The organism is Gordonia sp. CPCC 205515 (assembly GCF_048537925.1).
Lineage (GTDB): Bacteria > Actinomycetota > Actinomycetes > Mycobacteriales > Mycobacteriaceae > Gordonia.
Genome location: NZ_JBCLVJ010000018.1, coordinates 1 through 57671 on the forward strand (window position 1 = coordinate 1; position 57671 = coordinate 57671).

At 68.1% G+C, this 57671-nt stretch carries 50 protein-coding genes, 1 pseudogene and 1 riboswitch; of the genes and pseudogenes, 26 read left to right on the forward strand and 25 right to left on the reverse strand.

Going from position 1 to position 57671, the window contains the following annotated elements; all coding sequences use genetic code 11:
* Positions 1 to 72 precede the first annotated feature (72 nt).
* A complete protein-coding gene (locus AAFP30_RS23800) occupies positions 73 to 1473 on the reverse strand; it encodes an FAD-binding protein (RefSeq protein WP_419232513.1) in 1401 nt (466 codons plus the stop codon).
* A 129-nt stretch (positions 1474 to 1602) separates the two neighbouring features.
* Positions 1603 to 3804, reverse strand: coding sequence for a BTAD domain-containing putative transcriptional regulator (locus AAFP30_RS23805; RefSeq protein ID WP_419232514.1), 2202 nt, complete (start codon positions 3802 to 3804; stop codon positions 1603 to 1605).
* Positions 3805 to 3862: 58 nt separating this feature from the next.
* Here AAFP30_RS23805 and AAFP30_RS23810 point away from each other — a divergent pair, with 58 nt between their 5' ends.
* Positions 3863 to 4228, forward strand: coding sequence for a VOC family protein (locus AAFP30_RS23810; protein WP_419232515.1), 366 nt, complete (start codon positions 3863 to 3865; stop codon positions 4226 to 4228).
* An 8-nt stretch (positions 4229 to 4236) separates the two neighbouring features.
* Complete coding sequence (locus AAFP30_RS23815) at positions 4237 to 4800, forward strand: mismatch-specific DNA-glycosylase (RefSeq protein WP_419232516.1); 564 nt, start codon at positions 4237 to 4239, stop codon at positions 4798 to 4800.
* A 15-nt stretch (positions 4801 to 4815) separates the two neighbouring features.
* Here AAFP30_RS23815 and AAFP30_RS23820 read toward each other — a convergent pair whose 3' ends face one another.
* From AAFP30_RS23820 to AAFP30_RS23840, 5 genes are read right to left on the reverse strand one after another with little or no spacing between them, the layout of a single operon-like run.
* Positions 4816 to 5112 (reverse strand): DUF503 domain-containing protein, encoded by a 297-nt coding sequence (locus tag AAFP30_RS23820; protein ID WP_419232517.1) that lies wholly within the window; start codon positions 5110 to 5112, stop codon positions 4816 to 4818.
* Positions 5113 to 5150: 38 nt separating this feature from the next.
* The gene (locus tag AAFP30_RS23825) at positions 5151 to 6401 is read right to left on the reverse strand and encodes a polysaccharide pyruvyl transferase family protein (protein ID WP_419232518.1); all 1251 of its coding nucleotides are present in this window, start codon (positions 6399 to 6401) and stop codon (positions 5151 to 5153) included.
* 10 nt (positions 6402 to 6411) lie between these two features.
* Positions 6412 to 7245, reverse strand: a complete 834-nt coding sequence (gene ppk2, locus AAFP30_RS23830; protein WP_419232519.1) for a polyphosphate kinase 2 — start codon at positions 7243 to 7245, stop codon at positions 6412 to 6414.
* Positions 7246 to 7269: 24 nt separating this feature from the next.
* On the reverse strand, positions 7270 to 8262 hold the full coding sequence (locus AAFP30_RS23835) for a malate dehydrogenase (RefSeq protein ID WP_419232520.1): 993 nt from the start codon (positions 8260 to 8262) through the stop codon (positions 7270 to 7272).
* 43 nt (positions 8263 to 8305) lie between these two features.
* The gene (locus AAFP30_RS23840; protein ID WP_419232521.1) at positions 8306 to 8794 is read right to left on the reverse strand and encodes an META domain-containing protein; all 489 of its coding nucleotides are present in this window, start codon (positions 8792 to 8794) and stop codon (positions 8306 to 8308) included.
* 310 nt (positions 8795 to 9104) lie between these two features.
* On the opposite strand from AAFP30_RS23840, the gene secA2 reads away from it, so the two are divergent.
* The 8 genes from secA2 (at position 9105) to gcvP (ending at position 18831) form a co-directional block, all read left to right on the forward strand.
* The gene (gene secA2 / locus AAFP30_RS23845) at positions 9105 to 11561 is read left to right on the forward strand and encodes an accessory Sec system translocase SecA2 (RefSeq protein WP_419232522.1); all 2457 of its coding nucleotides are present in this window, start codon (positions 9105 to 9107) and stop codon (positions 11559 to 11561) included.
* An 11-nt stretch (positions 11562 to 11572) separates the two neighbouring features.
* Complete coding sequence (locus tag AAFP30_RS23850; protein ID WP_419232523.1) at positions 11573 to 12220, forward strand: CDP-alcohol phosphatidyltransferase family protein; 648 nt, start codon at positions 11573 to 11575, stop codon at positions 12218 to 12220.
* Between the two features lie 50 nt (positions 12221 to 12270).
* Positions 12271 to 12675, forward strand: coding sequence for a glycine cleavage system protein GcvH (gene gcvH, locus AAFP30_RS23855; protein ID WP_419232524.1), 405 nt, complete (start codon positions 12271 to 12273; stop codon positions 12673 to 12675).
* Between the two features lie 301 nt (positions 12676 to 12976).
* A complete protein-coding gene (gene garA / locus AAFP30_RS23860; protein WP_419232525.1) occupies positions 12977 to 13423 on the forward strand; it encodes a glycogen accumulation regulator GarA in 447 nt (148 codons plus the stop codon).
* Positions 13424 to 13474: 51 nt separating this feature from the next.
* Positions 13475 to 14161 (forward strand): MerR family transcriptional regulator, encoded by a 687-nt coding sequence (locus tag AAFP30_RS23865; protein WP_419232526.1) that lies wholly within the window; start codon positions 13475 to 13477, stop codon positions 14159 to 14161.
* 109 nt (positions 14162 to 14270) lie between these two features.
* Entirely contained in the window at positions 14271 to 14777 is a 507-nt protein-coding gene (locus tag AAFP30_RS23870) for a bifunctional nuclease family protein (protein ID WP_419232527.1), read from the forward strand.
* Positions 14778 to 15030: 253 nt separating this feature from the next.
* The gene (locus tag AAFP30_RS23875) at positions 15031 to 15681 is read left to right on the forward strand and encodes a MerR family transcriptional regulator (protein WP_419232528.1); all 651 of its coding nucleotides are present in this window, start codon (positions 15031 to 15033) and stop codon (positions 15679 to 15681) included.
* 16 nt (positions 15682 to 15697) lie between these two features.
* Positions 15698 to 15800: riboswitch (glycine riboswitch) on the forward strand.
* 154 nt (positions 15801 to 15954) lie between these two features.
* Entirely contained in the window at positions 15955 to 18831 is a 2877-nt protein-coding gene (gcvP, locus tag AAFP30_RS23880) for an aminomethyl-transferring glycine dehydrogenase (RefSeq protein WP_419232529.1), read from the forward strand.
* Positions 18832 to 18890: 59 nt separating this feature from the next.
* Here gcvP and AAFP30_RS23885 read toward each other — a convergent pair whose 3' ends face one another.
* The 9 genes from AAFP30_RS23885 to AAFP30_RS23925 all read right to left on the reverse strand — a co-directional run bounded on the left by AAFP30_RS23885 (position 18891) and on the right by AAFP30_RS23925 (position 30278).
* Positions 18891 to 20084 carry a hypothetical protein gene (locus AAFP30_RS23885; protein WP_419232530.1) on the reverse strand — a complete coding sequence of 398 codons (1194 nt, stop codon included), beginning with the start codon at positions 20082 to 20084 and terminating at the stop codon, positions 18891 to 18893.
* 163 nt (positions 20085 to 20247) lie between these two features.
* The gene (locus tag AAFP30_RS23890) at positions 20248 to 22413 is read right to left on the reverse strand and encodes a malate synthase G (protein ID WP_419232531.1); all 2166 of its coding nucleotides are present in this window, start codon (positions 22411 to 22413) and stop codon (positions 20248 to 20250) included.
* Between the two features lie 51 nt (positions 22414 to 22464).
* Positions 22465 to 23406, reverse strand: coding sequence for a 3-methyladenine DNA glycosylase (locus AAFP30_RS23895; RefSeq protein ID WP_419232532.1), 942 nt, complete (start codon positions 23404 to 23406; stop codon positions 22465 to 22467).
* A complete protein-coding gene (locus AAFP30_RS23900; RefSeq protein WP_419232533.1) occupies positions 23406 to 24482 on the reverse strand; it encodes a hemolysin family protein in 1077 nt (358 codons plus the stop codon). Before AAFP30_RS23900 ends, AAFP30_RS23895 begins: the two co-directional genes overlap by 1 nt.
* The gene (locus AAFP30_RS23905; RefSeq protein WP_419232534.1) at positions 24479 to 25888 is read right to left on the reverse strand and encodes a hemolysin family protein; all 1410 of its coding nucleotides are present in this window, start codon (positions 25886 to 25888) and stop codon (positions 24479 to 24481) included. Before AAFP30_RS23905 ends, AAFP30_RS23900 begins: the two co-directional genes overlap by 4 nt.
* A 3-nt stretch (positions 25889 to 25891) precedes the next feature.
* The gene (locus tag AAFP30_RS23910) at positions 25892 to 27325 is read right to left on the reverse strand and encodes a GuaB1 family IMP dehydrogenase-related protein (protein WP_419232535.1); all 1434 of its coding nucleotides are present in this window, start codon (positions 27323 to 27325) and stop codon (positions 25892 to 25894) included.
* 47 nt (positions 27326 to 27372) lie between these two features.
* Positions 27373 to 28827 carry an NADP-dependent phosphogluconate dehydrogenase gene (gene gndA, locus AAFP30_RS23915; RefSeq protein ID WP_419232536.1) on the reverse strand — a complete coding sequence of 485 codons (1455 nt, stop codon included), beginning with the start codon at positions 28825 to 28827 and terminating at the stop codon, positions 27373 to 27375.
* Between the two features lie 52 nt (positions 28828 to 28879).
* Entirely contained in the window at positions 28880 to 29830 is a 951-nt protein-coding gene (locus AAFP30_RS23920) for a M56 family metallopeptidase (protein WP_419232537.1), read from the reverse strand.
* A 49-nt stretch (positions 29831 to 29879) separates the two neighbouring features.
* Entirely contained in the window at positions 29880 to 30278 is a 399-nt protein-coding gene (locus tag AAFP30_RS23925; protein WP_419232538.1) for a BlaI/MecI/CopY family transcriptional regulator, read from the reverse strand.
* Positions 30279 to 30579: 301 nt separating this feature from the next.
* Here AAFP30_RS23925 and AAFP30_RS23930 point away from each other — a divergent pair, with 301 nt between their 5' ends.
* From AAFP30_RS23930 to AAFP30_RS23965, 8 genes are all read left to right on the forward strand, one after another.
* On the forward strand, positions 30580 to 31035 hold the full coding sequence (locus tag AAFP30_RS23930; protein ID WP_419232539.1) for a PaaI family thioesterase: 456 nt from the start codon (positions 30580 to 30582) through the stop codon (positions 31033 to 31035).
* The gene (locus AAFP30_RS23935; protein WP_419232540.1) at positions 31032 to 32285 is read left to right on the forward strand and encodes a DUF6986 family protein; all 1254 of its coding nucleotides are present in this window, start codon (positions 31032 to 31034) and stop codon (positions 32283 to 32285) included. The genes AAFP30_RS23930 and AAFP30_RS23935 overlap by 4 nt, the downstream gene beginning before the upstream one ends.
* 239 nt (positions 32286 to 32524) lie before the next feature.
* On the forward strand, positions 32525 to 32827 hold the full coding sequence (locus AAFP30_RS23940) for an urease subunit gamma (protein ID WP_419232541.1): 303 nt from the start codon (positions 32525 to 32527) through the stop codon (positions 32825 to 32827).
* A gap of 49 nt (positions 32828 to 32876) precedes the next feature.
* The gene (locus AAFP30_RS23945) at positions 32877 to 33206 is read left to right on the forward strand and encodes an urease subunit beta (protein ID WP_419232542.1); all 330 of its coding nucleotides are present in this window, start codon (positions 32877 to 32879) and stop codon (positions 33204 to 33206) included.
* Positions 33206 to 34927, forward strand: coding sequence for an urease subunit alpha (locus AAFP30_RS23950; protein WP_419232543.1), 1722 nt, complete (start codon positions 33206 to 33208; stop codon positions 34925 to 34927). Before AAFP30_RS23945 ends, AAFP30_RS23950 begins: the two co-directional genes overlap by 1 nt.
* An 8-nt stretch (positions 34928 to 34935) precedes the next feature.
* Positions 34936 to 35589 carry an urease accessory protein UreF gene (locus AAFP30_RS23955; protein ID WP_419232544.1) on the forward strand — a complete coding sequence of 218 codons (654 nt, stop codon included), beginning with the start codon at positions 34936 to 34938 and terminating at the stop codon, positions 35587 to 35589.
* Positions 35590 to 35625: 36 nt separating this feature from the next.
* A complete protein-coding gene (gene ureG / locus AAFP30_RS23960; RefSeq protein ID WP_419232545.1) occupies positions 35626 to 36312 on the forward strand; it encodes an urease accessory protein UreG in 687 nt (228 codons plus the stop codon).
* Positions 36313 to 36316: 4 nt separating this feature from the next.
* Positions 36317 to 37030, forward strand: coding sequence for an urease accessory protein UreD (locus AAFP30_RS23965; RefSeq protein WP_419232546.1), 714 nt, complete (start codon positions 36317 to 36319; stop codon positions 37028 to 37030).
* Positions 37031 to 37106: 76 nt separating this feature from the next.
* Here the strand turns inward: AAFP30_RS23965 and AAFP30_RS23970 are convergent, their stop codons facing one another.
* Together AAFP30_RS23970 and AAFP30_RS23975 are read right to left on the reverse strand one after the other, a co-directional pair.
* Positions 37107 to 38528, reverse strand: a complete 1422-nt coding sequence (locus tag AAFP30_RS23970; protein ID WP_419232547.1) for an NAD(P)/FAD-dependent oxidoreductase — start codon at positions 38526 to 38528, stop codon at positions 37107 to 37109.
* A gap of 148 nt (positions 38529 to 38676) precedes the next feature.
* Positions 38677 to 39255: a GNAT family N-acetyltransferase gene (locus tag AAFP30_RS23975; protein ID WP_419232548.1), complete on the reverse strand. Its 579-nt coding sequence runs from the start codon at positions 39253 to 39255 to the stop codon at positions 38677 to 38679.
* A gap of 142 nt (positions 39256 to 39397) precedes the next feature.
* Between AAFP30_RS23975 and AAFP30_RS23980 the strand changes: the two genes are divergently transcribed.
* From AAFP30_RS23980 to recD, 4 genes are read left to right on the forward strand one after another with little or no spacing between them, the layout of a single operon-like run.
* Positions 39398 to 39877 carry an acyl-CoA thioesterase gene (locus AAFP30_RS23980; protein WP_419232549.1) on the forward strand — a complete coding sequence of 160 codons (480 nt, stop codon included), beginning with the start codon at positions 39398 to 39400 and terminating at the stop codon, positions 39875 to 39877.
* A gap of 16 nt (positions 39878 to 39893) precedes the next feature.
* Complete coding sequence (recC, locus tag AAFP30_RS23985) at positions 39894 to 43283, forward strand: exodeoxyribonuclease V subunit gamma (RefSeq protein ID WP_419232550.1); 3390 nt, start codon at positions 39894 to 39896, stop codon at positions 43281 to 43283.
* Complete coding sequence (locus AAFP30_RS23990; protein ID WP_419232551.1) at positions 43280 to 46597, forward strand: UvrD-helicase domain-containing protein; 3318 nt, start codon at positions 43280 to 43282, stop codon at positions 46595 to 46597. Before recC ends, AAFP30_RS23990 begins: the two co-directional genes overlap by 4 nt.
* Positions 46594 to 48375, forward strand: coding sequence for an exodeoxyribonuclease V subunit alpha (gene recD / locus AAFP30_RS23995; protein WP_419232552.1), 1782 nt, complete (start codon positions 46594 to 46596; stop codon positions 48373 to 48375). Before AAFP30_RS23990 ends, recD begins: the two co-directional genes overlap by 4 nt.
* A gap of 4 nt (positions 48376 to 48379) precedes the next feature.
* Here the strand turns inward: recD and AAFP30_RS24000 are convergent, their stop codons facing one another.
* Positions 48380 to 49132: a PIG-L family deacetylase gene (locus tag AAFP30_RS24000; RefSeq protein WP_419232553.1), complete on the reverse strand. Its 753-nt coding sequence runs from the start codon at positions 49130 to 49132 to the stop codon at positions 48380 to 48382.
* Positions 49133 to 49242: 110 nt separating this feature from the next.
* Between AAFP30_RS24000 and htpG the strand changes: the two genes are divergently transcribed.
* Positions 49243 to 51207, forward strand: a complete 1965-nt coding sequence (gene htpG, locus AAFP30_RS24005) for a molecular chaperone HtpG (protein WP_419232554.1) — start codon at positions 49243 to 49245, stop codon at positions 51205 to 51207.
* Positions 51208 to 51346: 139 nt separating this feature from the next.
* Positions 51347 to 52708: a hypothetical protein gene (locus tag AAFP30_RS24010; protein ID WP_419232555.1), complete on the forward strand. Its 1362-nt coding sequence runs from the start codon at positions 51347 to 51349 to the stop codon at positions 52706 to 52708.
* A 3-nt stretch (positions 52709 to 52711) separates the two neighbouring features.
* Here the strand turns inward: AAFP30_RS24010 and AAFP30_RS24015 are convergent.
* Positions 52712 to 53639, reverse strand: a pseudogene (locus tag AAFP30_RS24015) (N-acetylglucosamine kinase).
* Between AAFP30_RS24015 and AAFP30_RS24020 the strand changes: the two are divergent.
* Positions 53550 to 53771: a hypothetical protein gene (locus AAFP30_RS24020; RefSeq protein WP_419232690.1), complete on the forward strand. Its 222-nt coding sequence runs from the start codon at positions 53550 to 53552 to the stop codon at positions 53769 to 53771. The pseudogene AAFP30_RS24015 and the gene AAFP30_RS24020 sit on opposite strands and share 90 nt — an antisense overlap.
* Here the strand turns inward: AAFP30_RS24020 and AAFP30_RS24025 are convergent.
* Positions 53737 to 54174 carry a hypothetical protein gene (locus AAFP30_RS24025; protein WP_419232556.1) on the reverse strand — a complete coding sequence of 146 codons (438 nt, stop codon included), beginning with the start codon at positions 54172 to 54174 and terminating at the stop codon, positions 53737 to 53739. The two genes, AAFP30_RS24020 and AAFP30_RS24025, sit on opposite strands and share 35 nt — an antisense overlap.
* 139 nt (positions 54175 to 54313) lie before the next feature.
* Between AAFP30_RS24025 and AAFP30_RS24030 the strand changes: the two genes are divergently transcribed.
* Positions 54314 to 54784, forward strand: a complete 471-nt coding sequence (locus tag AAFP30_RS24030; protein WP_419232557.1) for a nitroreductase family deazaflavin-dependent oxidoreductase — start codon at positions 54314 to 54316, stop codon at positions 54782 to 54784.
* A gap of 6 nt (positions 54785 to 54790) precedes the next feature.
* Here the strand turns inward: AAFP30_RS24030 and AAFP30_RS24035 are convergent, their stop codons facing one another.
* The 4 genes from AAFP30_RS24035 to AAFP30_RS24050 are packed head-to-tail and all read right to left on the reverse strand — an operon-like array spanning position 54791 to position 57665.
* The gene (locus AAFP30_RS24035; RefSeq protein ID WP_419232558.1) at positions 54791 to 55618 is read right to left on the reverse strand and encodes a crotonase/enoyl-CoA hydratase family protein; all 828 of its coding nucleotides are present in this window, start codon (positions 55616 to 55618) and stop codon (positions 54791 to 54793) included.
* 30 nt (positions 55619 to 55648) lie between these two features.
* Positions 55649 to 56116, reverse strand: coding sequence for a carboxymuconolactone decarboxylase family protein (locus tag AAFP30_RS24040; RefSeq protein ID WP_419232559.1), 468 nt, complete (start codon positions 56114 to 56116; stop codon positions 55649 to 55651).
* A gap of 47 nt (positions 56117 to 56163) precedes the next feature.
* The gene (locus AAFP30_RS24045) at positions 56164 to 56730 is read right to left on the reverse strand and encodes a dihydrofolate reductase family protein (protein WP_419232560.1); all 567 of its coding nucleotides are present in this window, start codon (positions 56728 to 56730) and stop codon (positions 56164 to 56166) included.
* Positions 56727 to 57665 carry a helix-turn-helix domain-containing protein gene (locus AAFP30_RS24050; RefSeq protein ID WP_419232561.1) on the reverse strand — a complete coding sequence of 313 codons (939 nt, stop codon included), beginning with the start codon at positions 57663 to 57665 and terminating at the stop codon, positions 56727 to 56729. Before AAFP30_RS24050 ends, AAFP30_RS24045 begins: the two co-directional genes overlap by 4 nt.
* Between the last annotated feature and the right edge of the window lie 6 nt (positions 57666 to 57671).

Below are 57671 nucleotides of genomic sequence, written 5' to 3' on the forward strand. Positions count from 1 at the left end.
ACCCCGGCCCCCCCCGCCCCGCTCTTCCCCGGGGCAGGCCGTCCCCTGCGCCGGGTCGGGTCGTGTGCGGTGTCAGCCGATCGCCACGCCGTGGCAGAACCGGTTGTCGGGGTCCAGCGACTGCTTGATCGCGGTCAACCGCCGCAGATGGTCGTCGCTGAAGGCACTGGCCGTCCGCGCCGACCGTTCGGCACCCTCGGTGAAGTTGAGATACGCGGCTCCGGTCACGTATGGCTCCAACGCTTTCCGGGTCAGTCGCTGTGCCGACTCGATGGCCAGGCCGACGTGCGGATCGGGAACCACCGAACCGATTTCCAGCAGGAACGTGCCACTGCGGCCCAGGTCGTTGGCGGCGTCGGCGGCGTTGCGGCCGATGGCACCGCCTGCGTGGCGGATCTCGCCGAACAGAATGAGCGGCATCGAGCCATCCGCGGGGATGATGCGGGAGGTCAGGATGTCGATCGCGGCGTCGGGCAGGTCGTCGAGCCATTCGGTGGTGACCATCGCCGGCATCGGGTCGGTCGGATCCATGCTGATCGCGTCGGCCGCGGCGAAGGGGAGTTCGGTCCACATGTCGAGCAGCGGTTCCTTCCAGGCGCGCCACTCGTCGACGACCGCCTTGCCGTCCTCCACGTCACCCGACCAGCAACCCCGGAACATCGTGAAACTCTTGCCGCGGAACGGCTCCGGCACCATGTCGAGGTCGGGGAAGTTCATCATGGAGACCGCCGAGGTGAGGTCCGCGGACTGCTGCGGGGCCCACTCGTTGAAGCGACGCAGGATGTCGCCGGCGTCCTCGGCAGGGTAGAACAGGTTGCCCGCGTACACCATCGCCACGGGAAACAGGTCGATCTCCATGTCGGTGACCACACCGATCGAGCCGACCCCACCACCTCGCAACGCCCAGAAGATCTCCGGATGACTGGTGGCACTGACATGCAACGGGGTGCCATCGGGTGTGACGAGGCCGAAGGACCGCACGGCATCCGAGGCCAGGCCGTATTTGCGTCCCAGCCAACCGAATCCGCCACCCAGCGTGTAGCCGACGGCGCCGACGTCGGTGCTGGACCCCAACAGCGGTGCGAGTCCGTGGTGTTGGGCCTGCTCGAGCACCGGTGCCCATTTGGCACCCGCCGCGATCCGCGCGGTGCGTCCGGCCGGGTCGATGGTGACCTCGGTCATCGCCGAGGTGTTGATCAGCAGGGCGCCGTTCACGTTGGGTCCCGGACCGTGGCCGGTGGCCTGCACAGCGACGCGCAACTCCGCGTCGGCGGCGAACCGGACGGCTTCGGTGACGTCGAACCGGTGGGCGGCGACGACGATGACGGCCGGTCGGTGATCGGTGAGCAGATTGAATCCGCTGCGCGCGGCGTCGTACCCGGAATCTGCCGGGGTGATGACGTCACCACTGATGCGGGTGCGGAGCGCGTCGATGGCGGTGGCGGGAATCAGGGGAGCGGACGAGATGGTCATCGGTGTTCCTCGGGTCGGCCGGATGTCCGGCGGGGGCCGGCGGGGGTGCCGGTTCGAGAACAACGGTCGCGCGCGGTCCTTGGGATGGGCTTGGGGTGCACTTGTCCGCCCGTTCCAAGTGAGTGGCGTTCAGCTGTCGCTAGCGGGATCCGTCGAGGTAATGGCCAGGCGCGCGGCGATGGCCGCGAGTTCTACCTCGTCGTCCCCGGCGGCCCGCGCCAGCGTCGCCGCGTCCGACAGTTGACGTTCGGCCAGGTCGAGATCGTAGTTGCGCAGCGCAATGTGCGCCGATTCGATCAGTGCACGGGCGGTGCGCTGTCGGTCGGCGAGCGGTCCCGCGGCCCACAGGTGCGCGGCGTACCGGGTGACCGCAGCCGGGGTTCGGCTGGTGGCGAGGCGTTCGGCGATCGCAAGGTGCAGCCGATAGGTGCGGGTCCGGGGGATGCGGTCGACGACCGCCTCGCGGATCAGGTCGTGGGAGAAGACGAACGCGAAGGGATCGTCGGCGTCGAGATCGATCACGCCGGCGACGGCGGCCGGGTCGAGGGCGTCGAGCGCGTCGTCCACCGGTATCCCCGCGACGTCGGCGAGCACTGCGATGTCCACCCGGCGACCGATCAGCGCGGCGGTGGCCAACAGTGCCGCTGTCGTGTCGGGCAGCGGATCCAGCCGCTTGCCGACGACGTCGCGGATGCCGGCGGGCACGGTTCCGTCGTCCACCGACCCTCGAGCGGCGAGAATCCGTGCCAGCTCTCGGACGAAGAACGCGTTGCCGCCGGAGCGCCGGACAATGGACGTGAGAGCATCGGCTGTCGGCGACTCCCGGGTCTCCCGACGCACCAGGGCGGCGATGTCGCTGTCGGACAACCCGCCCAACTCGATACGACGATGCTCGCCGAGACGCGCCACCGCGGCCAGCGCATTGGTGACCGCGGGGCGATGCGCCACCGACGAGCGCAGTGAGATGAAGAACGTGACACCCGGGGTGTGGCGAGAGGTCATGTGCGTCAACAGTTCCAGCGACGCATTGTCCGCCCACTGCAGATCGTCGAGCACGATGAGCAGCAGGTGCTGCTCGGCGACGCCGGCCAGGAGGTCTGCTGCCTGTCCGTAGAAGCGGAATCGTGCTGTCGCATCACGCATTTCCCGCGGCGGTGGGATCACGGTGGTGTCCTCGGTGACCATTCGGCCGAGTTCGCTGTCGAGGAGGCGGGCCCGGTGGTCGGGGTCGAGTTCGGGCAGCACCGCGCCGAGCACCTGCACCCACGGCCACATCGACGGCGCCGACCCGTCGTCCACGCATCGGCCCCACAGCACCTGCAGTCCGGCGATGTCTGCGGCACGGCGTGCGGCCTCGTCGAGCAGTGCGGTCTTTCCGGCGCCGGGTTCGCCCTCGACGACGACGATCTCGCCGGGGCCGTGCAGCGACGACAGTACGGCTCGATGGAGTGTGGCGAGCTCGTCGGTCCGTCCGATCAGCGACCGTTCCGTGTGCGGGGGTGTCACTTTCGGCTCGGTCTCGACAGGAGCGGGTGGCGGCATGTCGATCGCCTGCGCGGGAATGTCGAGGCTGGGCGAGTGCGCCAGGATGTCGCGCTCGAGCGCACGCAGCCGGGGTCCCGGGTCGACGCCGATCTCGGCGGCGAGGATGGCGCGCGCCTCGCCGATCGCGCTCAGCGCGTCGGACTGGCGGCCCAATCGGTAACGGGCGGTGGCGAGCAACACCCACAACCCTTCGTCGAGCGGCGACTGGCGCACGGCCAGTTCGAGTTCGGCCACCACCGCGCGGTGCTCACCGTTGTCGAGTCTGGCCTCGAAACTCAGCTTCCGGGCCTCGGTGATGAAACGTTCGAGATGGGCGGCCGCTTCGTCGCGGAATCCGAGTCCCTCGAACTCGGGGAGTAGCGGGCGGTAGGTGGCGAGTGCGGACTGCAGCAGCGCTGCGGCACCGGCCGCGTCACCGGCACGATGGGAGTCGTGGGCGCGATCGATAGCGGAGACGAGACGTCGGACATCGACCTGATCGGCGTCGGCCGCCAATACATACCCCGAGCCGCGGGTGAGCACCACGGTTGACGGGGTGCGCGGTCGGCGATCCGGCTCCAGTGCCTTCCGTAACCCCGAGATGTATGCCTGCACAGAGACTTCCGCGCGGTCCGGGGCAGACGTACCCCAGATGCCGTCGATCAGGCGGCCGGTGGTCACCGGATCGCCGTCGGCCAGAAGCAATTGACCGAGCACCGCGCGTTGTTTGCGCGTGCCGAGTTCGACGGTCTCGGAATCGATCTGCGCGCCGAGGCCGCCGAGGACCGTGAACTCGAGCCGGGCCACCCACGAAGTCTAGACGTTGTGCTCTCGCATGTGCGCGCTGCCGATTATCCTGGCCTCCATGACCGTGACATTGGGCATGATCACCGTGGACACCACCGGGCCGCTGCCACTCGCGACGTGGTGGGCGCAGCAGACCGGCGGCTCGATCATCGCGGAGAACGAGGGATTCTTTGTCGTGGTCTCGATCGGCGACGGTTCGCCGGTGCTGGGCTTCCAGCTCGTCGACGACCCGACCCCCGGCAAGAATCGCATCCACCTCGATCTCCACGCCGAGGACCTCGACGTCGAGGTGGCGCGGTTGATCGACGCCGGCGCGACCAAGATCGCCGATCACGAGATGCCGGGATTGTCCTGGGTGACGTTGGCCGACCCGGATGGCAATCAGTTCTGTGTCGCGCAAGCTAGTTCGCCGGATCAGAACTGACGCTCGGGGTGGGGTTCACGCGCGCGGAACTCGCCGGCTTCGACGGTGCCGAGGTCCCCGATCTCGTCGGCCCGGACTGTCGATTGCTGTTCGTGGGTATCAATCCGGGACTGTGGACCGCGGCCGTCGGCGCCCACTTCGCACGGCCCGGCAACCGGTTCTATCCCGCGCTCTACCAGGCCGGCATCACCGACCGACTCATCGACGCGTCGACGGGCATGCGCGAGGAGGATCGGGACCTGTTGATCGCCCGGGGCGTCGGGATCACCAACGTGGTGTCCCGGGCCTCGGCAACCGCCGCCGAGCTGTCCGCCGACGAATTGCGTGCTGGGGGAGTGCGATTGCGAGAGAGGGTGCGCGAGGTTGCGCCGAAGGTCGTGGCGGTCGCCGGAATCACGGCCTACCGCAAGGCATTCGGGCTCCCGAAGGCCGTCACCGGACCACAGGACGAGCGGTGGGACGGCGCGCAGGTGTGGGTGGTGCCCAACCCGAGCGGACTCAACGCGCACGAGACCGTCGGCAGTCTCGCCGAGTCCTACGCCGCCGCGGCGCACGCGGCGGGCGTTGTCTGATCAGACGTCCACGACTCACACATCCTCGGCGGCGATGACCCGCTGCCGCATCGACAACAGTTCCACCTCGGGGCGTCCCGCGGCGAACCGCTCGACCTCGGCGAGCACGTCGATCACGTGCGCCCGATCGGCGGCCACCACACTGACCCCGATGATCGAGCGGCGATGCACCTCGAGATGCCCCACCTCGGCCGCGGACACCGAATAGCGCCGTCGGGTCTCGGCGATGATCGGTCGGATCACCGACCGCTTCTGCTTGAGGGAGTGCACATCACCGAGCAGGTAATCGAACTCCACGAAACCGATCCACATCGTCGCACATGGTAGCCGGGTTGTGGGTCAGCGCGCGATCACTTTATTCGCCGCGGGTAGAGGCGTTGTGCGAGGGCCTTTTTCGCTGCGACCGCCTTCTCTCGGTCGTCGGCGGAGAATCCGCCGGCGTGCGGCCGCGCCGGGATCGCATCGGGGTCGTCGACGACGGTCCACCGTGAGCCGGCGTCGACGAGAGACTGGTGTTTGGTGGCGTAGTAGTCGGGTCGGCCGATCACCCCGATGCCCGAGTCCCCGGCGGCTCCCGCGATCAGGTGCGGGTGAAAGCGGGTGCTGATCCAGGTGCTGCCGCGGCCCACCGGCAGGCCGGAGCGCCAGATGTCGAGGAACGGGACGCGGGTGGCGCCGTCGAGACGATCGCCGAGCCGGGTCGGTACCTCGAGATCGGCACCCGGGATGGCCTCGACGACGGTGACCGCGCTGCCCGGTATCTCCCACGCGTCGAGGGTGGCGCCGACGAATCGGGTCAGGGCGTCGAGGCCGGTGGTGCCGAAGGCGGCGAAGTCGTCGGTCAGATCGGACTGGATGCAGAGAGTGACGCCGTCGGGGGTCGGTGTCTCGGTGCGCTCGAGGTCACGCAATACCTCGGGGACCGCGAGCCACGCGTCGTCGCCGGTCTGTCGGCGCCCGGCCAGTGAACCCAGCGCTTCGGCCGACGCGGCGTCGCGGACATCGAACACGGTGAACTCGGCGGCCGCCGCCAGCAGCGCGGTGCGTGCGGGTTCGTCGACCAGCGGGATGAGTCCCTGCCCGCTCGCGTACGCGGGAACCCCGGTGGTGCGCGCCAGTTCGGCGACCGCGACCACCAGCGAAACATGCTCGGGCCATACCTTGTTGACGTATCCGCCGCCGAGCAGATGTACCGACGACGCCCGCCGGAACACGTCGATCCCCTCGGACAGGCGGGGAGCGGGCCCGAAAGTGGTGGCCGCCCGGGCGACCCACTCCCACGGTGCGGCGGGGTCGGGGCCCTCGCTCAAGGTGTCGCCGTCACGTTCGGTGGCGGCATACAGCGCCAGTTGCCACAGGGTGTCGACGAAGACGACGTCGGGATGTGCGTCCCGCAACATCAGCGCGGCCTGGCCCGGGCTGTGGCAGTCGAGCACCACCAGGGCCCGCGGCCGGGAGCGCGCCAGATGCCGTAGCCAGGCACGGGCGATCAGTTCGTCGCCGTAGTTGGGATGCCCCGACGGCGCGATGAGATAGATGATCTCGTTGCGGCGGAGGCGATCGCGGACACGGGAGACGACGTCGGAACCGGGCAGTTGCACCTCGATGACTTTAGTGGTCGCTACCCAACAGCGAGCTGACGTGGTCGGGCACGTACTTCGACAGCGACCGCGGCGGCCGGTGATAGTTGCCGGTGTCGATCGGCTTCTTCGGCAACTCCACCTTGGGGCTGGGCACATCGTGATAGTCGATGGTGGACAACAGATGCGAGATCATGTTCAGGCGGGCGTGCTTCTTGATGTCGGATTCGACGACGAACCACGGGCTCATCGCGGTGTCGGTGTGCACCATCATCTCGTCCTTGGCCCGCGAATAGTCCTCCCACCGGTACACGGCCTCGAGGTCCATCGGGCTCAACTTCCACTGCCGCACAGGATCATTCATCCGCGAGCGAAACCGTTTGAGCTGCTCGTCGTCGGAGACCGAGAACCAGTACTTGCGCAGCAGGATGCCGTCGTCGATGAGCATCTGCTCGAAGATCGGTGTCTGCCGCAGGAATCGGGTGTGCTCCTCGGGGGTGCAGAAGCCCATGACCTTCTCCACTCCGGCACGGTTGTACCAGGATCGGTCGAACAGCACGATCTCGCCGGGGGCGGGCAATTGGGCCACATAGCGCTGGTAGTACCACTGGCCTTTCTCCCGATCGGTCGGTGCGGGCAGCGCCGCCACCCGGGAGACACGCGGGCTGAGATACTCGGTGATCCGCTTGATCGTGCCGCCCTTGCCGGCGGCGTCGCGGCCCTCGAAGATGACCACGACACGGGCGCCGGTGGTGCGCACCCATTCCTGCAGTTTCACCAGTTCGGTCTGCAGGCGAAAGAGCTCCGCCTCGTACACCTTGTTGGAGAGCTTTTCGGGCTTTGCGCCCTTCGACTTCTTGGTCATCCCAGGAGTTTACGACGCTGCGGGTCAGGCGGGCAGCAGATCCCGCACAGCCGCGATCTCGCCCGCGAGTTCGGCGGCCGAGGCATCGATCCGCTCGCGGGAGAAGTCGTTGATCTCCAGACCTTCGACGATTTCCCACCGGCCGCCGACCGCCCTGACCGGGAACGAGCTGACGATGCCTTCCGGGATGCCGTACACACCGGGCGAGGGCATCGCCGCCGACGTCCAATCACCATCCGGCGTACCGAGCACCCAGTCGTGGACGTGATCGATCGTCGCGCTGGCCGCCGACGCCGCCGACGACGCACCGCGGGCCTCGATGATCGCGGTACCACGGGTGGCCACCGTCGGGATGAAGTCGTCCACGAGCCAGGCGCGGTCCTCGGCGAACTCGGCGCCGCTGCGCCCGGCCACCCGGGCGTGGAAGATGTCCGGATACTGCGACGCGGAGTGGTTGCCCCACACCGACACTCGACTGATCTCCCGGGCCGGGACCTGGGCGTGCCGGGCCAACTGCGCGATGGCGCGGTTATGGTCGAGTCGGGTCAGGGCGGTGAACCGCTCCGGCGGGATGTCCGGTGCGTGCGCTGCGGCGATCGCCGCGTTGGTGTTGGCCGGATTGCCCACCACGATCACCCGCAGCGACTCGGCGGCCACCTCGTTGAGCACCGCACCCTGCTCGGCAAAGATCGCCGCGTTGGCCTGCAACAGATCTGCGCGCTCCATGCCCTTGCTGCGCGGTTTGGACCCGATCAGCAGGGCGAAATCGGTGCCGTCGAACGCGGCGCGCGGGTCGTCGAAGATGTTCACCGAATCGAGTTGCTCGAAGGCACCGTCGTCGAGTTCCATCGCGGTGCCCACTGCGGCCGAGACCGCATGCGGCAGTTCGAGAAGTCGTAGCGCGACGGGCTGATCGTGGCCCAGCATGGCGCCCGCGGCAATCCGGAACAGGGCGGCGTACCCGATGTGGCCGGCGGCACCGGTGACGGTGACCACCGACGGGGTGAGCGATGACATGAAATCCCTTCGCGTCGTGTGCTGCTCGAGTGTGGGACGGCGCTCAGCGCCGGATGAGGATGACCGTCTGGCGTGGGCTCGACAGGATCAGCACGGGACCGGCGGCACGCCAGGTCAAGGGCACCGACGTGAACGAGGCGAGCCAGCGGTCGGCGCCCGCGCGCGGACCGGGGCACGCCATCATCGTCGAGACAAGTTGTCCGATGCGCAGCTGGTCGCCGGCCATCGATGCCGTCCCGGCGTGCTGGTTGCAGCCGGCGTTCAACCCGATCCGGCCGCGTGGACCGAAGGCGACGACCAGCTTCTGGCCACCCGGTATCGTGCCGCCGATGACCGCGACCGACTCGTAGGTCTGACCGGTGAAGCCGTCGATCGCGTTGGGCGTCCGATGCGGCGGTACCGGCGCCGGCTTCAGATTCGGTGGCGGCACCGGTGTGGGCGCGGCCGCGGCGGCCCCCACACCCAGCACCGACATCGCGACTGCGCACACCCCGACGGCGGCCGAGGTCAGACGGTGGTCGAGCCGGGTCATGACCGCTCCTTTGCGACAACACTCTCGTTGGTCGGACACGTCCGCTGCAGGGAACCGCGCTGCACGAGAACACGGTAATCGACGGACGGGCCGCACGACGGACGATCGTCGGCATGGCACCACCGGCGAGGAGTGAGCATCATCACGGGCTCGCCGGCGGCAGCGGCGTGGGCGTCTCGGTGGAGCTGTCGGACCCGCCGCGTACCGTGGACGGCGACATCGGGGTCGCCGGCGACGGCGAACGGCACCCGTGCCGTGGCTCCGACCAGTACCGACGCCTGCAGCAGGCACGAGTCAGGAGAAGTTTTCGGTGGGAAAGCTGTCGAACAGTATGTGGCGGTTGCTGGGTTCCCAGTCGTCGCGCAATCAGTCGAAGTCCGTCGCGCTGATCAAGGAGACCGACGCGCACGCGGCCTGGGCCGCCGAGCTCGACGACGATGCGTTCGCCGCGGCGGCGCAGAAACTCGACACCGCGTCGAACAAGGACGACCGGGCGAAGTTCCTGGCCCTGGCCCGCGAGGCAGCCGACCGCACGCTGGACATGCGCGCGTTCGATGTCCAGCTCCAGGGTGCGTTACGCCTGCTCGAGGGCGACATCGTGGAAATGGCCACCGGTGAGGGCAAGACGCTGGCCGGCGCCATCGCCGCCATCGGGTACGTGCTGCAGGGACATCGGGTGCACGTCATCTCGGTCAACGACTATCTCGCCGTCCGTGACGCCGAATGGATGGCCCCGCTGTTCGCCGCGTTCGGCATCGTCGCCAAGGCGGTGTCGGAACGCTCCGACACCGAGGAACGCAAGGCCGCCTACGCCGCCGACATCACCTACGGCTCGGTCAACGAGATCGGCTTCGACGTCCTGCGTGACCAGCTCGTGCAGTCCGCCGACAACCTGGTGTCGCCGAAGCCGGACGTGGCGATCATCGACGAGGCCGACTCGGTGCTCGTCGACGAGGCACTGGTGCCGCTGGTGCTCGCCGGATCCACCGAGACCGAGGTACCCGACGCGGCGATCCACGATGTGGTCGCCCGGATGAAGACCAAGCACTACGACGTCGACGCCGAAGGCCGCAACGTCACCCTCACCGACGAGGGCGCGACGTTCGTGGAGGCCGAACTCGGCGGCATCAACCTCTACGACGAGGACCACGTCGGTACCACCCTCGTGCATGTCAACGTCGCGATGCACGCGCAGTACCTGCTCGAACGCGACATCCACTACATCGTCCGCGACGGCGGTGTGCAACTGATCAACGCCTCGCGCGGCCGGGTGGCGCAGATGCAGCGCTGGCCGGACGGTGTCCAGGCGGCCGTCGAGATCAAAGAGGGCCTGCCCCAGACGGATTCGGGCGAGGTCATCGACACCATCACGGTGCAGGCGCTGATCGGTCGCTACCCCAAGGTGTGCGGCATGACCGGTACCGCACTGGCCGCGGGCGAACAGTTCCGCCAGTTCTATGACCTGCTGGTCTCGCAGATCCCGCCCAACACCGCCAACGTCCGGGTCGACGAGGCCGACCGTGTCTACGACACCAAGGCCAACAAGGTCGAGGCCGTCGTCGACTACGTCAAGGAGGTGCACGAGACGGGGCAGCCGATTCTGATCGGCACCCACGACGTCGCCGAATCCGAAGAGCTCGCGTACTTCCTGGAGAAGGCCGGGGTCACCCCGGTGGTGCTCAACGCGAAGAACGACGCCGAAGAAGCCAAGATCATCGCCGAGGCGGGCACGCGCGGCGCGGTCACCGTCTCCACCCAGATGGCCGGTCGCGGTACCGACATCAAGCTGGGCGGATCGTCGGGCGACGACGCCGCGCGCGAGGAGATCGTCGAACTCGGTGGCCTGTGCGTGGTCGGTACCGGCCGCTACGACACCGAACGCCTCGACAACCAGCTCCGCGGTCGCGCCGGCCGACAGGGCGATCCCGGACGGTCGGTGTTCTTCTCCAGCCTCGAGGACCCCGTCGTCACCAAGAACCTGGCGTTCAAACGCGACCCGGTCTCACAGTCCGAGGACGGTTCGATGGGCGCCAAGGGCGTCGACCTGATCGAGCAGGCCCAGCGCATCGCCGAAGGCGTCATGCTCGAACTGCACGCCAACACCTGGCGCTACAACGAGATGGTCAACCAGCAGCGCGACATCGTCGTCAAGCGTCGGATGGAGATCCTGACCACCGACGTCGCGCTCGACGAACTCGCTGCCGAAGAACCGGACCGGTATGCCGAGCTCACCGGCACCGCGACCCCCGATCCCGCGGCCACCCAGTCCGACGCCGAGAGCAACCAGTCTGACGCCGAGAGCAACCAGTCTGACGCCGAGAGCAACCAGTCTGACGCCGAGAGCAACCAGTCTGACGCCGAGAGCACCTCCGAGTCGGTCCCGGCCGTCACCGAGCCCGTCGACAAAGAGGTGCTTGCGCAGGCGGCGCGCGAGATCATGCTCTTTCATCTCGACCGCGCGTGGGCCGATCACCTCGCCTTCGTCTCCGACGCCCGCGCCAGCATCCACCTGCGGTCGATCGGCAAGGAGAGCCCCCTCGATGAGTTCCACAAGCTGATCCTCGAGGAGTTCGCCCAACTGCCGGGTGACGCGGTGACCAACGCGCGCAAGACCTTCCGCGAGGCGACCATCACCAACGACGGCGTCGACCTGGGCACCGCCGATCTGCACCGGTCGACGACCACGTGGACCTACATGGTGCACGACAACCTGTTCTCCTCTGGCGGGTCGAAGACACTGCAGGGCATCATCGGCATCTTCCGGTGACCGGAAGCCCGATGCCCGAGAGCACCGACGACCGCGCGGGCACCGACGACGGCGGGAACCTCCCGTCGCCGTCGAATCGGATCCTCACCGTGCCCAACGCGCTGAGCGTGCTGCGGCTGGCGCTGATCCCGGTCTTCGTCTGGTTGCTGCTGGTCGAAGAGGCCTATGCGTGGGCGTTCTGGATCCTGATGTTCTCCGGCTTCTCCGATTGGGCCGACGGCAAACTGGCGCGTCTGCTCAATCAGTACTCGCGGATCGGGGAGTTGCTCGATCCGCTCGCCGACCGGCTCTACATCGTGATCATCCCGATCGCGTTCGGCATCGAAGGCTTCGTGCCGTGGTGGCTGATCGCCATCATCATCGGGCGCGACGTCGCGTTGTTCGCGATGGGGCCGCTGCTGCGGTCGCGGGGCCTGCTGGCGTTGCCGACGCTCTACATCGGGAAGGCGGCCACCTTCGCCTTGATGAGCGCCTTCCCGTGGCTCCTTGCCGGACAACTGGATTCGGTGGTCGGGACGGTGTGCTATCCGATCGGCTGGGCGTTCATGATCTGGGGCGTCGGCCTGTATCTGTGGTCGTTCGTGCTGTACGCGTATCAGACGGTTCTGGTGCTTGTTCGGCTACCACCACGTACGGCGTCGTCCGGCCACATAAATTAATCTCTGCGGGGGTCCCAGCCCGCTGACCAAAGGAAACGAGAGGTACGCCCGTGACCGAGACCAATGTGCCCGCAGCCCTGCGCTATACGCCCGAACACGAGTGGGTGGAGAAGACCGGCCCGGCCACCGCCCGGGTGGGTATCACCGATTTCGCCCAGGATGCGCTCGGCGATGTGGTGTTCGTGCAGCTGCCCGACGTCGATGCCGCGGTCACCGTCGGCGATTCGTTCGCCGAGGTGGAGTCCACCAAGAGTGTCTCGGACATCTACGGCCCTCTCGAGGGCGCCGTCTCGGCGGTGAACGGCGACCTGGAAGCCCAACCGGACCTGGTCAACTCCGACCCCTACGGAGCGGGCTGGCTGGTCGAGATCACCGTCGCCGACGAAGCGACGCTCGATGCCGCGCTCGCGGACATGCTCGACGCCGACGGCTACCGCGAGGTCACCGAATCCTGACCGATTTCCGGTCACGAGCCGGCAACGCCCGCCGATAAGACCCCGGACGGTGAAATCCGGTGACTATGATCATTCCTGCGGTGTCGAGGTCGACACGACCGCCCGCCGGGTGGGGACCACACGGTACGGTTTAGTTCAGCACAACCGGTTCCGACCGAGATTTCGGTGAACCGGATGCCGTGAAGGCACAAGACGATGCACCGATCATCGCGTGGTTGGCGATGCGGACCAGTGGCCGCCGCGGGACACGCGGCGGCGGGGGTGCCAGAGATCGACCGGCACCGAGACAGACGAAGGAGAAGTGGTGAGCGATAACGACAAGGATCTCGAGGCGCCGGTGGAGACCACCTCGGTGTTCCGTGAGGAGTTCATCAGTGAACTCGACGGCGGGACCACCACCTCGAGTGAACCCGCCGACACCGGGGTCGAACGGCTTTCCCCCGGAACGGCGTTGCTTGTCGTCAAGCGTGGCCCCAACGCGGGCTCGCGTTTCCTGCTCGACCAGCCGACCACGTCGGCCGGCCGGCACCCCGACAGCGACATCTTCCTCGACGATGTGACGGTCAGCCGTCGCCACGCCGAGTTCCGGCTCGCCGACAACGACTTCCAGGTCGTCGACGTGGGCAGCCTCAACGGCACCTATGTCAACCGGGAACCGGTGGACACCGCGCAGTTGAGCAACGGCGACGAGGTGCAGATCGGCAAGTTCCGACTGGTATTCCTCAGCGGCCCGCGCGACGGCCAGTAGGCGCCGGACCCCGTGACGGCGTCGTCGGCGAGTCAGCACGGCGAAGGATCGATGTCGATTGGCTCGGTCCTGGCATTGTTGCGCGAGGATTTTCCGGATGTGACCATCTCGAAGATCCGTTTCCTGGAGGCCGAGGGTCTGATCACCCCGGAGCGGGCGCCGTCGGGTTACCGTCGGTTCAGTTCGGCCGACGTCGAGCGGTTGCGCTTTGTGCTGACCGCCCAGCGCGACCGGTACCTGCCGCTCAAGGTGATCAAGGAGCAGTTGGACTCCATCGATTCCGGTGACGGTGGTGCGGGTGCCGGCGGCACCAGGCTGATCAGTTCGGCGCGCAGTGCGGTGGCGCCGGCGACCGACTTCGGCACTCGTGGCGGGCGGGTCTCGCGCGAGGCGCTCATCGAACGCACCGGCGTCGACTCGGCATTCGTCGTCGAACTCCAGCGCAACGGTCTGCTGATCCCGGGGCCGGCTGGCTTCTTCGACGAGGATGCGGTCCGGCTCGTGGAGGCGGCTGCGGCCCTGGCCAATTACGGTGTCGAGACCCGGCACCTGCGTGCGTTCAAGGTGTCCGCCGACCGGGAGGCCGGTCTGGTCGCCCAGATCGCGAGTCCGATCGCCAAGGGCAAGGGGACCGGTGCGCGTGACCGTGCCGAAGAACTGGTCCGGGAGATCGCGGCGCTGTCGGTGACGTTGCACACCCAGCTCGTCAAGGCCGCCGTGCGCGGCGTTCTGGACTGAACCAGGGTCGGCGAGGCCGACCGCGCAGGACCGCCGTCGGCGCCCCTTGCGGTGTAGCGTCGTTGACAGAAAAGAACCACCGGGCGATCACGAGGAAAGCGGGTGTTGCATGGGCGAGATGCGAGTGGTGGGCATTCGGGTCGAGCCGCCGCAGAGTCAACCGGTGCTCCTGCTGCGCGAGGTCGATGGGGAACGCTATCTCCCCATCTGGATCGGACAGAGTGAGGCGGCGTCGATTGCGTTGCGGCAGAAAGGCATCGAGCCGCCGCGCCCGTTGACCCACGATCTGATCGTCAACCTGATCACCGAGTTCGGGAAAACCCTCACCGAAGTCCGGATCGTGGACATGCAGGAGGGCACGTTCTACGCCGAGATGGTGTTTGCGGGGGATCTGCGGGTGTCGGCCCGACCGTCGGACTCGATTGCCGTCGCGATGCGTGCCGAGGTACCGATCATCGCCGACGAGGAGGTCCTCGCGGAGGCCGGTCTGTTGATCCCGGACGAAGAGGGCGACGAGGGGAAACCCGCCGACGCCAAAGAGGACGAGGTCGAGAAGTTCAAGGAGTTCCTCGACAACGTGTCACCCGACGATTTCAAGGCCAGCGGCGGCGCGTAGTCGCTCACCGGGTAACGGTACGGACACCGCCCGGTCACGTATTGCTAGATCTCAAGTCGAGGTTGAGGCTTTACCGCGAGTCGCGTTGATTTGGCACCCCGCGCCGACCTACCGTGCAACACGTCGGTCGGATTTCTCCGGCGACACAGGATGATCGTTCGTCAGGCGCGTACTGTTGAGACAGTTCGCCGGGGTCCCTGGACCCCGGAACACCGTCTGCCGAGCCGATCCAGGCGTTGCGAGGGAGTCTGTAGTGGGCGATCAGCCGTTCGACGACGAAGTGGCGTCACCGACATCCGAGGCGCACGACGTGCCCGCGGATGCACCGAGTGGCCGCCAGACCCCGACGCAGGGGAGTCTCGACGACATCGCACCCGGACTGTTCCCGAACGACACCGTGCCCGACGAGCTGATCGGCTACCGGGTGCCCAGCGCCTGCCAGATCGCCGGCATCACTTATCGCCAACTCGACTATTGGGCCCGTACCTCGCTGGTCGTGCCGTCCATCCGCGGTGCCGCGGGGTCGGGCAGCCAGCGTCTGTACTCGTTCAAGGACATCCTGGTCCTCAAGATCGTCAAGCGACTGCTCGACACCGGTATCTCGCTGCAGAACATCCGGGTCGCCGTCGATCACCTGCGTCAGCGCGGCGTCGAGGACCTCGCGCGGATCACCCTCTTCTCCGACGGCACCACCGTCTACGAGTGCACCTCCGCCGAAGAGGTCGTCGACCTGCTGCAGGGCGGCCAGGGCGTGTTCGGCATCGCGGTCAGCGGCGCCATGCGCGAGCTGACCGGCACCATCGCCGACTTCCCCGGGGAACGCGCCGACGGCGGCATCACCGAGACCGCTCCGGAGGATGAGCTCGCCGCGCGGCGCAAGAACCGCGCACGGCGTACCGGGTAGTACACTGGCGACGCGTCGCGACGTCACGGGAGAGAGTCACCGATTCGGGTTCACGGTGACCGCCGAAGGAGCAACACCTCCTCGTCAAACTCTCAGGCACCCAGGACCGTGGTGTTTGTCGGCGTCTCTGGAAAGTGATCGGGGTGACCCGGTCCGCCCACGGTGAAAGGTCGCTCGCATCGGTGCGTCGACTGAATCTCTCAGGCGTCAGCGGTCCACACCGACCTCCGACATGACAGAGGGGGAGGGCCAGACCGCCGAGAGGTAACCGTCATGCCCACCGCCCCGGATTCCGCAGCGTCCGCTTCCGCCGCCTTCGTCGACCGGCACGTCGGACCCGACGCCGACGAGACCTCGCGGATTCTCGCCGCGATCGGCGTCGAATCGCTCGACGAACTCGCCGCGCGCGTCGTGCCGGCGGTGATCGCCGACAGCCCCGACGACAACGGCCTGCAGGCCCTGCCCCCAGCACTCGACGAGCAGCAGGTCCACGACCGACTCAGCGACCTGGCCGGCCGAAATGTCGTCGCCCGCTCGATGATCGGCCTCGGCTACTACGACACGTTCACCCCGCCGGTGATCGTGCGCAACGTCGTGGAGAATCCCGCCTGGTACACCGCCTACACCCCGTATCAGCCGGAGATCAGCCAGGGACGCCTCGAAGCCCTGCTCAACTTCCAGACCATGGTCGCCGACCTCACCGCGATGGAGGTCGCCGGCGCATCCATGCTCGACGAGGCGACCGCCGCCGCCGAGGCGATGACGCTGATGCGGCGGGCCGGCAAATCCAAGTCACCGCGCATCGTCGTCGACGCCGACGTGTTCCCCCAGACCCGCGCCGTCATCGAGACCCGGGCCGAACCGCTCGGTATCGAGGTGGTCGAGGCACGCCTACATCCCGGAATGCCCGGCTGCGGGTTGCCCGACGGGGAGTTCTTCGGCGTCATCCTGCAGGTGCCCGGCGCCTCGGGACGCATTCTCGACGCCGCGCCCATCGTCGAGGCCGCCCACGCGCGTGGCGCGCTGGTGGCCGTCGGCGCCGACCTGCTCGCCCTGACCCTGATCACCCCGCCCGGCGAACAGGGCGCCGACGTCTGCTTCGGCACCACCCAACGCTTCGGGGTGCCCATGGGCTTCGGCGGCCCGCACGCCGGTTATCTGTCGGTGCACGCCACGTACGCGCGTCAACTGCCCGGGCGTCTCGTCGGGGTGTCCAAGGACGCCGACGGCAACCTCGCCTACCGGCTGGCGCTGCAGACGCGCGAGCAGCACATCCGCCGGGAGAAGGCGACCAGCAACATCTGCACCGCGCAGGTGCTGCTGGCGATCGTCGCCGCGATGTACGCGTCGTATCACGGACCCGAGGGCCTGCGTGCCATCGCCCGTCGGGTCCACGAGCGGGCGGCCCTGCTCGCCGACAGCCTGACCGCCGCCGGGTTCTCGGTGTCGTCGTCGACCTTCTTCGACACCATCGAGGTCCACGTCCCCGGTCGCGCGACCGACGTCGTCGGCAACGCGAAGCTCGAGAACATCAACCTGCGTCGGGTCGACGACGACACGGTCAGCATCGCCTGCGACGAGACGACCAGTGTCGCCGAGATCACCGCTGTGCTGCGTGCCTTCAGCGCGGAAGGCGTGGCGCCCAAGGCCTTTGCGCAGCCCATCGAGAATCGCACCAGCGAGTACCTGACGCATCCGGCGTTCCACCGCTACCGCACCGAGACCGCGATGCTGCGGTACCTGCGCGCGTTGTCGGACAAGGACATTGCGCTCGACCGCAGCATGATCCCGCTCGGCTCGTGCACCATGAAGCTCAACGCGACCGCGGAGATGGAACCCATCACCTGGCCCGGATTCGCGCGGCTGCACCCGTTCGCGCCGACCGCCGACACCGTGGGTATCCGTGAGCTGATCGGGGAGCTCGAGGACTGGCTCGTCGCCATCACCGGGTACGACCGGGTCAGCTTGCAGCCCAACGCCGGATCGCAGGGGGAGTTCGCCGGGCTGCTGGCGATCCGCCGCTATCACCTCGGCCGCGGCGACGACCATCGCGAGATCTGCCTCATCCCGTCGAGCGCGCACGGCACCAACGCCGCCTCGGCGGTGATGGCCGGCATGCGCGTCGTCGTGGTGGCCTGCCGGGAGAACGGCGACGTCGATGTCGACGACCTGCGTGCCAAGGTCGAGAAGCATCGAGATGCGTTGGCCGCCATCATGATCACCTACCCGTCGACCCACGGCGTGTTCGAGCATGACATCGAGGACATCTGCGCGGCGGTGCACGACGCGGGCGGTCAGGTCTACGTCGACGGTGCGAACCTCAATGCGCTGGTCGGGGTGGCGCGTCCGGGCCGCTTCGGCGGCGACGTGAGCCACCTCAACCTGCACAAGACCTTCTGCATCCCGCACGGCGGTGGTGGACCCGGTGTCGGTCCGGTCGCGGTGCGCGAGCACCTCGCGCCGTATCTGCCCGGACACCCGCTGGATCCCGAACTGCCCGACGCGGGTACGGTCGCCGCTGCGCCGTACGGCTCGGCGTCGATCCTGCCGATCACCTACGCCTACATCGCGATGATGGGCGCCGATGGCTTGCGGCGCGCGACATTGACCGCGATCGCATCCGCCAACTACATCGCCCGTCGCCTCGGCGATCGGTATCCGGTTTTGTACACAGGCGATGGGGGCTGGGTCGCGCACGAGTGCATTCTCGATCTGCGGGGGTTGACCAAGGCGACCGGCGTCACTGTCGACGACGTTGCGAAACGCTTGGCCGACTATGGTTTTCACGCTCCGACGATGAGCTTCCCGGTGGCCGGCACCCTGATGGTCGAACCCACCGAGAGCGAGAATCTCGACGAGATCGACGCCTTCTGCGACGCGATGATCGCGATCCGCGACGAGATCGACAAGGTCGCCGCCGGTGACTGGCCGGTCGAGGACAACCCGCTGCGCGGCGCTCCGCACACCGCGGAGGCCCTCGTCGCCGAGTGGGATCACCCGTATTCGCGGGAGGTCGCGGTCTACCCGAACGGACTGCCGTCGGCCGGTGGCCGGACCAAGGTGTGGCCCGCGGTGCGCCGCATCGACGGCACCTTCGGCGACCGCAACCTCGTCTGTAGCTGCCCGCCGATCGAGGCGTTCAGCAGCTGAGGGGGCTTCGTGATGCGTCGGGCTCGCTTCGCTCGTCGCTCCTCAGCCATCGAGGGCTTTCAGTTCCCGGCCTGCGACCACACCAGCTGATTGATGGTGACCGCGGCGGCAGGCTCGGGGTTGGGCATCGGGTTCGGGGTGACGGGGAACGTCACGGTCACCGTGGGTTTCGGCATCGGGGCGTCGCCGCGGAAGCCGAGGGCGGTGAGTTTGCCGAGTTGTTCGGGCTTGCTGACGAAGTCGAAGAACTCGGCGACCGCATCGCTCTGCTCCGGGGGGACTGCGGTGCCGCCGAGACGGATGATCGGATAGTCGGCGACCGATGTCGGACCACCCGGCACCACCTCGGCGAGCCGGGCCGTGGTGTCGGTGCGGGTCAGCTGGTACAGCGACTGTTCGGTGATCGGCACCGCGTGGATCGACGACGACGCCGGATCCTGATAGTTCTCCGCCATCGTGTTCGCCGCGCCCTGCGTCGTCCCGTCCGGTGACGCCGGTGCACCGCTCATCATCGCTTCGATGCTGGATGACACGGTCGGCGACTTGGCGTCGGCGGCGGTCAGCGTGCCGGACGTGCGGGTCACCTGCGCGGCGACCGCCTGGCCGGCGAGCACGGTGGCGTCGGAGCCGGCACCCACCGGAACGGCCATCCGCAATGAGCCCCAGCTGCCGCGCCCGACGCGGGCCAGGCTGCGGTTCTCGGCCTGATACATCGGCACCTGGCTCCAGTCGAGGGAGCCGTCGAAGGATTGCGCGAGTTCGGGCGCCATCGCCAGCACGACCGGCGAGGTCACCAACGACGACGGCTGTCCCTCCACAGCGTCGGGTTTCGCCGTCGACAACTCGGCCGCCCAGATCGACGACTCCGGCACCCACGCTGCCGGGTAGGGGCCCAGCGACTCGACGTCCCAGTTGCCCTTGAGTCCGTCGAGGGTCACCCGGGCATCTCCCGGCCGGACCGCGATCGTGATGCAGTGGTCGCGGACAATCGGGTTGGTCTTCGCATAGTCCTGTGCGATCGACCCGAGGGTCTGCGCGACGGCCGGATCGGCGATCACCGGCACCGTTGTCTTCCCGGCCACACAGGTGCCGGCGGCCTGATCGCCCTGCTCGTCGATGTGATCGCCCAGCTGCCGCCACACCACGACGGCGGCGGCGATCAGCACGATCGACAACACTGCGGCGACGAGTCCACGGCTCACCCCGCGGTGGCGAATACCGTTGCGCCCGTCGTCACTCCGATGATGTGCCAACACCCAGTCCTTCGCGTCAGGTCGCCGCCGCCCACCAGTGACCACGGGTGGCGACGAAAAGCCGTTGGCAAAAGACTATGGGACGCAACGCCGACGCGGGGGTATGCGACACGGATGTGATCGGTCACGGAACCGTGTCACATACCTCCGCGGACGGGTGAAATCAGGCGTTGGCGGCCTTGAACTCGCGCCGCTTGCGATGCAGGATCGGCTCGGTGTAGCCGCTGGGCTGCTTCGCACCCTCCAGGATCAGCGCCTTGGCCGCCTGGAACGCGATGTTCGTGTCGAAGTCGGGCGCCAGCGGACGGTACGACGGGTCGTCGGCGTTCTGCCGGTCGACGACCGGGGCCATCCGCTCGAGTGCGGCGACCACGTCGTCGGCGGACACGATGTCGTGCCGAATCCAGTTGGCCAGGAGTTGGCTGGAGATCCGCAGCGTCGCGCGGTCCTCCATGAGTGCGACGTCGTGGATGTCGGGCACCTTGGAGCAGCCCACACCGTGGTCGATCCAGCGGACCACGTAGCCGAGGATCGACTGGCAGTTGTTGTCGAGTTCTTCCTTCTTCTCCGCGTCCGACCAGTCGGTCTTCGGGGCCAGCGGGATGGTGAGGATGTCGTCGACCGATGCCGGATCGCGCTTGGCGATCTCGTCCTGCCGCTCGAACACGTCGACGAGGTGATAGTGCATGGCGTGCAAGGTCGCGCCGGTCGGGGACGGCACCCACGCGGTGTTCGCGCCGGCCTGCGGTTGTGCGATCTTCTGCTCGACCATGTCGGCCATCAGATCGGTCATCGCCCACATACCCTTACCGATCTGCGCCTTGTGCTGCAGACCCGCGTGCAGACCGATGTCGACGTTGGAGTCCTCGTAGGCCGACATCCACTTCTGCTTCTTCATCTCGCCCTTGCGGATCATCGCACCCGCCTCCATCGACGTGTGGATCTCGTCGCCGGTGCGGTCGAGGAAGCCGGTGTTGATGAACACCACGCGGTTCTCGGCGGCCTTGATACAGGCCTTGAGGTTGACCGTGGTGCGGCGCTCCTCATCCATGATGCCGACCTTGAGGGTGTTCTCCGGGAGTCCGAGCACCTGCTCGACGCGGCCGAACAGCTCTGCGGTGAACGCGACCTCGTCCGGGCCGTGCATCTTCGGCTTCACGATGTAGATCGAGCCGGTCCGCGAGTTCTGCAGCCCCTCGGTCGACAGACCGTGAGTGGCGGCCAGGGAGGTGAACAGCGCGTCGAGGATGCCCTCGGGAACCTCGTTGCCGTCGGCGTCGAGCACTGCCGGGTTGGTCATCAGATGACCGACGTTGCGGACGAACAGCAGCGACCGGCCGTGCAGATCGAAGCCCGACCCGTCGGGTGCGGTGTACTCGCGGTTCGAGTTCAGTGTGCGGGTGAAGGTCTTGCCGCCCTTGCTGACCTCTTCGGCCAGGTCGCCCTTGTTGAGGCCGAGCCAGTTGCGGTAGCCGAGCACCTTGTCGTCGGCGTCGACCGCGGCCACCGAGTCCTCGAAGTCCATGATCGTGGTGATCGCCGACTCCATCACGACATCCTTGATGCCGGCCGGGTCGGTCGAGCCGATGGGGGAGTCCGCGTCGATCTCGATGTCGAGGTAGAGGCCGTTGTGGCGCAACAGCACCGACGACGGCGCCGATGCGTCACCGCGGTATCCGGCGAAGGCCGACGGGTCGGCCAGCGTCGAGGTCTTGCCGTCGGCGAGCGTCACCTGCAAGGCACCGTCGGCGACGGCGAACGCGGTGACATCGGTGTAGCTGCACTGCTCGAGCGGGACCGCCTTGTCCAGGAAGTCCTTGGCGTAGGCGATGACCTTGTCACCGCGAACCTTGTTGTAGCCCTTGCCCTTTTCCGCGCCGTCGGCCTCGGGGATGACGTCGGTGCCGTACAGCGCGTCGTACAACGAACCCCAGCGGGCGTTGGACGCGTTGAGGGCGAAGCGGGCGTTGAGGACCGGCACCACGAGCTGCGGTCCGGCCGTCTCGGAGATCTCGCGGTCGACGTTGTCGGTGCCGATCTGGAAGTCGGCGGGCGGCTCGACGAGGTAGCCGATCTCGGTCAGAAACGCCTTGTAGGCGGCGAAATCACTGGCATCGTTGTCGCGGTGCCAGGCATCGATCTTGGCCTGCAGATCGTCGCGGACGGCGAGGAGTTCACGGTTGCGGGGCGCGAGATCGTTGATCACCGACGCGGCTCCCGACCAGAAGGCGTCCTGGTCTACACCGGTGCCGGGCAGCGCCTCGTTGTTGATGAAGTCGTACAGGACGGACGCGACCTGCAACCCGTTGACAGTGACCCGGTCTGACATGACAGCCTCTCTCGCGGTGGAAACGATGCATCCATGCTACTCGTCGGTAATTTAGTGGCCTACCGGCATCCCGGTCAGCCCTGAACTGGCCGGATGGTCAGGCCGCGATGCCGGTGTGGGGAAATCGCGACGGTGGTCCGCGGCCAGCAGATCGGTGCACCTGTCGGCCACGATATCGCGCAGGACCGCACCGTCGTCGGCGATCGCCGACTGTTCGCGCACGTACTGGGCGCGCCCGGCCGCCGTCTCGATCGGCACCGGCTCGTAGCCCAGTGCCCGCAGATCATAGGGGCTGGCCCGCATGTCGAGTTCCCGCGCCCGCAGCGCGAGTTCGAAGCACCGCAGGAGCAGGTCTGAGTCGATCAGCGGACTCAGCTGCAGACACGCCCGGTAGAGGTCCATCGTCGCGTGCAGGCACCCGGGCTGTTCGTCGTCGATCTGTCGGTCGCGGCGCAGCGGGAGCTCGTTGCGCGGTCGGGCGTCGTCAGTGAAGAAGCGGAACGCGTCGAAGTGGGTGCAGCGCAGCGGCATCTGCTCGACGACCGCATCGGTACCGGCCGCGCCCAGGCGCAGCGGCAACGAGTGCCGTGTCTCGTCGGTGCGATAGACCATGGCCCACTCGTGCAGACCGAAACACCCGAACCGGGCGGACCGTCGAGCGGTGGCCCGCAGCAACGCCTCGGTGGCCGCGACCGCCCCGGATCGTTTGCTCAAGAATGCCGGATCGACGGTCGCGCCCGAGCCGACCCGGTGATAGCCCCGCAGTGACAGGTACTCGTCGGCGCCGACGAGCACCACGCCGGGCCCGGGGTGCCATCGGCGGACCTGCGCGGGGCGCGCCGCGTAGTAGGTGAACAGGAAGTCGATCACCGGATGCTTGATGCCCCGACGCCGGGCGCGCACATACGGGCCGATCAGCTCGTCGACCCGGGCGCGGTGGCGCTCACCACGTGCACGCCACTCGCGTGTGGCCAGAACCGTGGGTGCCGACATCAGACGCGGTGGGTTTCATCGCGCACCGTGCCGACGAACTCCTCGACCAGGTCCGCCAGCGCGACGATGCCGATGGTGCGGCCGCTGTCGTCGACCACGGCACCCAGGTGTGAGCTGGTGCGACGCAGTGCGGCGGTGGCGTCGTCGAGGGGAGTGGTCGAGGGGATGACCGGCAGCGGACGAATCTTGTCGCTGCCGATGATGGTGTCGGGGCCGATCTGCTCGTCGAGGATCTCGTCGAGGACGTCCTTGAGGTGCAGGTAGCCGGTGAAGGTGCCGTCGGGACCGCGCACCGGGAATCGGGAGAAGCCGGTGCCGCTGACGGCGCGCTCCACCGCACCCAGGGTCGGGCCGGCCCGGCCGGTTGCGGGGTCGATCTCGACACTGACGCTGCGCATCTGCTCGAGGGAGATCATCACCTCGGCGACCGACCGGCTCACCGACCGCAGCGCCCGGCTGAGCCGTTCGTGCTCCTCGGCGTCGATGAGTCCCTCCTGCTTGGATTCACCGAGCATCTGGGCCAGTTCGCCCGTCGACACCGACGCGGCCAGTTCGTCCTTGGGTTCGACACGCATCGCGCGCAACGAGATGTTGGCCAGCCAGTTGTAGAACGCGATCAGGGGTCGGGCCAGGCGCAGGAACATCAGATGGATCGGTACGAGCAGCATCGCCGAGCGTTCCGGTCCGGCCAGCGCGATGTTCTTCGGCACCATCTCACCGAGCAGGATGTGCAACACCACCACCAGCGCCAACCCGATCGCGAACGCGATCGGATGCAGCAGCGAGTCGGGGACGTGCACGGCGTGCAGCGGTTTCTCGATCAGATGCGCGACCGCGGGCTCGGCGACGCGGCCGAGGATGATCGAACAGATCGTGATGCCCAACTGGGCGCCGGCCAGCATCAGCGACAGGCGCTCGCCGGCGCGGATGACGGTCCGGGCCCGCGTCTTGCCGCTTTCCTCCAGTGCTTCGAGCCGGTCCCGGCGCGCGGAGATGAGGGAGAACTCGGCGCCGACGAAGAACGCATTGCCGGCCAGCAACGCGATCGCGAGGACCAGTGCCCAGATGTCGTTCACCGGCGGTCCCGTTCGGCCGGCTCGGTTGGGGGCGCATCATCATCGGTGATCGGTCGCAGCGAGACCACGTCGACCCGACGGCCGTCCATCTGCGTCACCGTCGCACGCCACGTCGTGTCCGACACGGGTGACGGCTCCTCGTCATCGTCGTCCTCGTCGATGGTGATGCGAGGAGGCAGGTCGACGATGTCCCCGGCCTCCGGGATGCGACCCAGGCAGAACATCACGAGTCCGCCGAGGGTGTCGTAGGAGCCCTCGGGTGCGCGGTAGCCCGTCGCGTCGAACAGCTCGTCGACGCGCAGCAGACCGGAACAGATGTAGCCGTCTCCGTCGGCGGCGACGTCGGCGCGTTCCTGATCGTGTTCGTCGGTCACGTCACCGAGGATCTCCTCGATGAGGTCCTCGGTGGTGACGATGCCCGCGGTGCCGCCGTATTCATCGATGACGACGCACACCTCCATCCCGTCGCGGCGGATCTGTTCCATCAGCGCATCGCCGTCGAGGGTCGTCGGCACCCGCGGGACCTGCCGGGCGATGGACGCCACGGTGGTGCCGGCCTGCCGATCCGGGGCGATGGTGAATGCCTGCTTGACGTGCACGACGCCGACCAGCGCGTCGAGGTCGCCGTCGATCACGACGGGGAAGCGCGAGTGTCCGGTCCGCGACGACGCCATCACCAGATCCCGGATGGTGTCCTCGCGATCGAGGCATTCGACGGTGACGCGCGGGGTCATCAGATCTTCGGCGGTTCGCTCCCCGAATCGCAGCGACCGATCGACCAGGGTGGCGGTGTCGGCGTCGATCGACCCCTCACGTGCCGAGTTGCGCACCAACGACACGAGTTCCTGCGGCGACCGCGCCGACCGCAGCTCCTCGGCGGGTTCGATGCCGAGGCGTCGGACGATCCAGTTCGCGGTGCCGTTGAGCCCGTTGATCGCCCATCGGAACGCGGCCGAGAAGACGGTCATCGGTCCGGCGGTCGCGCGGGCCACCGCCAGCGGCCGCGCGATCGCCAGATTCTTCGGGATCAGCTCGCCGAGCACCATCGACAGCGACGTCGCGATCACCAGGGCCAGGATCAACGACGTCACCGATGCGACGGCGTCGCTGACGCCGAGCGCGTCCAACGCGGGTGCGAAGATCCGCGCGAGGACGGGTTCGGCGATGTAGCCGGTGATCAGGGTGGTGATCGTGATCCCGAGCTGCGCGCCGGACAGCTGGAACGACAACGTGGCATGTGCCCGCTGCACCAGGCGCGAGCGCCGGTCGTCGTTGGTGGCGACGTCATCGGCGATCGTCGAACGTTCGAGTGCGGTCAGCGAGAATTCCGCGGCCACGAACAGCGCGGTGCCCAGGGTCAGCGCGACGAATCCGAGCAGACTCGCGACGAGTATGACTATCTCCACCGATCACCACCCACCGGGCAGCGGACGTCCTTCGGCGAACCCGGCCGGCGACTGGATACCCAGCACCACCTTGTCGTGCAGTTCGGCCAGACTCCGGGCGCCGGTGTAGGTGGCGGTGCTGCGCACCCCGGCACACACGTGGTCGATCAGATCCTCAACGCTGGGGCGTTCCGGATCGAGCCGGATCCGCGACGACGAGATGCCCTCCTCGAACAGGCTCTTGCGGGCCCGGTCGTAGGTGCTGTCGTTGGCCGACCGGGCGGCGACAGCGCGCTTCGAGGCCATGCCGAAGCTGACCTTGAAGCGCCCGTGCGCGTCCTCCTGCAGGTCGCCGGGCGACTCGTAGGTACCGGCAAACCAGGAGCCGATCATGACGTTGGAGGCGCCGGCCGCGATGGCCAGCGCGACATCGCGCGGGTGCCGGACGCCACCGTCGGCCCAGACGTGGGCGCCGTGTTCACGGGCGACCGTCGCGCACTCGGCGACCGCGGAGAACTGCGGGCGACCGACGCCGGTCATCATGCGGGTGGTGCACATCGCGCCCGGTCCGACACCGACCTTGACGATCGACGCCCCCGCGTTGATCAGATCGATGGTGCCGGCGGCCGACACCACATTGCCCGCGGCGATGGGCACGCCCGGATCGGCGGTTGCGACCGCATCCAGTGCCGCGAGCATCTTCTCCTGATGGCCGTGGGCGGTATCCATCACCAGTAGGTCGGCGCCGGCCTGGGCCAGTGCCTTCGCCTTGCCGACCACGTCCCCGTTGATGCCGACTGCCGCAGCGATCCGCAGTCGGCCGTCGCCGTCGACGTTGGGTTGATAGATGCCGTGCCGCAGTGCCCCGACGCGCGTGAGAATCCCGGCGAGCGCACCGTCGGGGTCGACCAGGATCGCGAGTCCGAGGTGCTGGTCCTCGAGCGCGTCGAAGACCTCCCGCGGTGGCGTACCGACCGGTCGGATGACCATCGTCGGATCGAGGACGTCGCGGACCCGGGCGAAGCGGTCGACATCGTTGCACCGTTTCTCGGTGACGACACCGACCGGACGTCCTTCGTCGACGACCACCGCCACCCCGTGCGCACGCTTGGGGATCAGTGCCAACGCGTCGGTGACCGAGTCATCGGGCGAGAGCGTGACGGGGGTGTCGGCGACCAGGTGCCGCGACTTCACGTACGAGATCGACGCGGCGGCCGCGCTGATCGGCAGATCCTGCGGCAACACCACGAGCCCACCGCGCCGGGCCACCGTCTCGGCCATTCGGCGCCCGGCCACCGCGGTCATGTTCGCGACCACGATCGGGATCGTCGTACCGGTGCCGTCCGACGTCGACATGTCGACGTCGAACCGCGACGCCACGTCCGAGCGGTTCGGCACGATGAACAGATCGTCGTAGGTCAGATCGTGAGCGGGCCGATGGCCTTCGAGAAATCGCACGGTGGTGTCCAGTCTCGGGGAGTGGCGGAGGGGTGGTTTTGCCGGATCTATTCGGTGACCTCGGACCGGTCCCCACTCCAGAGTGTGTGGAAGGTGCCCGGCTTGTCGACCCGCTGGTAGGTATGGGCCCCGAAGTAGTCGCGCAGCCCCTGCGTCAACGCGGCCGGCAGGCGTTCCGCCCGCAGACCGTCGTAGTAGGACAGCGACGACGCGAACGCCGGCACCGGGATACCGAGCATGGTGGCGGTGGCCACGACGCGGCGCCAACTGTCGATCCCGGCCTCGACGGCCTCCCGGAAGTACGGTGCGAGCATGAGGCTCGGCAGATCGGGGTTCTCGGCATAGGCCTCGCGGATGCGGTTGAGGAACTGTGCCCGGATGATGCAGCCGCCACGCCAGATGGTGGCCACCGCACCACGATCGACATCCCAGCCGTACTCGGCGCTACCGGCCGCGATCTGATCGAAACCCTGCGCGTACGCGACGACCTTGGAGGCGTACAGCGCGGTCTTGATGTCGGCGACGAACGAGTCCTTGTCGGTCGGCGCATCACCCAGGTGTCCGGCGGCCAGCCCGCGGGCGGCCTCGCGTTGCGCTGTCGAACTCGACAGTGCGCGAGCGAACACCGCCTCGGCGATGCCGGTGGTCGGAATGCCCAGGTCAAGGGCCGACTTCACCGTCCAGCGGCCGGTGCCCTTCTGCCCGGCGGCGTCGACGATCACATCGACGAGCGGTTTACCGGTCTCGGCGTCGACCTGACTGAGCACCTCGGCGGTGATCTCGATGAGGTAGCTCTCGAGTTCGGTGGTGTTCCACTCGCGGAAGACGTCGGCGATGTCGGTGACTGGCAGATCCAGCGCGTTGCGCAGCAGGTCGTAGGCCTCGCCGATCAGCTGCATGTCGGCGTACTCGATGCCGTTGTGCACCATCTTCACGAAGTGGCCGCTGCCGTCCGGGCCGATGTGGGTGCAGCACGGTTCGCCGTCGACGTGCGCCGAGATCTCCTCGAGCAGCGGGCCGAGCGACTTGTACGACTCGGCAGGCCCGCCCGGCATGATCGACGGCCCCTTGAGCGCACCCTCTTCGCCGCCGGAGATGCCGGCACCGACGAAGTGCAGGTTGCGCTCGGCGAGCGAACGCTCCCGGCGAATGGTGTCGGTGTAGAGCGAGTTACCGCCGTCGATGATGATGTCGCCGGGTTCCATGACCGAGGCGAGTTCCTCGATGACCGCGTCGGTGGGATCGCCGGCCTTCACCATGATCAGCACGCGGCGCGGCTTCTCCAGCGCGCCGACGAACTCCTCCATCGTCTCGGTGCGGATGAAGTCCCCCTCGGACCCGTGCTGGTCGATCAACGCGTCGGTCTTGGCGATGCTCCGGTTGTGCAGCGCGACGGTGTAGCCGTGGCTGGCGAAGTTGCGGGCGATGTTGGAGCCCATGACCGCCAGACCGGTCACACCGATCTGGGCCTTTTTGTCGGACGAGGCGGCAGCGTTTGTCATGGGGCCAAGCCTATTGGTTGTCTCCGACAGCGACGACCGCGAGGGGTCACCACTAGGCCGCAGAGATCAACCTGCTCAGCTCGGTCAGCCAGGGGATGGCCACCGCGAGCGTCGGGACGACGAGGATCGCCGCGGCCGCGATGTAGGCGGCGAATGCGATCAAGCGGGTCGGCCGGTCATCGCAGAGCCGGTGGATGCGGGCCAGGGTGGTGGGACCGCCGACGGCCATCGCGCCACGTGGGGCGACCGCGTCGGCGCAGGCGACGAGCGCCCGGCCCAGGGTGGTCGGCGCGGTGGCGCGTACGGCCTGGTCGTCGGCCAGGGCCTCGACGAGCAGCTCGACGGCACCGAGTGCCGAGCGACTGCGGACGAATCGGGGGAATGCCTCGTGGAGTGCGATGAACGCTTCGAGGACCAGGTCGTGCCGGGCGCGCAGGTGGGCGCGCTCATGGGCGAGGACCGCGGTGAGTTCGTCGCGGGAGAGTCGGGCGACGACCCCTTCGCTGACCACGACGCGCTGGCGGATGCCGGGCAGACAGTAGGCGAGAGGTTGCTGGACGTCGATCATCCGGACGTCGCTGGCGAACAGTGGATGGGTGACGTCGCGGCGGTCGCAGCGGTCGAGGATGTCGATGAGTTGACGGTGTGCGTGCCGCCGGGCGCGGGTGCGCACACCGACGCGGATCACGGTGTACATCAGGCGGGCGCCGACCATCAGGGTCAGGGCGAACACGCCGACCAGAATCAACCAGACCGGCAGGCCGAGGCGCTCGATCTCGTGGATCGGATGGGTGGTCGGGGCGCCGTCGGCGCCGGGGGCGAGCAGATTCGCGGCGATGGCGAGCCCGCAACTGAAGGCCGACAGGACCGCGGCCAGGGCGATCGCCTGCCAGAGCGCCATCGCTGCCCGAGGTGTCTTGATCGGCCAGCTCGCGCGAGACAACGCCTCGGCGGCGGGACCGACCAACACCAGGGTCAGAATGCCGAAGAGCAGCGCAGTCATCGAGCGTGTCCTTGCGTGGGCTGTTGGGCGGGTGGCTGTGCTCGGGAATCTATCCCGAGTCGTGCGTGCCGCGGGCGGCTTCGAGCTGATCGAGTGCGTCGCGCAGAGCTGCGGCCTCCTCGGCGCCGACCCGGCCGACGAACGAGACGAGGGCCGCGTGGCGTGATCCGGGGGCGTCGGCCTCGCTCAGCGCATCGACCATCAGGCTGGCGACGAGGTCTTCCCGTGGGTGGGTCGGGATGTACTTGTGCGCGCGGTCGTCGCGGATCTGGGTGACCAGGTTCTTCTTCGCCAGGCGCTGCAGCACCGTCATCACGGTGGTGTAGGCCAGGGATCGGTCACGCGACAGCGCTGCATGCACCTGCCGCACTGTCTGCGGTGTCGGACTCGCCCACAGCGTGTCCATGACCGCGCGCTCGAGATCACCCAGTCCATTCATTCTTCGCATTTTACTTCCGCTTCCTCTGCTTGCTCAGGTTGGCCGACATTTCACGTCCGTCCTGATCACAGCGATTTCCCGACCAGCCCTTGACAACGTTGGTAAGGCTATCCTACATTGGTCTTACGTCGGACCGCGCGAGAGTCCTGAGGGCTGCAGAGACCCCCGGTCCACGCCACGATAGGCCCCACGTTGCCACGCAACGTGGGGCCTATCGGTTCCCTGTGGGGCCTTGTTGCCCGGGTTCGGTGGCGCCAACCCCACCCTTCCGAGCGCGCCCTTATGCAGGTGTCATGACAATCTCGTGGGTATGAGCATTGACAGCGAGCAGATGATCAAGGACACCTTCGGCAAGGGGTTCGACAACACGGCCCTGGGTCTGGTGCTCGATGAGGTGACCGAGGATGCCGTGCTCGCGCACTTCGAGATCGGGCCGCAGCACCATCAGCCGTTCGGCATCGTGCACGGCGGCGTCTACTGCGCGGTGGCCGAGAGCGTGGCAAGCTGCAGCGCGTTCACCTGGCTGCACGCCGTCGGCATCGGCGGCACCGCCGTGGGCGTCAACAACAACACCGACTTCATCAAATCGGTCAGCACCGGCACGGTTGCCGTCGTGTCGTCGCCGATCCATCGCGGACGCCGACAGCAACTCTGGAAGGTCACCATGACCGACGATCAGGGCAAGCTGGTCGCCACCTCCCAGGTCCGGCTGCAGAACATCGAACTCCCGGCCGGCGTCGAGGTCCCGACGGCGGGTGGGGCGTGACCGGACCCGGACGGGGACTCTCGCCGCAGGCCCGGACGCGTCTGGAGGAGATCCTCGGGCCCGTCGACGACGACCTCGCCGCCCGCTATCCCGGTGATCGACCGACACGGCAGCCCGCCCACACGGTCTACCTCAGCGCGGCCGACGCCGACGTCGACACTCCCCGGACCTGGGCCACGCAGGCGCAGCAGATCGCCGAGGTCGGCCGCACCGCGCTGACCGAGCTCGCCGGCGACGACGCCGTGGAACTCGCGCTGCGACGCCTGGGTACCAATCCGGTCGAGGATCTGCGGATCGACCTGGAGGACGGTTACGGCTGGCGCGACGACGCCGTCGAGGACGCCCACGCCCGGCGGGCCGGCGAGACGCTGGCCGCGTGGACCCGGCAGCGGCCGTACGCCCCCTGGATGGCCGGCATCCGCGCGAAGGGGCTCGGCGCCCGCGAACGCCACCGCGGACTGCGCACCCTCGAGCTGGTGCTCGACGCCGCCGGCGGGGTGCCGGACGGCTTCGTGTTCACCGTGCCCAAACTGCGCGATGTGCGGCAGGTGGACGCGGTGAACGTGCTGTGCGCCGACCTCGAACGGGTTCATGGACTTGCGGAGGGAACCATGCGCTACGAACTCCAGGTGGAGATCCCGCAGGCGGTGCTGGGTGCGGACGGGCGGGCCACCGTCGCCGAGGCGATCCACCGTGCCGCCCCGCGGCTCTCGGGCTTGCACTACGGGACCTACGACTACAGCGCCGCGTGCGGCATCGTGTCCGCGCAACAGTCGCTGGCGCACCCGGTCGCCGACCACGCGAAGGCGGTCATGCAGGCCGCCGCGGCGCAGACCGGCGTCTGGATCAGCGACGGCTCCACGCAGATCATGCCGACCGGCAGCGTCGAGAACGTCGAGGCAGCCCTGCGCCGCCATCACGGGCTGGTCGTGCGCTCGCTGGAACGAGGCTTCTACCAGGGCTGGGACATGCATCCCGGCCATCTCGTCACTCGCTGGACCGCGGTCATCGGCTTCTTCCGCTCCGCCATGCCCACCGCGGCCGCCCGCCTGCAGTCCTACTTTCAGCGCAGCGCAGGCGACGTCGTCGACGAGCCGGCCACGGCACTGTCGCTGGCCCTGGTGCTGGACCGGGGTGCCGCCGCGGGTGCGTTCACCGCGGACGAGGTCACTGCGATCGCGCCGCTGTGCACCGCAGACGCGCTCGCCGACCTGCGTGCCGCCGGCGGCAGCCTCCCCACCACCCGTTGACAGCGCCCCCGATCCCGTCGACAGCGCCCGCTCCCGCGTCGACAGCGCCCGCTCCCGCGTCGACGGCGCCCCCGATCCCGTCGACAGCGCCTGCTCCCACGTCGACAGCGCCCACAGCCGACACGACGCTCGCCGCGCCGGATCGGTGACCGCGTGGCAGGATGACCCGTACGTCGCTCCCGGCTCGTCCCGGGGGTGCACGATCCGATGTCGTATCTCTGTCGCGAGGAGTCACCCGGGTGCGTTTGTCGCCACATGAGCAGGAACGGTTGCTGATCTCCTACGCCGCCGAACTCGCCCGACGACGCCAAGGCCGGGGACTCAAACTCAACCACCCCGAAGCGGTGGCCGTCATCACCGACCACGTCCTCGAGGGTGCACGCGACGGGCGATCGGTGGCCGAACTGATGACATCGGGACGCGAAGTGCTGCGCCGCGACGACGTCATGGACGGCATCCCGGAGATGCTGCACGACGTCCAGGTGGAAGCCACCTTCCCCGACGGCACCAAACTCGTCACGGTGCACAACCCGATCGATTGACGCTCCGACGCCGAACCCGATCATCCGCTCAGCCAGCCGAGAGGTGTGCATGTCGCGAACCGAACCGTCGATGATCCCCGGCGAGATCATCGCCGCCGAGGGCACCATCGAACTCAATGCGGGCGCCGACGCGGTGACCCTGACCGTCGTCAACGCCGGCGACCGCCCGGTGCAGGTGGGTAGCCACGTCCACTTCCCGCAGGCCAACGCCGCGTTGCGGTTCGACCGCACCACCGCCCACGGCCGTCGACTCGACATCCCCGCGGGCACCGCCGTCCGGTTCGAGCCGGGCATCGAGATGACCGTCACCCTGGTGCCACTCGGCGGGACGCGCGAAGTGCATGGCATTACCCTCGACGCGCCGGGAGGACTCGACTGATGGCGATACTCGGACGCGATCGTTACGCACAGCTGTTCGGCCCCACAGTCGGCGACCGAATCCGCCTGGCAGATACCGATCTGCTCATCGAGGTGACTGAAGACCGCTGCGGCGGACCGGGGCTCGCGGGTGATGAAGCCGTCTTCGGTGGCGGCAAGGTGATCCGGGAGTCGATGGGGCAGAGCCGCGCCGCCCGCGCCGACGGAGCCCCGGACACCGTCATCACCGGTGTGGTGGTCCTCGATCACTGGGGAATCATCAAGGCGGACATCGGCCTTCGTGACGGCCGGATCACCGCGATGGGCAAGGCGGGCAATCCGGACACGATGGACGGGGTGCATCCGGATCTCGTCATCGGGCCGTCGACGGAGATCATCGCCGGCAACGGCAAGATCCTCACCGCGGGCGGCATCGACTGCCACGTCCATTTCATCTGCCCGCAGATCATGGACGAGGCGCTCGGTAACGGCATCACCACCCTCATCGGCGGCGGCACCGGTCCCGCCGAGGGCAGCAAGGCCACCACCGTCACCCCGGGGGCCTGGCATCTGAAATCCATTCTGCAGGCCACCGACGGATGGCCGATGAACATCGCGCTGCTGGGCAAGGGCAACACCGTCAGTGCCGAGGCGATGCATGAGCAGATCCGTGCCGGCGCTTCAGGTTTCAAGCTGCACGAGGACTGGGGGAGCACGCCGGCGGCGATCGACGCCTGCCTGCGGGTCGCCGACGAGACCGGCGTGCAGGTCGCCCTGCACTCCGACACCCTCAACGAGGCGGGCTTCGTCGAGCAGACCCTCGGCGCCATCGCCGGACGTGGCATCCACGCCTATCACACCGAAGGCGCGGGTGGCGGGCACGCACCCGACATCATCACCGTGGCGGCGTACCCCAACGTGCTGCCGAGTTCCACCAATCCCACGCGGCCGCATACGGTCAACACGCTCGACGAGCATCTCGACATGTTGATGGTGTGCCATCACCTCAACCCGACCGTCCCCGAGGATCTCGCCTTCGCGGAGAGTCGTATTCGGCCGTCGACCATCGCCGCCGAGGATCTGCTGCACGATCTCGGGGCCATCTCGATGATCGGCTCGGATTCGCAGGCCATGGGGCGCATCGGGGAGGTCGTCTTACGTACCTGGCAGACCGCGCACGTGATGAAACGCAAACGTGGTGCACTGTCGGGCGACGGAGCCGCCGACAATCAACGCGCGCAACGCTATATCGCCAAGTACACGATCTGCCCGGCCATCGCCCACGGCTTCGACGCGGAGATCGGGTCGATCGAAACCGGCAAACTCGCCGACCTCGTCTTGTGGGATCCCGCATTCTTCGGCGTGCGACCGGATCTGGTGATCAAGGGTGGCGCGATCGCCTGGGCGGCGATGGGCGACGCCAACGCGAGCATCCCCACCCCGCAACCGGTACTACCCCGCCCGATGTTCGGGGCCGCGCCCAAAACCGCTGCGGCGACGTCGATCAGCTTCGTCGCGCAAGGCGGACTCGACGCGGGGATCGAGGAGACGCTCGGACTCGACCGGCGGCTGGTGGCCGTCCGCAATACGCGTGGGATCGGCAAGGCCGACATGCCGAACAACGCCGCCACACCGGAGATCACCGTCGACCCCGACACGTTCACCGTGCGCGTCGATGGTGAGGTGTGGGATGCCGAACCGGTCACCGAACTGCCCATGGCGCAACGCTATTTCCTGTTCTGAGTGCGCCGATGTTCTCCACTGAACCCATGTCCGGGCTGGCGATGATGCTCACGCTGGCCGATTCGCGGCTCCCCGTCGGCGGGCACGTTCATTCCGGCGGTGTCGAGCAGGCGGTGGCCGACGGTGTCATCGTCGACGCCGACACCCTGGCCGACTATCTGCGTCGTCGGATCACCACCAGCGGTTTGGTCGCCGCATCCATCGCGGCTGCGGTCGTCGACGACACGCTCGATGTCGCTGCGGCGCAGGCCGAAACCGATGCGCGAACCCCGTCGGCGGCGGCGCGACGCGCATCGCTGGCGCAGGGGAGAGGTATGTTGCGCCTGGCCCGCCGCATGTTTCCGGATCACGACTGGACGCCGCACACCGGACGCACCCACCTGCCGGTCGTCTGCGGGTCCGTGGGCCGGGCCTCCCGGCTGTCCGGCTTCCACACCGCCCTGGTCCTGGTCTATACGACGATGAGCGGGTCGGCCACCGCCGGACAGCGACTGCTCGCCCTCGACCCGGCCGACGTCGCCCTCGTCATCGCCGAACTCGGCGCCGAATGCGAACGCATCGCCGCGGCCGCCGCGGTGGAACTCGCCGACCTGTCGGATCCGACCCTCGACGTCTTCGCCGAGCGGCACGAATGCCGCTCGATGCCACTGTTCATGTCGTAATCACTCGAATCAGCTCTGCCGAAAGGAAACTCATTCATGCCACCGCATCTCATCGACGGGCAACCGCACAGCCACGATCACGCCCGCCCGCGCCGCCACCGTGAACCCGGCGAGGCGTTGCGTATCGGCGTCGGCGGACCGGTCGGCTCCGGCAAGACCGCGCTCGTCGCGGCGCTGTGCCGACAGCTGCGCGACGAACTGTCGGTCGCCGTGCTCACCAACGACATCTACACCACCGAGGACGCAGACTTCCTGCGGCGCAACGCCGTCCTGCCCGACGAACGCATCACCGCCGTGCAGACCGGCGGCTGTCCGCACACCGCGATCCGCGACGACATCACCGCAAACCTCGACGCGATCGACGACCTCGTCGCCGCCAATCCGCCGCTCGACCTGATCCTCGTCGAGTCCGGTGGCGACAACCTCACCGCCACCTTCTCCACCGGTCTGATCGACGTGCAGATCTTCGTCATCGACGTCGCCGGCGGCGACAAGGTCCCGCGCAAAGGCGGTCCGGGAGTGACGTTCTCGGATCTGCTGGTGGTCAACAAGACCGACCTCGCCGAACGCGTCCACGCCGACCTGGACGTGATGCGCCGCGACGCCGAACGGGTCCGGGAGGGTCGGCCGACGGCGCTGATCTCGCTCACCGACGATCCGGCCGCCACCGACGTGTTGTCCTGGGTTCGAACGCAATTGGCCGAGATCCGGATCCCCGGCTGAGATCGTGCAGACCGAGATCGACATCGTCGCGCCCGCCGGTCGCTCCGCGCGGGTGGCCGCGGTCGGCGGTCTCGCCGCGCGGCAGACCGGGCCGAATGCGATTCACCTGATCAGCACCGCCGCAACACCACTCGGCGGCGACTCGATCGTGATCCGGGTCGTGGTCGAGGCCGGTGCCACGCTGCACCTGCGCACGGTCGCAGCGACCATCGCGTTGCCCGCCCGCGACCGCCTCGACTCCACCACCGAATGGCACATCGATGTCGCCGAAGGCGCACGCCTGCATGTGGATCCGGAGCCGACGATCGTCGCAGGCGGCGCGCAGCACGGTTCCACCACCACGGTCACCGCCCATCGCGACAGCACGGTCATCATCGCCGAGCACGCCCAACTCGGGCGTGCCGAAGAGTCCTTCGCAGTCCGGACGCGCGCCCGCTGGTCCGGGGCATTGCGCGTCGACATCGGGGGCCTACCGATCCTGCGGCACCGCCTGACTCTCGGCGACCCCGCCGGCGGCGGGCACCGCGCCGTCAGCAGCGTCTTCCGATTTCCCGACGAACGGCCGGCCACCGTCTCGCCGGTCGCCTACGCGGCACGACTGGAACTAACTCGGCCACACGACATTCCGGGTTCGACGCTGACCACTGCGCTCGACTCGTCGACCACCAGGGCACGCGGTCTCTGCGACGATCTGGAACTCGACGTGGCTCGCACCTGACCGGTGGACAAACGAAACTCCCGCCGGCACAACGTCACAACGTGTGCCGACGGGAGTCGGTCAGCGCAAACGCGGGTCAGCCCGCGTCGGCCTTCGTCGACGGTATGCCGGAGACTCGCGCTTCGACCTCCGGGATCGACTGCTTCTCCAGGTCGGAGAGCGCGCCGAGGGCGCTGCGCGCGTAGACCTGCTGCTCGGTGACCGCGAGTTGCGTACGTCCCTTGGTGCTGAACGCGAAGAACCAGTTGACCAGGGTGTTGAGGCGGTTGCGGAAACCGACCAGGTACACCAGGTGCAGGGCCAACCATCCGAGCCACGCGAAGTAGCCCTCGGTCTCGAACTTCTTCTTGGTACCCGGCAACGGCACCTGCATCACGGCGCTGAACCGCGACACCGTGGCCATCGAGCCCTTGTCGAAATAGCTGAACGGCTTGCGCTGCTCCTGCGTCTGCCCACGGAGCCCGGCGATGATCGCATCCGCCGCGTAGCGCCCGCCCTGAATCGCGCCCTGCGCCACGCCCGGCACGCCGTCGACGGCCATCATGTCGCCGACGACGAACACGTACGGGTTACCGGGAATCGACAGGTCTGGCAGCACCTGAACGCGACCGGCGCGGTCGAGTTCGACGCCGGACTGCTCGGAGAGCTGCTTGCCCAGCGGGCTGGCCTGCACACCGGCCGACCACACCTTGCACTGCGACTCGATACGCCGCGTGCTGCCGTCCTTCTCCTTCACCACGAGGCCGTCGTAGTCGAGGTCGACGACCATGGCATTGAGCTGGATCTCGACGCCGAGCTTCTCGAGCCGCTTGGCGGCCTTCTGGCCGAGCTTCGGACCGAAGGGCGGCAGGACGGCGGGTGCCGCGTCGAGCAGAATGACCCGCGCCTCGGTCGGGTCGATGTGCCGGAAGGTGCCCTTGAGTGTCTTGTCGCTCATCTCGGCGATCTGCCCGGCGAGTTCCACGCCCGTCGGGCCGGCGCCGATCACCACGAAGGTCAGCAGTTTGGCGCGCTCATCGGGATCGTCGGAGAGTTCGGCCTGCTCGAAGGCGCCGAGGATGCGGCCGCGCAGTTCGAGCGCATGGTCGACGGTCTTCATACCCGGCGCGTACTCCGCGAAGTGGTCGTTGCCGAAATACGACTGGTCGGCGCCCGCCGCGACGATCAGGCTGTCGTACGGGGTCTCGGTGATGCGCTCGAGCAGACGGTGAGTGACCGTCTTGCCCTCGAGATCGATCTTGAAGACGTCACCGAGCAGCACCTGGATGTTCTTCTCCTTGCGGAGGATGATGCGGGTCGCCGGCGCGATCTCACCCTCGGCGATGATCCCGGTGGCCACCTGATACAGCATCGGCTGAAACAGATGGTGGGTCGTCTTGGCGATGAGGGTCACATCGACGTCGTGCTTCGCCAGACGCTGCGCCGCGAAGAGACCGCCAAAGCCAGAACCGACGATGACCACATGCGGGCGTGCTGAGGTTCCAGTGGGGCTGCTCATCTGAAGGACGTCTCCTGTCGCTGCTAGGTTCGGCTGCTGCCGCACACCACCCATCACGGTAGTCAATCGACACCCATCGGGCGCGACGAGGACCCCGGTTGCGTCACAAAAAACACGCAAATGCGACATTCCGGCACTGCGGGACGGTTCAGGCGGTGAGGTCGACGACCCGTCGGTGCCGCGACCGGCCGCGCAGCGACGATTCCCAGTGCGCACGCAGCAACTCGTACTCGACCTCGCCGGACAGCTGGCCCGCATCGCCCATCCGCACCGCCGAGATCCGCATCCCGATCTTCTCCATCACCCGTCGCGACGACATATTCGCCGCCATCGTGCTGGCGAAGACCCGATCGGCGGCCAGGTCGTCGAAGGACATCACCATCAACGCGCGCGCGGCCTCGGTCGCCAGACCGCGACCCCACGCCTCGCGACGCAACCGATAGCTGAGTTCGAGTTCCGGGCGGCTGCTGTGGCGCGGCCTGCGCAGCGCGAACCACCCGAGGAATCCGGCAGGGCCGCGGTCGATCGCCGCCCACATACCCGTGCGATTTGCCCGCCGCTCGGCCTCCGCGCGGGGCAGCACCCAGTCCTCGATGACCTCGCGCGGGGTGGCGTGGCCTCCGCTGACAAACCGCATCACGGCCGGGTCGCGGTCGAGATCCACCAACGCATCGACGTCGGCTGTCGTGACCGGCCGTAGTCGTAGTCGCGCGGTCTCCAGATCCACCCTGCCCCCTGTCGCCGTTGATCCCCGAGTCGTGATCCCGGCGTGAGTCTACGGTCCGCGACCGCCGAATCCCGCGTGTCGGTGAGGGCGTGTTCTCCGGCGGTGCCGAAGGCTGTCATACCCATGCCCTATGGTTCGTTTCGTGGCCGATCAACTCACCGCAGACACCCCAACGCCCGGGACCGACGACGCCCGCGAGACAGTCGTCTCGCTGCAGCTGCGCTACGGCGACATGGACACCAATCACCACATCAACAACGTGCAGATCGCCCGGCTCTTCGAAGAGACCCGGGTGCGGTCGTTCGCGACGTGGTTCGAGACCCCGGGCCGCCCAGCCGGATTCTCGTTCGTCGTCGGCCGGCAGGACATCGTGTTCCGCGCGGTGCTGCACTACTCCGTCGAGCCGATCACCGGCCGCGCCTGCATCGGGCGCATCGGCAACTCGTCGTTCACCATGGTGCTGACCCTGATCGACGCCGCAGGCACCACCTGCGCGCTCGCCGAGACCACCATGGTGTCGGTCGACCCGGAATCGGGCCGCGCCACCCCCGTCCCAGAGGCGGTGCGCGACATTCTGACTCCGCATCTCGTCGAAGGGGCGAGCCTGCTGGCACGGCGCTGAGTGGAGTAGCGCCACCATGTTCCGCCTGCACCGCGCCGAACGTACCGACACCCTGGCCGACGCCCTCGGCGACATCGTGGTCTCCCCGCTCGACGACCCGATGCGCGCCGAAGTGGTCGCGGTCCCCGCACCCGGCGTCGAACGGTGGCTGCAGCAACGTCTCGCCACCCGGTTGGGGACGTCCGGGGTCGGCGACGGGATCTGCGCCAACATCGATTTCGCGTCACCGGCCGCACTGACTGATCGGGTTCTCGCCGACGCCCACGGCGCCGGCGACGGCCACCGCCTCGGTGACCCGTGGCGCCCGGCGGCGATGGTCTGGCCCATCCTCGAGGTTCTCGACGACACGATCGACCGGCCGGGCCTTTCGGTCCTCGCCCGACACCTTGGTCTGGACCCCAAAGGGTCGGACACCAAAGGATCTGACTCCGAACATCGGCTGGGTCGCCGCTACGCCGCGGCGCATCACATCGCCGGCCTCTTCGACAGCTATGGGCGTCAACGCCCGACGATTCTGGTGGACTGGGCGGCCGATCGGGACACCGACGGAATCGACGCGGCAGTGCCCGCCGACCTGGCGTGGCAGCCGATGGTGTGGCGTGCGGTTCGCGCGATCATCGGTGAACCGCACCCGGCCGAACTCCTCGCCGATCTCTGCGATCGGCTGCGTGCCGACCCGCAGCTGACGGATCTGCCGGAGCGGCTCAGCGTCTTCGGGCCCACCCGGGTCACCGAATCGCTGCGGGCGGTCCTCGCCGCCCTGGCCGCCCACCGCGATGTTCACGTCTTCGTGCCGCACGCGAGTCCCGCGCTGTGGACGCGGCTCGACGATCAGCCGTCCGCCGGGTCGGCGCCGATCCGCCGCACCGCCCGCCCGGATGCGGCCATCGGGCATCCGCTGCTCGCCGGCCTCTCCCGCGACGTGCAGGAACTACAGCTACGGCTGCGGCCATCGATCGATAGGGACGAGCACCACCCGCCCGCGGCGCCGTCGGCGCCCACACTCCTGTCGGCCCTGCAGTCCGGTATCCGCGACGATGAACTCGGACCAGGCTCGGTGGTCGCCGACACCTCCGTCGAGGTGCACGCCTGTCACGGACCCGACCGCCAGGTCGAGATCCTCCGCGACCGGCTCCTGCACCTCTTCGACGCCGATCCCACCCTGCAACCCCGCGACGTCCTGATCATGTGCCCCGACGTCGACACCTTTGCCCCCCTCATCCGCGGTGCGTTCGGACAACCCGGACTCGGACACCCGGCCTTCGATCTGCGGGTGCGCCTCGCCGACCGCGGGCTGCGTCACGTCAACCCGATCCTCGATGTCATCGCCGTGGTCACCGAACTCGCAGCCGGCCGTGCGACCGCCGGTGAGGTCGTCGACCTACTCGGCCGCGATCCCGTCCGCACCCGTTTCGAGATGTCCGACGACGATCTCGACGTCGTGCGGGAATGGTTGTCGCACAGCGGTATCCGTTGGGGCCTCGACGACCGCCAACGCGCCTCCTTCGGGCTCGGCGGATTCGCCCAGGGCACCTTCGACGCCGGCGTGGGACGGATCGCGCTCGGCACCCTCGCCGACGAGCGCGACGGCGAGTGGCTCGACACGGCACTCCCGCTCGACGGGGTGGAATCCACCGACATCGACCTCGCCGGTCGGCTGATCGACTTCATCGACCGGCTCACCGCCATCCTCGCCGACGTGGCACAGCCCGCACCCCGGGCCGTGTGGGCGGAGAGACTCGCCGCCATCGTCGACGACCTCACCGCCGTCGGCCCGAGCGAGGCCTGGCAGCGGGGACAAGCGTTGGCGGCGATCGGCGACGCCGTCGGCGAGCCCGGCGAACACCGCGGGACCGCCGATACCCAGGTCCTGCGGCTCGGCGACGTGCGGGATCTGTTGTCGGCGCTGATCGCCGGCCGGCCCACCCGCGCCAACTTCCGTACCGGCGAACTGACTGTCTGCACGATGGTGCCGATGCGGTCGGTCCCGCACCGGGTCATCATCCTGCTCGGCGTCGACACCGACGTGTTCCCGCGAGCCCAACGCAGCGACGGCGACGACGTCCTGGGCCGGGATCCGGTGATAGGGGAACGCAATCCGCGCGACGAGGACCGGCAGCTGTTCCTCGATGCGGTCACCGCCGCCACCGAAAACCTGCTCGTCTTCTACACCGGCGCCGACCCGATCACCGGCACCCGCGTGCCGCCGGCCGTGGTCGTCGGCGAACTGACCGACACGCTGTCGGTGCTGACCGGGGGAGTCGACGTCGTCCGCCGTCACACCCTGCATGCCTTCGACGCGCACAACTTCGAATCCGGCGTGGTTCCAGGGATTTCCGGCCCGCTGAGTTACGACGCGGAACTGCTCTCGGGTGCGAAGGCGTTACGGTCACCGACCAAGGTGGTCACCCCGCGGATCGCCGGCGTCGAGGTGTCGGCACCGCCGCACGGCGACATCGACCTGACCGACCTCACGGCGTTTCTCGTCAATCCGCTGCAGGGCTTCCTCCGGCAACGGTTGGGTGCCTCCATCGTCGAGGAGGACCAGCGTCCCGACGACCACCTCGACGTCACCCTGGAACCGTTGGACCGCTGGGCCATCGGCGACCGATTCCTCTCCGAGATGCTCGCGGGACGCGATTTCGACACCTGCCGCGCCGCCGAACAGCGCCGGGGAAGCCTGCCGCCCTTCGAATTCGGTACTCGCGAACTCGACACGATCACCCGCGATGTGCGGCAACTCTTCCTCGCCGCCGACGCCGAACGCTCCGGCACGCCGGCGAGCCGGGACATCGTCGTCGGGTTGCCCGACGGCCGCCAGATCCATGGCACCGTCGGTGACATCTTCGGCTCCGCGATCATCGCGGCCACCTATTCCCGGCTCAAGGCCAAACAGCGGCTGACCGCTTGGGTGCACCTGCTCGCCCTGGCCGCCGCAGCCCCGACCGAGCCGGCCATCGTCTCGAGCGTGGTCATCGGTCGGGGTTCGGGCTCGCGGCCGGTCGCTCGCTCGGTGCTCACTGCACCCGACGACCCGCTCGCCGTGCTGCACGACCTCGTCCGGCTGCGTGACCTCGGCCTGCGCACGCCGCTGCCGCTGCCGCTCGACCCGGCCGCCGAGTACGCACGAGTGTGCGGCAACGGTGCCCGGCCAGGCTCGGGTATCGCGGTCGCCCGCAAGGCCTTCAGCGGACCCTACGGGCCCGCGAAGACCGACTCCTACCTGCGGCTGGTCTACGGCGGTGACACCGCGGCCGCCGTCGACTTCGACGACATCCTCACCCCGACCATCGGCGGAGCCGAGCTCGGCGACCTGCACCTGCCCGGTGAACCGGATGATCACCTCTTCTGCGGACTGTCCCGTTTCATCTGGGAGCCGCTGCTGACGAACGAGGCCACCTCATGACCACCTCCCAGACGCTGCCGATCAGCCCGCAGCCCTTCGACATCCGGGCCGCACTACCGACGGGCACCACCGTTCTGGAGGCCAGCGCCGGCACGGGCAAAACCTACGCCATCGTCGGGGTCGCCGCCCGCCACATCGCTGAAGGAACACCGATCTCGCGGCTGTTGCTGGTGACCTTCAGCCGCTCCGCCACCGCCGAACTCCGCGAGCGCACCCGGCTCCGGGTCGCGGAACTGGTTGCCGCACTTGCGCACCCGGATGGTCCGCACGATACGGGCGATGAGCTGCTGTCCTTGCTGCTGCGCGGCACCACCGCCGAGATCGCCACCCGACGAAGCAATCTCGTCAAAGCGCTGTCGGATTTCGACGCGTCGACCATCGCGACCACCCACACGTTCTGCAACCGCATGCTCGACGCGCTCGGGTTCCTCGGTGAACGCGAACTCATCTACGACATCGTCGAGGACGCCAACGAATTGGTCGAAGAGGCCTCGGCCGACATCTACCTGGCCGGGTTCGCCGGCCGCACCGACCCGCCGCCCTTCACCCTCGAGCAGGCGGTGAAACTCGCCAAAGAGGCGGTGGCGCAACCGTCGGCGGTGCTGGCGCCGGCCGCGGGGGACAAGGCCGCGGAATGGCGGGTGGCGTTCTGCACCCGCGTCCGGACCGAGACCGAACGCCGTAAGCGGTTGTCGCGCTTGCGGACCTACGACGACCTGCAGTCCATCCTGTACGGCATCGTCACCGACCCGGTCGTCGGTGAGCAGGCGTGCGAGCGGATCCGGTCGGCCTTCTCGGTGGTGCTGGTCGACGAGTTCCAGGACACCGATCCGCAGCAGTGGGAGATCGTGCGACGCTGCTTCCACGGCCACGGCAAACTGGTGCTCGTCGGCGATCCCAAGCAGGCGATCTACGCCTTCCGCGGTGCCGAGGTGCTCAGCTACCTGCAGGCGGTCCGCTCGGCCGATGCGCTGCTGGCCCTCGGCACCAACTGGCGGTCGGATCGCCCGCTCGTCGACGCGCTGTTCCGGTTGTACGGCGGTGCCAGCCTCGGTCACCCCGACATCGTCGTGCACCAGGTCGACTCCGCCCACGCCACGTCGCGGGTGCGGGGGACGGTCCCGCTGCGATTGCGGGCCTTTGTGCGCCGCGACTTCACCACCACCGCCGCGACCACCGGTCTGCCCTATGTCAGCGACGTTCGGCAGGCGGTCATCGAGGACGTCGCGATCGACATCGCACGATTGCTGTCGTCGGACGCCGAGATCGACACCGGCGACGACTTCCGGCCGGTGGCACCCGGTGACATCGCGGTGCTCGTCCGTAAACACGACACCGTCGCGCCGCTGCAGCAGGCACTGGCCCGACTCGGCGTCGCCTCGGTCGTCGGGGCCGGCGGGGACGTATTCAAGACGCCCGCCGCGCGGCACTGGCTCGGCGTCATCACGGCGATCGAGCAACCCGCCCAGACCCGGCGCGTCACGATGGCGGCGATGACCCCGCTGGTCGGATGGAGTCCGAGTCGGGTCGCCGACGCAGGCGAAACCGAGATCGCCGGCCTCGCTGCCGATCTCGCTCGCCTCGGTCGCGTCTTCGACCAGGGTGGATTCGCTGCGCTCGGGCAACGCCTACTCGCCGAAAATGAGGTTGCGGCAAGGCTTCTAGCCGCCGACGACGGTGAGCGGAAGTTGACCGACGTCCTGCAGATCGCGTCGCTGTGCAACCGGCACGTCGTCGACACCAGCTGCGGTCTCGCCGGACTCGCCGAGTGGCTTGCCGACCGCATCAGCGACAGCTCACGACGTACCCGGCACGACGCGCAGACCCGGCGCCTCGACCGCGACACCGCGGCCGTGCAGATCATGACCGTGCACGCGAGCAAGGGCCTGCAGTTCCCGATCGTCTACGTGCCGTTCGGCTGGGACGTCGTGGGTGCAGTGGAACCCGACACCTTTGCCTTCCACGACGCTGCCGGCGTGCGGCACCTCGATGTCGGCGGTGCGTCGCCGGGCCGTGGTGAACGACTCGCCACCTTCCGCACCGAGGAAGCCGGCGAAGACCTGCGGCTGCTCTATGTCGCACTGACCCGGGCGCGGTCGGCGGTCGTCGCCTGGTGGGCACCGATGGCCCGAACCGCACGATCGCCCCTGCATCGCCTGCTCTTCGGTCGGACACCCGGTGCGGCGATGGTGCCCGAAACCGTCGACATCCCCGACGACCAACGCTGTGTGACGACGCTGCGGGCGCTCGCCGACGGCGATCCGTCGATCACCGTGGAACCGGCCGGGCGCGATGCCGCCGAGGTGTGGCAGGGCGGCGCATCGCACGCCGCGGACACCGAACTCGGCGTGGCGACCTTTACCTCGGTCATCGACCAGACATGGCGCCGAACATCGTATTCGGCGATCATCGCGCACGCCGGCCACGCCCATCCGGTCATCGAAACCGGAAGCGAGCCCGAGGTTTCCGGTATCGACGACGAACCACCCGAGGAACCGGACACCGACTCCGCCGAGGAGATCGGGGGCGCTCGTCCCGGCACACCGTCGCTGATGAACGGTCTGCCGTTCGGCGCGGCGTTCGGCACCCTGGTGCACGAGGTCCTCGAGTACGTCGACACCGCACACCCCGACATCACCGCGCATGTCGCCGAACTCTGCGGCCGTGCCGCCGCGCACGGGATGACCGACGTCGACACCGAGGTGCTCACCCGCGCACTCGTCGGAGTGCTCACCACCCCATTGGGATTCGGCGATCTGTGGCGTATTTCGCCCGGAGACCGGTTGGCCGAGTTGGATTTCGAACTGCCGCTGGCCGGACCGGACGACGGAGTGGTACTGACCGAACTGGCCGAACTCATGGAGGATCACCTGCCCGACGACGATCCGCTTCGGCCGTATGCGGGTATCCTGCGGGAACTGTCGGGCCCGAAGCTTCGCGGATTCCTCACCGGCAGTATCGATTCCGTGCTGCGCACCGACGAAGGTCAATTCGTCATCGTCGACTACAAGACCAATCGCCTGCGGCCCGGCGACCTCGTCGCCGAGGATTTCTCCACCGCCGCGATGGCCGGCGAGATGATCAGCGCCCACTACCCGCTCCAGGCACTGCTGTATTCGGTGGCGCTGCACCGTTATCTGCGGTGGCGGCTGCCCGGATACCGTGCGCAGGAGCATCTCGGCCCGGTGCAGTACCACTTCGTGCGCGGCATGATCGGCCCCGATACGCCGCCCGGGTGTGGGGTCTTCGAATGGGCGGTCCCGCCGACGCTGGTGTCGGCGATGTCGGATCTGTTGGCCGGAGGTGTCCGATGAGCAGCGCGCAACGATCAGCGGACCGCTTGGATCTGTTGTGTGACAACGGGTTTCTGGGTGCAACGGACGTGGCGATCACCCGGCGACTGGTGCGGCTGACCGGCGCGCACGTCCCCGACGATGCGCAACTCGGTGCGGCGCTGGCGATCCGCGCCGTCCGGTCGGGATCGACGTGCCTGGCGCTGAACCGGATTCCGGAGACAATCGCCGGTGAGCCGGACCTCGCCGCACTCGTCCCGACCCCCGACGTCATCGCCGAGTCGCTCGCGGAGAGTGTGCTGGTGCAGGGCAGCGCGAACGGCCCGCTACGGCCGCTGGTGCTCGCCGAATCCGTCGACGGACCTCTGGTCTACCTGCGTAAGTACCACCAGCAGGAAGCGATCGTCCGAGCCGTGCTCGAGCTGCGTGGTACCAGCCGGCCGACCACCGAGGATGCGGAGGTCGCCGCCGTCGTCGACGAGGTGTTCGGGACGCCCACCGGCCCGGTCGAGGAAGACCTGCAGCGGCAGGCCGCACTGATGGCGGCCACGAACTGGACGCTGGTGGTCGCGGGTGGGCCGGGTACCGGCAAAACCTACACCGTCGCACGGATTCTCGCGGTCCTGGACCGGCTGTCCGGGGGAACCGCACGCATCGGGCTCTGCGCACCCACCGGGCGGGCGGCCGCCCAACTCCAGGCGGCCGTGTCGGCCGATTCGGCGGCCCCGGACTCGGTGCACGCGGTCACCGTGCACAGCCTGCTCAAGTGGTATCCCGGTGGCCGGCCGAAATTCGGGCCGAGCAACAAACTGCCGTTCGATGTGGTCGTCGTCGACGAGACGTCCATGCTGTCGATGACGGCGATGAGCAAATTGCTCGAGGCCCTACGCCCCGACACCCGCCTGGTGTTGGTCGGCGACCCGCACCAGTTGGCGTCGGTCGACGCGGGAGCAGTCCTCGCCGACCTCGTCGAACGCGCCGAAACCGAGCCTGCGCCACCGGTGATCACCCTGCGGCGCGGATACCGGTTCGGCGGCGACATCTCGCGCGTGGCCGAGGCCATCAACCGCGGCGACGCCGACGCCGTCGTCGATCTGGTCACCGACCCGGCGATCGCCGACGTCACCCTCATCGCACCCGACGACCTCGACCGGGTGCGTGAGCTCGTCGAACCGTGGGGCGCCAACATGCGCGACGCGGCCCGCGCGGGCGACACGCAGGAAGCGCTCGACGCCCTCGACGCCCACCGGGTGCTGTGTGCCCACCGGGAGGGTGCGTGGGGTGTCGGCGGATGGTCGCGGCGCATCGTCGACTGGCTGGCCGATCTGCCCGGACCCCGTGCGGCCGTACTCGATTCGGTGACCCGCTACCCGGGTCAACCGCTGCTGGTCACCGCCACCGACCGGCAACTCGGCACCTTCAACGGCGACTGCGGTGTCGTGGTCCGCGACGCCACGCAACCCGAGCGCGCCGACGCACTACGCGTGGTATTCCGGCGGGGCACCGAGCTCACCGCACTACACCCGAGTCGCCTGGCCGACGTGATCCCGGTGTACGCCATGACCATTCACCGTTCCCAGGGCAGTCAGTTCGACGCAGTCACCGTCGTGTTGCCGCCGCCCGGATCGGAACTGCTGACCCGCGAACTGCTCTACACGGCCATCACCCGCGCCAAGACCCGCGTGCAGATCGTCGGCGACGTCGAGGTGCTGCGGGCGGCCGTGCACCGACGCGTGCAGCGGGCCAGCGGATTGCGTTCGCCCATCCGGGTTCTCGACCCCACCGGCGCCCCGGGCTAGAAGACTAGAGGTCGACCCCGCCGGGCACCAGATCCCGACGCTGAAAGCACTCGGTGCCGAACAGCCGCGCCCGCCGATCCGACGGTAGCGCCATCAACGCCTGCATCGTCTTGCTGCGCTTCACCTCGGTCTTGTGCGCGGCAATCGCGGCGGCCTTGGCCTCGCGCCACTCGGTGACGTCGAGCACCAGATCGATGTCGGCGTCCGGGGTGCCGGGCAGATACCGCCGGGGCGTGCCGGACATGATGTCGGTGCTCACGTCCTCGACCATCCATTCGGCGATGGTCACGAAGTAGATCGACTTCACCTGCCAGGCCTCGCCGCACGAGTGGTAGAGCCGACGGTTGGCCGCGGCGTCGGCGGCGACCGTCGCCAGCCGGTGGGCGTGGATGTGGTCGGGATGCCCGTAGATGCCGAGCGCGTCGTAGGTGACGATCGCGTCGGGTTGCAGCCCACGGATGTATTCGGTGAGTGTGCGGACCGGCTCGTCGAACGGTACCGAGCAGAACGGTGGCGCGTGCGGTGCCGACGCGGGCACGTTCTGGTCGGCGTAGCCGAGCATGATCGGCGGACGCGGCAGCCCGAGTTCGCGGGTGGCATCGACGAGTTCCTGGCCACGCCAGGTGTCCTCGGCCCAGGTGCACATGATCAGGTCGGCGTCGCCGCCGCGGGCGGTGTGGCGGGCGATGGTGCCACCGGTCCACAACGATTCGTCGTCGGGGTGAGCGTGCACGAACAGCAGTCGGGGAGCAGTCACTGCAACCTTTGCTTTCTGGTGGGTTGACCCACCTCAGGGTAGCCGCATGCGGCGCCGGTAAACTCCGGCACCGACATTGACGTGCATGTTGTGTGCAATGGAGGATCATGATGAGCGGTCAACCCGAAGTCCACGAATTCCAGGCCGAGACCCGGCAGTTGCTGGATCTCATGGTGCATTCGATCTACTCCAACAAGGACAGCTTCCTGCGTGAGTTGATCTCGAACGCATCCGATGCGCTGGACAAACTGCGCATCGAGTCGCTGCGGGACAAAGAGCTCGACGTCGACTCGAGCGATCTGCACATCACCCTCGATCCCGACGCGCAGGCCCGCACCCTGACCGTCACCGACAACGGCATCGGCATGTCCCGCGAGGACGTCGTCGGGCTCATCGGCACCCTGGCCCGCTCCGGCACCGCCGAATTGCGCCGCAAGCTGGCCGAGGCGAAGGACTCCGCCGCCTCCGAGGAACTCATCGGGCAGTTCGGCATCGGCTTCTACTCCACCTTCATGGTCGCCGACAAGGTCGCGCTGGTGACCCGCAAGGCGGGGGAGTCCACCGGTACTCGCTGGGAGTCCACCGGCGACGGCACCTACACGATCGGTGACGTCGACGACGCCCCGCAGGGCACCGCAGTCACGTTGACCCTCAAGGCCGTCGACACCGACGATCACCTCTACGACTACGCCGACCAGAGCAAGCTCCGGCAGCTGGTCAAGCGCTACTCAGATTTCATCGGCTGGCCGATCCGGATGGACGTCACCAAGACGGTGCCGCCGGCCGAGGACGCCGATGAGGATGCCGAGCCGGTCGTCGAGGTCGTCACCGAAACCATCAACTCGCAGAAAGCCTTGTGGGCCAAGTCGTCCGACGAGGTCTCCGAAGAGGAGTACAAGGACTTCTACCGGCATGTCAGCCACGCGTGGGACGATCCGCTGGAGACGATCACCCTCAAGGCCGAAGGCACCTTCGAGTACCAGGCACTGCTGTTCATCCCCTCGCAGGCACCCTTCGACCTGTTCATGCGCGAGCACGCCGCGGGTATCCACCTGTACGTCAAGCGGGTGTTCATCATGGACGACTGCGAAGAACTCATGCCCGAGTACCTGCGGTTCGTCAAGGGTGTCGTCGACGCCGCGGACCTGTCGCTGAACGTCTCGCGCGAGATCCTGCAGCAGGACCGGCAGATCCGCGCGATCCGTCGTCGACTCACCAAGAAGGTCATCTCGACGGTGTCCGACATCGCGGCGAACCGCCCCGACGACTACCGCACCTTCTGGGAGAACTTCGGCCGCGTCTGGAAGGAAGGTCTGGTCAACGATGCCGACAACCGGGAAGCACTGCTGAAGGCGTCGTCGTTCGAGTCGACCAATTCCGCCGATGAGCTGACCACGCTGACCGACTACATCGGCCGTATGAAATCCGGTCAGGACACGATCTACTACATGACCGGTGAGTCCCGGCAGCAGGTCGAGAACTCCCCGCACATCGAGGCCTTCCGCGCGAAGGGCATCGAGATACTGCTGCTCACCGACCCGGTCGACGAGATCTGGACCTCGAGCGGAGCGGAGTTCGACGGCAAGTCGTTCACCTCGATCGCGAAGGGCGCGGTCGACCTCGACGCGCTCGACGACGCCGACGAGGATGAGGCGGCCAAGGAGGACAAGGCGCGCCGCGCCGAGGAATTCGGGGGACTGCTCGGCTGGCTCGGCGAGACGCTGTCCGACGACGTGTCCGAGGCCCGGTTGTCCTCGCGGCTCACCGACTCCGCCGCGTGTCTGGTCGGCGACACGTTCTCCATGTCGCCGCAGCTCGAGAAGCTCTACCGGGCGTCCGGGCAGGCTGTGCCCAAGACCAAGCGCGCCCTGGAACTCAACGCGGACCATCCGCTGATCACCGAACTGCAGTCGCAGTTCGGGGCGTCCGATGACCACAGCGATCTGGTGCCGACCGCCAAATTGCTCTACGGCATGGCCGTGATCGCCGAGGGCGGCGAGCTGGGCGACCCGGCCGAGTTCGCCAAGATCCTTGCCGGCACGCTCACCACCGCGCTGGGCACCACACAGTCCTGAGGAGAGCCGGCCTGCGGAAAGCAGCCCCGATACGTCGTCTGATCAGGGGACATTCGAGCGGGTGAACGATGGGACGGCCGACCAGGTCGACTAAGGTGAGTCCGATCCCGGCGCGCGTGATCGGACCCGAAAGGCAACCGTGAGTTACCCGAACAACCCAGGTCAGCCTGGCAACCCCGATGATCCGACGCAGCGTGTCGGCGGATCGGGTCAGCCTCCCTACGGCCAGCCGTACGGTCAGACGCCGTACGGAGCAGGCCCGGGCGATCCGTATGAACCGACGCAGATCGCACCGGGTGCTGGCGCGTCCGGCTACGGTCCGACCGATCCGAACCAGCAGGGCTACGGCCAGCCGGGTTATGGACAGCCCACCCATGGGCAACAGGGCTACGGACAACAGGGCTATGGACAACAGGGCTACGGCCAGCAAGGCTACGGCCAGCAAGGCTACGGCCAGCAAGGCTACGGCCAGCAAGGCTACGGCCAGCAAGGCTATGGGCAGCCCGGTTACGGCGCCCAGGGCGGATATCCGCCGCCACCCGGGCCGCCGAAGAACCGTCGAAAGATGTTCATCTGGCTGACCGCGGTCGCGGCGCTGGTGGTCGTGCTGCTGGTGATCACGCTCATCGCGGTGAGCACCCGGGACAAGGGGCCGGGCGGCTCGCCCGAAGCGGCCGTGCAGACCTACCTCGACGGGCTGGCCGGTGCCGACTCGAAGAAGGCGCTCTCGGTGATCCGGACGCCGGCGTCGACCAAACTGCTCACCGACGACGTCCTCAAACAACAACAGGGCATCGCCAAGATCACCGACATCAACGTCCGCAAGCCGGAGAACAACCTCGGCGAGTACGCAACCGTCAAGGCCACCTACAAGTTCGGCTCGCGTAACGCCGACGTCGACTTCACCCTGCGGAAATCCGAGGGGGACTGGGCCATCGACAACGGGGCGATCCCGATGAACGTCGACAACGTGAACATCCCGCAACCGACGCTCTTCGGCATCGACATCGCCGACGACTCGAAGGTCTACGTGTTCCCCGGACCGCAGGTGTGGGCATCGAAGAACCCCAACATCAAGGTCGTCGACAAGCAGGCCAACGACTTCCCGCTCGGCCCCGGCTCGTCGGCCTACCCGAGCCTCGAGACCGGACTCAGCGACAAGGGCCTCACCGCTGTCACCGACGCCATGAACGCGTACTTCGACAACTGCGCTGGGTCCACCCAGGCGCGGGCCTCGACGGATCGTCCCGGCTGCGGGCAGTGGATCTCCGACAGCGTCGTGCCGGGTTCGGTCCGCTGGACCAAGCCGACGGACCTGTCGAAGATCGACTACCGGCTCAAGTACGACGAACCGAACCTCGTCACGGTGTTCGGCACCGTCGAATGGAGTGCGACCTTCGTGCCCAAGTACGGCACCGACAACACCGACACCGATAGCCAATTCCTCAGCGGCGGTATCGATCTCTCCGTCCCGACGCCGGTGTACACGCCTGCTTCCTGACCGTCACGCGCGGTGGATGTCGCCGGCCAGCGGGTGATCCGACGGCAGGTCCAGGAGTTCGGCGACGCCGTCGAGCGGTTCCCCGAGCGGCGGCTCGACGACACACGCCGGATGTGCCGCGGTGACGAGTTCGACGAACCGCGCACGGATTTGGTCGTTGCCGGTGAGCACCTGGCCCAGCCAGCTCACTCGAGCACCCGGTTCCGCGCCGGAGCCACTGCGGTCGAGCGCGGCGGTGACCGAGGTGGCCAGTTCCGCGGCGGCACCGTGAGTGATGTCGATCGCCACCGCGTCGCCGGCGCGCGCCGCCGTATCGACGGCGCGGGCGAACGATGCGGTGCGCGACACCCGATCGGGGTCTCCCTGCAGCACCATGTACAACTCGGGCAACGGCCCGAACGTCTCTCGTGCCGCGGCCTCCAAGACCGTGGCGGCGCCGCGACCGTCGAACGCCCGCAACGCCGCATCGAGCCCGGCCCGGCCGATCCAGTACGCGCTGCCTGCATCGCCTACCAGATGTCCCCAGCCATCCACGCGGGCGGTGCCGGCCGGACCCACCCCCAGGGTGACCACGCCGGTGCCAACCGCGGTGACCGCCCCGAGATGGAGCCGGTTGGCCGCGAGGAACGCGGTGACCGAGTCGTGGGCCAGCGCAACCCGACGCACACCGAGATGACCGAGGGCGCCGAGCAATTCGCCGGGCCCGGGAAGCCTCGGGGGTCAACCCGGACACACCGGCGGCGACGGCGTCGACGCCTCCGCCGAGCTCCTCGACCAGGCCGGTCACGGCGCCGGCGATCTGCGCTACCACCGGCCGATCGGTGTGTACCGGACCCGCGTCGTGATCGCTCGTCTGGTCGCCGGGTCCGACGACCCGCAGGCGGGTGCCGGTTTGACCACCGTCGACGAGAATGCGTCGCTGCTCGTCCAAGTCCGACCTCCGTCCGCGCCCGGTCACCACTGCGGCGGCGACCTGCTGACGAAGGTACCCGTGCTGCTGCGGTGGCGGGCCGACGATCGTCGCGTGCTCACGCGGCCTTGTCGATGGCCATCGTCAGGGTGACGAGTTCCAGGTCGTTGGCGCGGTGAACCGGATGCATCGGCACACCGTGCCGGGCGGCGAGGTCGGTCAGTACCCGCGCCCAGGCACAGTCGGCCTCGGTCAGTCCGTCGCTGCCGGGCCGGGTGATCAGGCAGGCGACGGTCACACCGGGGATGTCGTCGATGGCCTCGCCCAGCCGGGTCATGAGCATCGAGGTGAGCATCGGATCGGGCTCGTCGGGCAGCGGCAGCTGGTTGAGTTGGGGGATGAGTCGGTGGTCGGGGTCGATGAAGGCGAACCACAGCAGTGCTTCGCTGAACCCCAGCGGACCCATCAGGGCGCGCCAGCGTTGGCGTAGATCCTCGGTGGACCCGATCGGGTCCTGGGCGGTGTCGATCTCCGGAATTGTGTTGTCTGGTGTCATGTTTCGATCGTGACCCGAGAATCACCCAACCGGTATCCCCGCGTCCACAGGCCGGTGGGGCTGTGGATGACGGTGTTGCGTTCTTCGGCGCGATGTGGGTGGCGTGCCGTCGGTCTCGCGATGCTGACACACTGAACGCATGGGCGCACTCACGCCGTTGGCGGTCAAGATCGGTTCGATCAGCTGGATGCCGCGGTACCTACCGCAGATCGTGTACTGCGACAACCTCGTTCAACGACTCACCCGCCAGCGCTACGGCCTGCTCGACATCGCCGGCCTCCCCAACATCACACTGCGGGTGGCCGGTCGGCGCAGCGGCGTCATGCGCACGACACGCCTGCTGGCCGTCCCGGTCGAGGACGGGCGCTGGCTGATCGCCGGCTCGTACTTCGGCGGCCCGGACATGCCGCAATGGGTCTACAACCTCCGAGCCGCGGGTGAGGCCGAGATGAGCAGCCGCGGGCACCCCCACCCCGTGACCGCGCGTGAACTCGACGGAGCCGAACGATCCGCGGCGTGGGAGCGGCTGCGCTCGGTGTGGCCCAACTTCGACCTCTACGTCACCCGCACCGACCGCACCATCCCGGTCTTCCAGCTCGACCCCGTCTGACGAGCCCTACGCCCCCCGAAACTCCGGCGCCCGCTTCTCGAACACGGCGGTGACGGCTTCGGTGAGGTCCTCACTCGGCAGGAACGCCGAGTTCCACGCCGCGACGTAACGCAGGCTGTCGTGTACCGCTGCACTGCGACTGTGGTCGAGGACGGCCTTCACACCCTGCACCACGAGCGGCGGGTTGGCGGCGATCTCCTTGGCCGTGGCACGGGCGGCCGCCAGCACTGCGTCACGATCCGGCAGCACGTCGTTGACCAGGCCGATCCGGGCGGCGCGCTCGGCGTCGATGTCCTTGCCGGTCAACGCGAGTTCCCGCAGGTGCCCGTCACCGATGATCGCGGGCAGCCGCGCGAAGCTGCCGACGTCGGCGACCATTGCGACCCGGACCTCGCGGACACTGAACTTCGCGTCGGCACTGGCGTAGCGGACATCGGCCGCACTGATGAGGTCGACGCCACCACCGATGCACCAGCCCGCCACCGCCGCGATGACCGGCTTACGACAATCCGCCACCGCGGTGATCGCCGCCTGCATCCGGCGCACGGTCTCGTGAAAGTCGGTGCGCGGCCGTGCTTTCGCATTGTCGGCCAGCACTCCGGCGAGGTCACCGCCCATGGCCGCCAGATCGAGGCCATAGGAGAAGTGCGCGCCCGCGCCGGTGAGCACGATCGCCCGCACATCGTCGTCACGGTCGAGGTGCGCGCAGATCTCGGGGAGTTCACGCCAGAAGTCGGGCCCCATGGCATTACCCTTGCCCGGCCCGGTGAGGGTCACTTCCGCGACATAGTCGGCGATGGACACCTCGAACGCATTCCACTGTTGGTCGCTCATGCCGAAGAGGTTACCGTCCGGTCAGGTAGCTCAGATCGTCAGGCGGCACGCCTGCCCGATATCGAGCACCCGTAATGCGCGGCCCTGACCTACCCACAGCGCGCACGACAACGCCAGGTCGACGATGTGCTCGTCGTCGAAATGCTGGTGGCACAGGGACCAGAAATCGTCGTCGACACGCAGGTCGAGATGATCGGTGGCGAACCGGTCGGCGAACTCCGCGGCCACGCGTTCCGCGTCCGTGTACCCGTCCCAGGTCCGCCATTCGGCGGCATGTGCATAGAACTCGTCGTCGAGGGTCTCGTCGCGGGTGTTCTCACACACGGCGCACTCGTTGCGGCCGGCGATCACCATGCGTGCCAGCTCCCGCGTGCGCGGGGAGAGCCTGCCCTTCCGGTAGACCGCGTCGGCGTAACCGCCGACCGCTGCGCCGAGGTCCGGTGACAACCCGAACCAGCCCACGAGGTCGTCGTCTGCGAAGTCGCCGATGCGTGCCATCTTTCGAGCCTAGCCGAAACTAGAACGTGTTCTCACGGCAATCGACCTCACGCCACCGGCCGCGGCCCCACCACCGCATACCGTGCACACAGAAACGCGCGATTGCGGTCCAGTTCGAGCAATTCGAGGTCGAACCGCCCTCCGAAGAGCGGCCGGCCCGACCCCAGGGTGACCGGTGCGATGTTCACGATGATCTCGTCGAGCATCCCGGCATGTGCGAACCCGGCGGCCAGGTCACCGCCGCCGACCACCCACACGTCCTTGCCGTCGGCCGCCTCGAGCAGCTGCGTGCGCACGGCCGCGGGGTCGCCCGCGACGAGCTGCACCGCCGACGTCACCGGGGTCACCTCACGATGGGTGAACACGAAGCACGGGATCTCATACGGCCACGGATTACCTTGCTGCACTTCATGTTCCAACACCCAGTGGTAGGTGGTCGCACCCATCACGAGTGCACCGACGTCGCCGATGAACTCCTGGTAGTTCATCGGCCCATCCTCGTCGATCGGCTGGCTCAGCAGCCACTCGAGCGAGTCGTGCTCGTCGGCCAGGAAACCGTCGAGAGTGGTTGCGGTGTAGTAGCGGAACCGCTGAGTGCGGGTGTCCGTGGTCATGCGAAGCCTCCGGATTGTTGTCGATGCCAGATGATCGGATCGGGGTCGAGGTGGTCGACGGGTAGCCCGGCATCGCTCAGCATCCACCGGATGATCAACCGGCGATGCGCGGAGAACGTCAGGACGTGCGCCCAGATCTGGGACAGCAGAAAGGATTCCGGTGGATCACACAGCGCGTCGACGATGCGGTCGCCCCATGCCTGCCGCCGATCGATGTCGCGGGTCAACGCCAGCCACCGCGGTGCCAGGTCGGCATGCAGGTCAATCAGTTCGGAAATGGTGTCCGGTGCCGGATCGGTGGGCATGTCGGCACCCTCGATGGTTGCCAGCCACGGGCGTTTGTCGACGACGAGGTGCACGAGTGCAGCCATGATCGATTCCTCGGGGCCGCTCCACGCCAGCGGTTGGTGTCCGGGCAGTCGTGGCCGGCGGGCGGTCTCGTCGTCGAGATTCTTCGCCGCATCGAGAAGCGCGGCCACATCGTCGAGGTCGTGGCGCACCAGCAGCGCGAGCACGTCGCCTGCGGAGTCCTCCGCCGACGTCGGCCCGTCGATGTACAACACGGTGGGCGAGTGGAAATGAATTCCGTTGGGCGCCGGCAGCCAATGCCCGCGCGCGGTCGCCGACCCGAGCCGACTCGGTGGGTGTCCGAACGCACGGCCGAAGGCACGGGTGAATCCGTCGACCGAGTCGTAGCCGGCCGCAAAGGCCGTGTCGGTCACCGACTGTCCGCGTTGCAGCTCCCATGCCGCGCGTTCGAGCATCACCCTGCGGCGCAACGCCACCGGCGATTCTCCGGTGCTCTTGGACAACTGCCGGCTGAAGTGATGGACGGAACTGAACGCCCCAGCGGCCATGTCATCAAGAGTGTCGTTGTCGTCGTCGAGTACCGCGTCGAGCAGTTCACGCAGCCGGTCGCGTCCCGTGTCGGTCATGTGCTC

What these genes read in the sequence shown, in the direction of transcription:
- recC (WP_419232550.1), top strand. Translation starts at nt 39,894, where the DNA reads ATGTTCCGCCTGCACCGCGCCGAACGTACCGACACCCTGGCCGACGCC.
- ppk2 (WP_419232519.1), bottom strand. Translation starts at nt 7,245, where the DNA reads ATGACCAAGAAGTCGAAGGGCGCAAAGCCCGAAAAGCTCTCCAACAAG.
- AAFP30_RS23850 (WP_419232523.1), top strand. Translation starts at nt 11,573, where the DNA reads ATGCCCGAGAGCACCGACGACCGCGCGGGCACCGACGACGGCGGGAAC.
- AAFP30_RS23950 (WP_419232543.1), top strand. Translation starts at nt 33,206, where the DNA reads ATGGCGATACTCGGACGCGATCGTTACGCACAGCTGTTCGGCCCCACA.
- AAFP30_RS24030 (WP_419232557.1), top strand. Translation starts at nt 54,314, where the DNA reads ATGGGCGCACTCACGCCGTTGGCGGTCAAGATCGGTTCGATCAGCTGG.
- AAFP30_RS23840 (WP_419232521.1), bottom strand. Translation starts at nt 8,794, where the DNA reads ATGACCCGGCTCGACCACCGTCTGACCTCGGCCGCCGTCGGGGTGTGC.
- AAFP30_RS23890 (WP_419232531.1), bottom strand. Translation starts at nt 22,413, where the DNA reads ATGTCAGACCGGGTCACTGTCAACGGGTTGCAGGTCGCGTCCGTCCTG.
- AAFP30_RS23800 (WP_419232513.1), bottom strand. Translation starts at nt 1,473, where the DNA reads ATGACCATCTCGTCCGCTCCCCTGATTCCCGCCACCGCCATCGACGCG.
- AAFP30_RS23945 (WP_419232542.1), top strand. Translation starts at nt 32,877, where the DNA reads ATGTCGCGAACCGAACCGTCGATGATCCCCGGCGAGATCATCGCCGCC.
- AAFP30_RS24035 (WP_419232558.1), bottom strand. Translation starts at nt 55,618, where the DNA reads ATGAGCGACCAACAGTGGAATGCGTTCGAGGTGTCCATCGCCGACTAT.
- AAFP30_RS23955 (WP_419232544.1), top strand. Translation starts at nt 34,936, where the DNA reads ATGTTCTCCACTGAACCCATGTCCGGGCTGGCGATGATGCTCACGCTG.
- AAFP30_RS23970 (WP_419232547.1), bottom strand. Translation starts at nt 38,528, where the DNA reads ATGAGCAGCCCCACTGGAACCTCAGCACGCCCGCATGTGGTCATCGTC.
- AAFP30_RS23920 (WP_419232537.1), bottom strand. Translation starts at nt 29,830, where the DNA reads ATGACTGCGCTGCTCTTCGGCATTCTGACCCTGGTGTTGGTCGGTCCC.
- AAFP30_RS23820 (WP_419232517.1), bottom strand. Translation starts at nt 5,112, where the DNA reads ATGTGGATCGGTTTCGTGGAGTTCGATTACCTGCTCGGTGATGTGCAC.
- AAFP30_RS23925 (WP_419232538.1), bottom strand. Translation starts at nt 30,278, where the DNA reads ATGCGAAGAATGAATGGACTGGGTGATCTCGAGCGCGCGGTCATGGAC.
- AAFP30_RS23835 (WP_419232520.1), bottom strand. Translation starts at nt 8,262, where the DNA reads ATGTCATCGCTCACCCCGTCGGTGGTCACCGTCACCGGTGCCGCCGGC.
- recD (WP_419232552.1), top strand. Translation starts at nt 46,594, where the DNA reads ATGAGCAGCGCGCAACGATCAGCGGACCGCTTGGATCTGTTGTGTGAC.
- gndA (WP_419232536.1), bottom strand. Translation starts at nt 28,827, where the DNA reads ATGACAAACGCTGCCGCCTCGTCCGACAAAAAGGCCCAGATCGGTGTG.
- ureG (WP_419232545.1), top strand. Translation starts at nt 35,626, where the DNA reads ATGCCACCGCATCTCATCGACGGGCAACCGCACAGCCACGATCACGCC.
- AAFP30_RS24025 (WP_419232556.1), bottom strand. Translation starts at nt 54,174, where the DNA reads ATGACACCAGACAACACAATTCCGGAGATCGACACCGCCCAGGACCCG.
- AAFP30_RS24040 (WP_419232559.1), bottom strand. Translation starts at nt 56,116, where the DNA reads ATGGCACGCATCGGCGACTTCGCAGACGACGACCTCGTGGGCTGGTTC.
- AAFP30_RS23865 (WP_419232526.1), top strand. Translation starts at nt 13,475, where the DNA reads ATGTCGATTGGCTCGGTCCTGGCATTGTTGCGCGAGGATTTTCCGGAT.
- AAFP30_RS24050 (WP_419232561.1), bottom strand. Translation starts at nt 57,665, where the DNA reads ATGACCGACACGGGACGCGACCGGCTGCGTGAACTGCTCGACGCGGTA.
- AAFP30_RS23895 (WP_419232532.1), bottom strand. Translation starts at nt 23,406, where the DNA reads ATGTCGGCACCCACGGTTCTGGCCACACGCGAGTGGCGTGCACGTGGT.
- AAFP30_RS24045 (WP_419232560.1), bottom strand. Translation starts at nt 56,730, where the DNA reads ATGACCACGGACACCCGCACTCAGCGGTTCCGCTACTACACCGCAACC.
- AAFP30_RS23990 (WP_419232551.1), top strand. Translation starts at nt 43,280, where the DNA reads ATGACCACCTCCCAGACGCTGCCGATCAGCCCGCAGCCCTTCGACATC.
- AAFP30_RS23810 (WP_419232515.1), top strand. Translation starts at nt 3,863, where the DNA reads ATGACCGTGACATTGGGCATGATCACCGTGGACACCACCGGGCCGCTG.
- AAFP30_RS23930 (WP_419232539.1), top strand. Translation starts at nt 30,580, where the DNA reads ATGAGCATTGACAGCGAGCAGATGATCAAGGACACCTTCGGCAAGGGG.
- gcvP (WP_419232529.1), top strand. Translation starts at nt 15,955, where the DNA reads ATGCCCACCGCCCCGGATTCCGCAGCGTCCGCTTCCGCCGCCTTCGTC.
- AAFP30_RS23870 (WP_419232527.1), top strand. Translation starts at nt 14,271, where the DNA reads ATGGGCGAGATGCGAGTGGTGGGCATTCGGGTCGAGCCGCCGCAGAGT.
- htpG (WP_419232554.1), top strand. Translation starts at nt 49,243, where the DNA reads ATGAGCGGTCAACCCGAAGTCCACGAATTCCAGGCCGAGACCCGGCAG.